Below are 57,671 nucleotides of genomic sequence, written 5' to 3'. Positions count from 1 at the left end.
TTCAGTCACGATAAGAACATCTTTAAGCTCAAGTTCTTTAAGCTTAGCAACTAGTTCTTTAGTTTTTGGTGCTTCAAGACCAAAACTCTCAACAACGATTAAACGCTCTTGACGAACTAATTCAGATAAGATGCTTTTGATCGCACCGCGGTACATTTTACGGTTTACTTTTTGGCTGTGGTCTTGTGGTTTAGCTGCGAAGCTAACGCCACCTGAACGCCAAATTGGACTACGGATTGTACCAGCACGTGCACGGCCAGTACCTTTTTGAGCCCATGGTTTTTTACCACCACCGCTTACTTCAGAACGTGTCTTCTGAGCACGAGTACCTTGACGAGCACCTGCTGCGTATGCAACAACTACTTGGTGTACTAATGCTTCGTTAAACTCACGTCCAAAAGTAGCTTCAGAAACTTCAAGAGCGCCAGAAGCGTCTTTAATTGCTAATTCCATCACTAAATCTCCAGGACTTATGCTTTAACAGCTGGTTTAACGATAACGTCACCGCCGATAGCGCCAGGTACTGCACCTTTAACTAAAAGCAGGTTACGCTCAGCGTCAACGCGAACTAGTTCAAGGTTCTGAGTTGTTACTTGCTCATTACCCATTTGACCGGCCATTTTCTTACCTTTAAACACCTTACCAGGTGATTGGTTTTGACCGATTGAACCAGGAGCACGGTGAGATAGAGAGTTACCATGTGTAGCGTCTTGCATGCTGAAATTCCAGCGCTTAACACCACCTTGGAAACCTTTACCTTTAGAAGTACCGGTTACGTCAACTTTGTTGATTTCGTTGAATAATTCAACCGTAAGCTCTGCGCCTACTTCAAAATCGCCTTCACCACCATTTAGGCGGAATTCCCACAGACCGCGACCCGCTTCAACACCAGCTTTAGCGAAGTGACCCGCTGTTGCTTTGTTTACACGGCTTGCTTTTTTAGTGCCTGCGGTTACTTGAAGCGCGTTATAACCGTCTGTTGCGTCAGATTTGATCTGAGCAATGCGGTTAGGAGTCGCTTCAATAACTGTCACAGGGATAGATACACCATCTTCAGTGAAGATACGTGTCATACCCACTTTACGACCGACTAGACCTAATGCCATTTTCCTAAAACCTCTCTAATCTTCCGATTAACCCAGGCTGATTTGAACATCAACACCAGCAGCAAGGTCTAAACGCATAAGTGCGTCTACAGTCTTGTCAGTTGGTTCTACGATGTCGATCAGACGTTTATGGGTGCGGATCTCGTACTGATCACGCGCGTCTTTATTAACGTGCGGTGATGTAAGTACAGTAAAACGTTCAAAGCGTGTAGGTAGTGGAATTGGACCACGTACTTGTGCGCCAGTGCGTTTCGCAGTTTCCACGATTTCCGCCGTTGATTGGTCAATCAAACGGTGGTCAAAAGCTTTTAGGCGAATACGAATGCGTTGATTTGACATTCTTAAACCTCAATATAAAGAGCATTTAAAGAGCATAAAAAAACGACCGAAACAATCTTAATAATTAAGATGCCGGTTGTTAGATTATATCTACGTTGAGTTCCAAATCGGAACTCCTGTTTATTAGCTTGAAATCCAAGCTTAATTTATTCTTTCTTGTTCCCGAGGGAATTTTGAAAGCCTGCGTATTATAATGATGCTGGTGATAAATGCAACAACTATTTAGACATAATTGCTTTGCAATTGTCGTTTAAAAAATAGCTAAGTTTATTAATAGTGAACGTAATGGAAGTGATGATGTCACTATAATGTCATAGCTTGTCGATTAATCTGCAGAGGATTTTTTAGATAATATGTTATCCTATGCGCTAATTTTGCTGTTATATACCCATATTGATTTGGGTAACTACTCTCTTATGGTGAGTCAATGCGTATTTTAAATTATGGTTTAAATCTTATCTCTGGTGGTATTAGCCGCTTGTTTGTTAAAAGCAAAGTACTGCCTGAGAAGCCGTTAGAGCAATTTGAGTTAAACCCTAAAAACCCGACCTTTTATATAGTGCGTTTAAATTCACGCTTTGATTTAGCGGCACTCGCGCGCGTATGTAAACGAAATGGCTTGCCCGACCCTACCGAGCAGCAAGTGTTAGGTGACCAAGCGTTAGATCGTTTTATTGGCATTAAAAACCCACCACCGTTATTTGGTAATAAAGAAAAGCCTACCAACGCATTAGATCAGGGCAAGCAAATCATTGAACACTTATTAAATAGTGGCCAAAAAAATGTGCAGGTTGTGCCTGTGACTATTTTATGGGGCAGAGCGCCGGGTAAAGAGAAGCCAGGACTGAGTACTTTACTTTCGCACTCACTTACGCCCAGCTGGTTTAGAAAAATATTTGTTGTACTTTTTTCAGGTAGAGACAACTTTATTCGTTTTAGCCAACCACTTGATTTATCACTACTGGTGAACGAAAAAGCCGATGTAAATGAACTTCCTCATAAACTACTTCGCGTAGCTAGAGTACACTTTAAGCGCCAGAAGCTGGCTGCCACAGGGCCTAAAATCCCATCTCGTGATCAGTTATTTAGCTCACTACTGGCATCCCCAACGATAAAAAAAGCGATTCAAACTGAAGCGTCTGAAAAAAATATTAGCCAAGCCCAAGCGCGACAAAACGCATTAAAGCTTCTTGATGAAATTGCTGCTAATTACAGCGACGCCACCATTCGCGTTGCCGATCGCATATTAACCTGGCTTTGGAACAAGCTGTATAATGGGATTGATATAAAGTACACCGAGCAAATCCATGACCTAACCAACAAAGGCCATGAAATAATCTACATGCCGTGTCATCGTAGTCATATGGATTACTTGCTACTGACCTACTCTATTTACCATCAAGGGCTTGTTCCACCGCATATCGCAGCGGGTATTAACTTAAACTTTTTCCCAGCCGGTGGCATATTCCGCCGCAGTGGCGCGTTTTTTATTCGCCGCTCGTTTGCTGGTAACAAACTTTACTCAGCGGTATTTAAAGAATACTTAAGCCAGTTATTTATCAAAGGTTACTCGGTAAAGTTTTATACCGAGGGTGGGCGCAGCAGAACGGGACGTTTACTACCCCCTAAAACCGGCATGCTCGCAATGACAATGCAAGCCATGTTGCGCGGTATAGACAGACCTATATCTATTGTGCCGGTATATATTGGTTACGAGCACGTCATGGAAATAAACACCTATTTAAAAGAGCTGGCTGGGAACGATAAAAAAGGCGAGTCGATATTAGGTATTTTTAAAGCGATTAAAAATTTAAAAAACTATGGTCGTGGTTATTTAAACTTTGGCGACCCTATTTCTATCAATCAGTATTTAAATGATAACCAGCCTGACTGGCGTGAATCAATTCATGCAACCGATGTGCAAAAACCACAATGGTTAGGGCCGCAGGTGGCTAATCTTGCTGATCAGGTTATGGTTAAAATTAACAATGCCGCCGCACTTAACTCTGTTAACTTACTGGCGATGATACTGCTGGTAAACGATAAGCAGGCATTGAGTAAGCCAAAGCTGTTAGCTCAGCTTGAGTTTTACTTACGATTGCAACGTGAAGCCAGCTATAGCAGTAAAATAACCGCACCAGATGAAACACCAGAGCAGCTACTTGAACATGCCTTAAAACTTAACAAGTTTGACGTGATCAGTGATGAGTTTGGCGAAATAATTGCGATAAGCGATAAAGAAAAAACCTTATTCAACTACTACCGTAATAACATTTTACATATTTTTGCGGTGCCTAGTTTAGTGGCGCTGCATTTATTTAAGCAACATCAAAGCACCGTAACTCAGTGCCATCAGCTGGTGAAATCTTTTTATCCATTGTTTGCTAAAGAGTGGTACTTGCAAGAGTTAGATGAGAGCTACGTTACTCGTATTTTAACTAACTTTAGTGATCAAGGCTTAATTGCGCTTGATGGTGATAACATTAAAGTGACTCAAAATAACGATAGCTTTGCCAAACTCGAAATGCTCGGTCGTGCATTGAGCTTTACTTTGCAACGTTATGCGATTGTGATTGGCTTTATTCAAACCAGCCAAGGGATTGAAAAAGCAGAGCTTGAACGTGAAAGCTATGTGCTGGCGCAGCGCTTGGGTACGTTACATGGCATTAAAACGCCAGAGTTTTTTGATAAGAAGGTACTCAGTAGCTTTATTTCAAACCTACGCGAACAAAAGCTGATTAGTGAATCAGACAGTGGCTTACAAGGCAGCTCAGCGTTGTGCGAGACTTACAAGCAACTACAAACGCTATTACCGGCACGCATTTGGCAGTCAATAACAGATATTGTGCACGCTCAATGCAAGTAAAATAAAGCCATACCCACTATATTGAAGGTATTCAATATAGTGGGTATTAGGATTAGCGCTGGCGCATTACCCCTTCTTGAATAGTAGAGGCTACCAAGTTTCCTTGGCGGTCAAAAAACTGCCCACGTACCAGCCCTCTTCCTGAGCTCGCGCTTGGACTATCAATAGTATATAAAATCCAATCATCCATTCTAAACGGACGATGAAACCACATAGCATGGTCAATCGTCGCTACTTGCATATTCGGCTGCATAAACGACACGCCATGTGGTTGTAATGCGGTTGGTAAAAATTCAAAGTCGGACGCATACGCTAATAAATAGTTATGAATACGTTGATCGTCAGGCATATCGCCATTGGCTTTAAACCAAATATGTTTTACTGGTTCAATGGCTTCTGGTTTAAAGGGGTTATGAAAATTCACTGGGCGCATTTCAATTGGCATTTCACGAATAAATTTATTACGGATAGCTTCTGGAATATGCTGTGCATTTTCTTGATAAAACTCTAATGAAGAACGTAGCTCTTCAGGGGCAGGAACATCTGGCATGGTCGCTTGATGCGATAACCCTTGTTCATCACCTTGAAACGACGCCGTCATGTAAAAAATAGGCTTACCGTACTGAATCGCGCTAACACGACGCGTACTAAAACTTTTACCATCGCGAATCGTTTCAACGTCATACACTATCGGCTTTGCAGCATCGCCTGGGCGTAAAAAGTAAGAATGTAATGAGTGAACAATTCGCCCCGCTGGCAGTGTTTCTTTGGCTGCTGAAAGCGCTTGCCCCATAACTTGACCGCCAAACACCGCTCTAAAACCTAAGTCTTGGCTTTGTCCTCGGTATAAACCTTGTTCAATTTCTTCAAGTGATAACAACGACAATAAATCATCTAATACTTGGCTCATTATTTCTTCCTCAATCCCCTAATTTCTAAATGATACTATACAATACTGGAAAAATACCAACACACTGAGTGAGGAAAACTAATATGGCTTTTTGGCTATTTAAAACCGAACCCGACGCCTTTTCAATTGATGACTTAAAGTATGCACCTGAACAAACCACGTTATGGGAAGGCGTGCGAAACTACCAAGCGCGTAACTTTATCCGCGATGATGTTAAACAAGGTGATTTAGTGATGATTTATCATTCTAGCTGTAAACAGGTTGGTGTTGCGGGAATAGGAATTGTCACTAAAGCCGCTTACCCTGATCCGACTCAGTTTGACTTAAGTAGCGATTATTATGATGCCAAAGCAACCGTTGAGACCCCCCGTTGGTTTGTGGTGGAAGTAACCTACCATTCTCATCTCAGTAGCATAGTGAGCTTGCAAGCAATTAAGGCAAATGAGTCAGTGACAGACATTGCACTTAAAAAAGGGGGACGTTTATCGGTCATGCCAGTGACCGAAAATGACTGGAATGAAATTTTGAACATGGCTTAATAGTCGCAAAGGTAACATACATTTTGCCATTAAAAAGGCACTCCACCAGCGCAGCATAGCTTGGCTCAATTTCTCTTATGCCCTCAGATTTGCTATGATCTGCGGCTTGTGCGCACTGGAGGAAAAATGAAATTACTATACTGGTTAGATGAATGGTTAACTCTCAGCGATAATGAGAAGCAAGCAAAACTACCTACCTCTGGTGGGGATTTACTCGGTGATGTGTATGTAAAATATCACTTTGTTGATCTCAACAACCCCCTGCTTTTTACTTTTTCACCTGCCGGTACTGATGTAAAAGAGCGTGATTTGAACGAAGACTTTGCACCTTGGGGCTATCATTTAGCACAAAAGCAAAACGTTAATATTATTGCGTTTCAGCATTTGGGTAAAAGTAATTGGTTTCGTAACCGCAATTTAATCTTTTTTATTGAGCAACTATCAACTCTACTCTCTCCTTTTGAAACCAAGCTAGGCTATGGACTTAGTCGTGGCGGCTTTGCTGTGGGTGCATTTGCTAAATTACTCAAACTCGACAAAGTACTGCTTTTCCATCCTGTTAGCACTAAAAACAAACTTATCGCCCCTTGGGATGACCGCTCAAGTACCGACATTGCCCAGCAATATGACTGGCAAGGTGACTACCATGATTTAGATTTAGGGGATGCACAGGGCTACATTATTTACGACCCAACCAACTGCATTGACCGCCAACACGCTAAACGCTATAAGCAGCTCACTCACTTACGCGTATTTGGGATGGGGCACGGCACCCATGCCACTTATTTAAATAAGTTTGGGTTTTATAAACAAGTGGCTATTGATTTTATTGCTAATCAACAAATCGACATTGCACAATTTAGGCTACAAACAAAAACACTGCGTTTAAAAGAGGATTATTATAAAAAACTTAATAAAGCCAATGCTAATTCGCCGCATCGTCAAGCGTTATTAAGTACCGCTCACACTATTTTAATCGACGAAAAAGCAGCGCACGTGCAAGAGCACCAAGAAAAAATTGATATTCAACCTTTAATAGACGTAGCCATTAAGCATCAAGATGAAAATCCAAATGATGCCATTAAACTATTAGAAGTGGCTCAACAGCTAGCGCCAGACGACCCGCTGGTTGAGCATAAGCTGAGACAATTAGAATAAGTAACAAAAGGTACTCATTCTTTACTTTTTCTTGGCGTGCCCTTGCTTGGGCACAATCGAAAAGTAAAGAATCAGCGCTATCCACGAAAAGAAGATAGCGCCGACTAGCCAGCCATTTTTTTCATGGCCTTGGCTACGCTTACTGTTAAGAATTATCATAATAGGGAAAATGTAAGCACATAAAACGATAATTAAAAACGCAATTTCAGTCATTATTTTTCCAAGCTAGGCCAGTCAACTTCATTACTCAATACTCGCTCTTGCGCAATGTAATGCAAAATATCTCCGGCGTTTACTGCATAATCTAAAGGCGGATTTAAATCCATATTTTTTGCACTTAAATTATGAGCCACACCTAACAATATTGCATCATGATCGTACTTAAAGTGATGAAATAATTTACCAAACTCCATGGTTTTTACATTACTAGGGATTTGTAAACTAAACTGCGTATCACCATGCAAGGTTGATAATAGTTCCTCTTGTACACGACTTGAGCCTGGGTCTTGCATTGAGCGCACTAAAATCTCTGCCGATTTAGTACTGCTACACTCTACGTTGTGGCAATGCTCTAATAACATTTCCACTTTCGTTTCATCAAAGAAGTGTGCACTTATGTGACAATCTTCTTTGACTAAACGGCTAATACGCAGTGCGGTGGTAAATGTTTGGTCGTCATCTTGGCCATCAATAATCACTTTATCGGCGTGGCGAATGGCAACGCGTTCTAATTCATCCAAATCGGTGAAACTGGTTAGGCGAGCAAAATCAACATTCTCATTACTTAAAAACGGATGCTCTATTTGTTCAGTAACCGCTAATAAAATACGGCGATCTGTCCGCTTAGTATCAGCCAAAATGTAGTCGATCATTTTTTTGGTACGAGCATTATGCCAACCAAAAATAATAATATGATTGCTACTGTGAGCAAAGTTTTTATCACCAGTCATAGCGCGCCTAATTAAGTAAGTTACTGTTTGTCCTGTTTTACCCAACAAGACACCAAATAAAGCCAAACCAAAAGGTATTTGTATTAATGCGACAATCCATCGACCTAAGTCAGTTGATGGACTTAAATCCCCATACCCTACCGTTGAAGTGGTTACCGTGTAGTAGTAAAAAAAAGTACCCGGTGAAAGCAGTGCCTGCTCATTTGCCACTAACAATAAGCACCAAGTAAGCAGCATATGTAAGGATGTTGCTATTACAACAGACTGCCAACTTACCTGATCAATATGGCTGCGCAACAGCACAACAATACGTTTAAAAATATGATGCATAATTTTTTGTTAATCGATTGATTATTTAAATCATTTAGTAACACGATACTGCACATGATAACACTTAAGCAACGTTTTACTGTAATCGAAATATTCACGGTTCGTTATGAAGAAAAATAAGAGTAAACTATAGTTATAAAGTTATGAGGAAAAATATGGGTCTATTATGTCAGGTGTTTTAGCGTCAGTTGATCAGCGTACTCAGCTTGTAGGCGAAAATCGTTTAGAGTTGCTACTTTTTTATTTGCATAGCCGCCATTTATTTGCACTCAATGTATTTAAAATAAAAGAAGTGGTAAAGCTTCCCCGTTTAAGCAAAATACCGCACTCTCACCCTAAGGTAACCGGTGTAGCCAACATACGCGGTGAATCTATCCCAGTGATTGACCTTCGCCAAGCCATTTCTATGGCTAAAAAAGAATATGGTGAAGATTGTAACCTGGTCATAACTGAATATAACCGCACCACACAAGGTTTTTTAATTGGCAAGGTTGATCAAATCATGAATATGACCTGGTCTGACATTATGCCGCCACCCAGCTCTGTGGGTAAAAATCATTATATTACGGCACTAACTAAAGTGCAGCGTGATGGCCAAGAGCAATTAGTTGAAATTATTGATGTAGAAAAAGTACTCGCTGAAATAGTTGAGTACGAGGTCAATATTACTGATGGGGTGTTGGATGAAACCATCGTAAACGAATTTGCAGGACGCAAAATATTGCACGCCGATGATTCGCCAACAGCACGTAAACAAGTTAGCGATACGTTATCGCAGCTTGGTATCGAAATTATTCCTGCCAGTAACGGCCTAGAAGCCCTACAAATGCTCAAAAGCTGGGCTGATGAAGGGCGCGATGTTGAAAAAGAGCTGCTAATGGTGATTACCGATGCCGAAATGCCTTCGATGGATGGCTATCGCTTAACCTATGAAATACGTAACGACAATCGCTTAAAAAACTTACATGTGGTGCTTAACACGTCCCTGAGTGGTAGCTTCAACCAAGCCATGGTGGAAAAAGTAGGCTGTAATGCATTTTTATCAAAATTTCAGCCCGACTTACTCGTTCAAGAAGTACAAAATCGCTTAAAGCAAGTGCTTGGTGATTCTTAATTGAGCATAACTAGCAAATACCGACCAAGGTAAGTATTTGCTAGCGACACCCCCTCATTAACAACCTTTAAAAAGTCTGCCTTGCTGAGCGTTTATTCAAAGCGGTGTTTGCTAATCCTAAGATTTCATGATTAATTAACAAATAAGTTTTCACTAACTCGTTATTAATTATGCTTAATAAAGTTGCCAGTCCATTTACCAAGCTCGTCGAGCGCTACTTACCCGACCCATTTATATTTGTTATTTTGCTCACCATTATTACTTTAGTCATTGCGAATTTAGCGACCCCTGCAACCACACTTGAGGTAATAACATCATGGGGGAGCGGGTTTTGGAACTTACTAAGCTTTGCCATGCAAATGCTGTTGGTGCTAGTAACAGGCTATATGCTTGCCAGTACCTCTTTAATAAGTATGTTACTAACAAAATTAGCAACGCTTGCTAATACGGCCCCAAAAGCCATTATTTTAGTGACATTTATTTCGCTTTTGGCAAGCTGGCTAAATTGGGGGTTTGGCTTAGTAATTGGTGCTTTATTTGCTAAAGCGATTGCTAATCAGACTCGAGTGGATTATCGGCTGTTAGTGGCAAGTGCCTATTCAGGCTTTGTAGTATGGCACGGCGGATTGGCAGGCTCCGTACCACTAACCATTGCCACCGAAGGGCATTTTTCACAGGCGACTATGGGTATTATTGGCACACAGCAAACCTTATTCGCAGGCTTTAACATTGCGATTCTGATTGGCTTATTTATTATTATGCCGCTGGTTAACCGCTACATGCTACCGAGTGAAAAAGACAGTGTTTATGTTGACCCATCACTGCTTGAAAACACACCACCTGATAAAGTAACAATAACACGCCCTGCTCAGCATTTAGAACAAAGTAAGCTATTAGGTATGGGCATTGGTTTAATCGGACTTGCCTACTTAGGTTATTACTTTTTCATCGCAGGTGGCGGCTTAAACCTCAATAGTGTAATTGCCCTGTTTTTGTTTATGGCAATCACTCTGCATCAAACACCCCATAATGTGCTTAATAGCTTGCAACAAGCGATTCCGAGTGGCGCAGGAATTGTAATTCAGTTCCCTTTTTATGCTGGCATTATGGCGGTCATGGTAGATACTGGACTGGCGCAACAAATATCACAGGGCTTTATAGCCATCGCTGATGCCGATAGCTTGCCATTTTACAGTTTCATTAGTGCAGGACTCGTTAATATGTTTGTGCCCTCAGGTGGCGGACAATGGGCGGTACAAGCGCCTATTGTTATCCCTGCAGCACAAGAGCTTGGTGCAGATATGGCGCGGGTTGCTATGGCTGTGGCGTGGGGAGATGCGTGGACTAATTTAATTCAACCCTTTTGGGCATTGCCGGTATTAGCCATTGCAGGATTAAAAGCTAAAGACATTATGGGCTTTTGCGTGGTACAGCTGATTATTACTGGGGTGTTTATATCCTTGATGTTGAGCTTTTATCCGTAAAGAAAAAAACTTATTAGTAAGCAAAAAAATAAAAAAAGTGATAATACAATGAAAAACTTACCCATATTATGAACTTTCTTTTGATTCTTAAGCTTATAATCTAAAAGCTGATCACCCATCAAGGAAGAGCAGTGAGGACATGTGCACAATGAATTATCATGTAATAAACAGCAACGTTCGCAGCGGCTCTGCTTCCTCTTTTTTAACATTATTGCTAAATTAAACCCAATAGTCATATTAAACCTAAATAGTAAAACTCAATCATATTAAAGCTACTACTTTTTATCTTTCAAAAGATATGTTCGCAACTTTCTATTGAAGTAAATAACAACTAAGACTATGAGCATATAATAAGCAAATTTATATACTTCATCTGTAAAGTGAATATAATTTTCATATAATAAGTTAAGAGAAGACCATATAAAAAAAGTTGCAATTATCTGAATTAAAAGTACTTTATATCTCATTACTTCAAATCAAACCAAGCTACTGCAGCTATGTATACAGCACCAGCAACAAGTGCCCCTTTAACGCCCAACATACCACCAGCAGACATTGCCGAAGATAAATCTTTTGAAGAAAAATCTCCCCAACAATGTTCTGCACATCCACCATTCACTTCTTGAAATTCATTCACGCTTAATTCACGCATTTTATTATACTCCATAAATCCGGTGCTTTTTAGTTAAGTCATCGGGTTGTTAATATGCTCAACCTTACAATTAGGTGTGCGGTTAATAGGCTGGCTTTAGCTGCTCGCTAAAGTTAACTAAAGCTACCCGTCTTTTAGTTGTTTGCATTTAGCAAACTACCAAAATTTTTAAAGTTATTTTTACTGCCCAACATTACGCACTTACTGTTTGCTGTTGCATATTCACCAGCTCTCCACCTTTAAGTTCAAATACTTTATCTGCCATATTAATAGTTTCTTGGCGGTGGGCAATCATAATGCGTGTAATGGGTAAGTGCTGAATTTGCTCGCTTATTTTAGCCTCGTTATCTTTATCTAAATGGCTTGTTGCTTCATCCATAAACAACACGCAGGGCGATTGATATAACGCACGGGCAAGTAATAACCGCTGCACCTGCCCACCCGATAAGTTTGAGCCCATATCACCTACTAACGAATTGTAACCCATGGTCATTTTAGTAATATCATCATGAATAGCAGCATGGTGGGCGCACTGCTCTATTTTTAAATAATTGGGTTGTGGATCAAAAAAGCTGATGTTATCGGCGATTGAACCTGCCAGTAACGTGTCGTCTTGCATTACAGCGGCAATTTGCTTACGGTAATTTTTAAGGCCGAGCTGGGTAATGTCTTTACCATCAAGCAGCACTTTACCTGAGGTAGGTTGCAATAACCCGAGCATCATTTTCATCAAGGTAGTTTTACCCGCACCAGAAGGCCCGGTAATCGCAATAGAATCACCAGCATTGAGCGTTAAATTCACGTTAGTTAAAATGGGCGCTTGCTCTTCACTGTAACTAAAGCAGATATTTTCAAGGGTAAGCTGACCTTTAACATTACCCTCGTCATCACCGGTATAGGCTATTTCACCATCGCGATTGGCTTCTTGTTGAGTTAGGGCAATATCGGCAATACGGTCTAAGTGTAAGCGCATCATTTTAAATTGAATGATTTGCTCAATTAAGTTGGCAAAGCGGCTAGTTAACTGGTTTTTATAGGCAATAAACGCCAGTACCATACCAACAGACAAGCTATTGCTCATAACTAACAATGCCGCAAAGTAAATCACTAATACATTTTCCAGGCCAAATAGCAGTTTATTAAATGAATCAAAACTTATATTTAATCGCCCTAAACGAATTTCGCTGTTTATTACCTCAGCATAACGGTTTTGCCAAATGCCTTGGCGCTGCGATTCATTACCAAACAATTTTATGGTTTGCATACCGCGAATATTTTCTAAAAAGTTGGATTGTTCTTTAGCTGAATTTTGAATCATTTCTTCGGTGGCTTGGTGCAGTGGCCTGTAAAGTGCTAAGCGCACTAAGGTATACAGCACAATTGCCCCTACAACCACCGCAGTGAGTTTCAGTGAATAAATAAGCATCATAATCAATACGGTAATGGCCATGACGCCATCGACTAAGGTTTCTACAAACCCAGTAGTAATGCGTTCTCGTATTTGTGCTAATGAGCCAAAGCGCGAGACAATATCGCCAACATGGCGCGACTCAAAATAATTCATTGGTAGTCGCAATAAGTGCCTGAGCAAGTTCACCCCCATTTGCATATTGAGCAAACTCGAAAGCCGCAAAATCAGCCAACTCCGCACTGCATTAGTCACCACTGAGATAATTGCAATCAGCGCGAACCCCATAGCCAGTACCGTTAATAACGATTCGTCAAAACTAATTAGTACTTCATCCACAACCCACTGCATATAATACGGGGTCATTAAGGCGAATAGTTGTAATACTAATGACAATGCAATCAGTTTTAGCAACCCTGCTTTTAAGCCCTTCATGGTGCTCCAAAGCTGGGTAAACTTCATTCTTGCTTGTTCTTGTTTAGCTTCAAACTTGCTGGTTGGCGTGAGCTCTAAACAAATGCCGGTAAAGTGTTTACTAAACTCTTCCGAGCTTAAACTACGCTTACCCACAGCAGGGTCGTTAATAGCAAATTTAGCTGAAGGCCCTTTACCAGAGACTTTGGTCAGCACCACAAAGTGATTCATATCCCAGTGCAATATACACGGTGTTTGCAGTTTATGGACTTCTTCGATTGGGCATTGCAGCGCACGACTGGCTAGCCCTAAATTATCACCCAGCTCAATCAGCTGCTGTAAGTTCATACCCTTTAGATTCGCCGAAAAGCGCTTACGCATAGCCGGCATATCCAGCCTATGACCGTGATAGCTTGCCACCATTGCCACAGAAGCTAGGCCGCATTCAGCTATTTCGGATTGAAGGATAAGGGGTATGCTATTTTTCAGGCTAAAGTTTAAATCCAAAACACTATCCTAAGTTAAATCACGAATTGAGCAGCTAAGCTATAATAGAAACAACTTCACTATTTGATACATTAAATTAGCTAAAAACACACATAAGATAATAAAAACAATAGTACTAATACTTTTATTCTTTTCAATCTGCTTTTCTAATGCTAAGAATATACAAGTAAATATAAATATCAGATAGTTATCACTTGAATTTTTAATGAAAATGAAGAACACACTCAAAACAAATGTTATTAATGCAATTGATTTCATTCCTACCCCTTATTGATTTAAGGCCCAACCAAAGATTGGACCTTAATTACTTACTCTGTCGCCATTGAATAAAGTGAAGAGCCAATATACCAACCACCTGCAGCAGCAGCGATTACAGGAAAGAAAAATGCTCCTGCCGCGGCGCCAGCGATCGAGCCCGCAACGCCAACAATACCAAGCCCTAAGCCAATCGTATTATCTGCATTTAATGCCCCACCTGTAACGACTTTACATTCTAATTCGTTTAATTCTTTCATTATTTCTGACTCGCATAATATGCAGCACCAGCTGCAACTAGAACCAACCCGCCGGTCATAAACATAGCACCAGCTAATGCGCTAGTCGTAACAAAAGCGGCCCCCCAAGCTCCAGCTCCACCAATCAAACCTGTTGCACCTAGAGATCTTCCTCCACCATTTACTTCTTGAATTTCTTTTACGTTTAATTCACGCATTTTGTTATACTCCATAAATCCGATGCTTTTTAGTTAAGTCATCGGGTTGTTAATATGCTCAACCTTACAATTAGGTGAGCGGTTAATAGGCTGGCTTTAGCTGCTCGCTAAAGTTAACTAAAGCTGGCCGTCTTTTTCGGTTGTTTGCATTTAGCAAACCACCAAAACTTTTAAATTTTCCTTTATTGCTACAATTAACTTACTCGTCCTTTTAGGCTATACAGCGGCTCGAGTAACCATTCAATTAATGTGCGCTGCTCTAGCATAATATCTGCCTCAAACAACATGCCGCTTTTTAGCTCAAATGCTTTACCATAAGCCTGCATTTGTTGCTGGCTAAGTGTTGCTCGCAAGCGGTATACTGGCTCTTGCAGTGCGATAGGCAAGCGTATTTCGTTTGGGGTAATGAGCGCCTTATCAATCCGGCTAATTTTGCTGTTAATAAAACCAAAGCGTTGATAAGGAAAGGCATCAAATCGCAAACGCGTATCGTTACCAAGCGCAATAAAACCTGCTGAACGTGTAGGTAATAGTAATTCAGCCACTAATTCTGAACCTTCGGGAATAATATGCAGTAGCGGTTTGGCTTGGGTGAGTGTTTCACCTTCCACCACTTGAATACCCGTGACTGTACCGCTATTACTTGCGGTGACGGTGTATTGATAGTTACTTTTAATTTGCGTAAGTTGGTTTTGAACATCCGCTTGTTGGCGTTTAAGACTATTTATACGCAACGTGTATTGCTGGGGCACGTTGGCAATATTAAAGCTTAGTTGGCTTAACTGGTTTTCTTGCTGCATCAGCAAGCGTGCTAGGTTTTGTTTTTCTTGCTTAGCATCCAACAGGGCTTGCTGTTGTTGCTCACGCTCAATATTTGATAAAAAGCCATTTTTATTAAGCTGGTTAAGGTTACTTTGTTGGCGGTTAAGTAGCGCTAGTTTTTCATCAGTAAGTTTAAGTTGGCTTTGTAATGCAGCTTGCTCATTAGTTAGTGCACGTTTTTGTGCCTGCAAGTTAAGTGACTCTTGCTTTTGTAGGGTGTGGTTTTGTGTAATTTCGTCATTAAGTAGTTGTATTTGCATACTTGGCTGTTATTTTGCTGCACAATGATGGTCGCCAACGGCTGACCTTTATTAACGGCATCACCCTCTTGTACAAATAGCTGCTCAATCATACCACCTTGATTAGCAAAGCTTTGGATAACCCCTTTATTAGGCATTAAAAAACCGCGCACGGTTTCTTTGCGTGAGTATTCTGCAGTGAATAAAAAGGTAATAACTGTGACAGCCACACAGGCCAAAATAAGCACAGTTAATTTTATTGATAGAGGTTGTATGAGGGTAATCGCCCCCGTTAAACGCTCACTTTGCTGAGCGATAGCTTCCTTTCTAAATAACATCCCTGAACAATCCCTGAACAACCCTGATATCGGAACACTACATCTTCAGTTACAAAAAAACAACAACAAACATACAAAAACCTTTAAAAACAGCAACAACCGAACAAAAAAACAGCACAGTGCACATTTTTTAAACTTTCCATGCTGTTTTTTGTCGTTAGCTCGATAAAATTTTCATTGGCAAACTCAGTATTGGATTGTCAGAGTCAGCAAAATGCATCATCACTGCTACATGACCTGCAACCACCAGCGCATACATGACCGCTGAAAAGCCTTGGCCATATTTATCTAATGGCAATAAATGCGAATAATGACGGCCGCGCCATTCAAACACAATTTCCAGCGCCCCAACAAACAAAAAGAACACTAATAACATTAAACCAAAGGTGTAACTTAGCCATAAGCCAAATAACACTCCCAATAAACATACACTCAGCCCCACCCACGATCGCATTGAAAAGCTAATACTCTTTAAAACATGTCCGCCATCAAGCGGTAAAATAGGCAGTAAATTGAATAAGTTAAGCAGTGCACTAAGTACCGCAACGCCTGCAAATATTTCCATTTCTGTGGCGTAAAAAAGCACCACGCCTAGCACTGAGGTAAACAAACCAAAGGCAGGGCCCATTAGTGAGATCACCACATCTTGCCAGCGCGTAGTTATTTTATCGTCGCTAACGGCTAACCCGCCTACAAAAGGAATTAAATAAATGCCTTTGGTTTTTATCCCAAAATACTTCATAGCTCGCACATGGCCATATTCATGTACCACTAGGCAAGCAATCAGCATTAACGCAAATTCAATGGTAAACAGCCAAGCATAACCGGCCACCGATGCGCTCGCTAGCGCCACTTTAACCACCTTAGCACTTTTAAATAACTTAAAGCCTAGCGCCGCAAGTCCCAAAAAGCCTTTTTTAGATTCGCCTTGCGCCGCCACAGGTAAAGCCAGCTGAGTGGCAAACTGATTATCTACAAATAGCGCAATACTCTGTTGGTTAACGTCACTGCTATCAATACCAATTAGCTGCTCATCAAGCATAAACTCAACATAGTTTTCACGTGGATTTTCAAATGCAATCGCTTGCTGATCATGAAATATTTTTACAATTTGTTGCTTATCTAGCATAAGCGTAAACGGTTGTTCGGCTAGATTCAGATCGATTTTTATCATTGTTATATCAGTTCGCTTAATTAGGGGTGCTATTTTGAGGCAGAAAAATCCTGTCGATAGCAAGGCAAAAACTTCGTTATTTAGTTGCTCTTAAGGAGAATTTTTTAACGCAGCTCGCGTCTGACTTGCCCCTCAAAATGATTAAGTATTATTGCGGCTTGGTATTATAACCATTATAAATTATGGCGCTAGTATACCTACCCACCTAAAAAACACGAGTGAGATAGAATAATTTGTCGATTGGATTTTGCTGATATTTAAAATTTAAAACAGCAATAAATACTGACAAAAACAATTCAAGCGACTATTTTTAAAACAGAAGGATATAAATTACGACTGTTAAGTTAAGGACAACAATGCGCACAAAATTACCAAACATACTCGTTGTCGATGACTCAAAAGCCATTTTGATTGTCATGAAAGCTATTTTTAATGAACTCGAAATGTCGCAAACCACAACCACCTGCTTAAACCCAGTTAAAGCACTTGAAAAAGTAAAAGCTGATATAAACTATTTTGATGCCATATTTACCGATCTAAATATGCCAGAAATGGATGGCATGGAGCTGATCCGTAACTTAGGTGAAATAGGCTATTGCGGTGCAATTGTTATTATTTCTGAAATGGACCCTAAAATAATCAGCCTAGCCGCTGACCTCGCTAAACAGCACAATGTGCATTTAATTGGCAACCTATCTAAGCCTGTGCAACTCAATCAGGTAAATACGTTACTTACCAAAATCGCTCAGTTAAACAGCCACACACTTGTAAAAGAGCGCCCAATCACTAAAGAAAAACTAATTAACGCATTAAAAAATAATGAAATAACACCTTACTATCAACCTAAAATAAATATAAACACCAATCAAATACAAAGTGTTGAAGTGCTGGCTCGCATTGTATCAAGTAAAGACGAACGAGTTATTTTACCAAGCCGTTTTATCAGCCTGGCTGAGCAATGCGATTTAATCAATGACATTACGTTTACGCTATTTGAAAAAGCCTGTGGTGACATCAAGCAGCTAAAAGAGCAGCTGGGTACAAATTTGAAATTGTCATTTAACTTATCGCCGTGTCAGTTAGATGATTTAAACAGCCCCAATAAGTTATTACAGCTTCTACAAAAACATGATGTTTTACCCAGTGATGTGGTGCTTGAAATAACCGAGCAGCATGCCCTTTCAAGCTACACACAACTCGAAACCTTAAATAGATTAAGAATATTCGGCTTTGGGATTTCACTCGATGACTTTGGCACTGGTTTTACTAATATTAACCAACTGAAACAGCTGCCATTTACAGAAGTAAAAATAGATCGCTCTTTTATTAGCCACATAGAAACCGATAAGTTTTCTCAAGTGGTAGTCAGCTCACTGATTAATATGACAACCCAAGAGCAGCTTGAATTAGTGGCCGAAGGGGTTGAGCGCCCCGAAGAGCTGGCCTACCTCAAGCATTATCAAACAAATTTAGCTATACAGGGCTTTTTATTTAGTTGCCCAAAAGCAAAAGCTGAATTTATCTCGTGGGCCCAACACTGGATAAAAACAGCTGCTAAAACAAAAAACAGCTAACGAGATTCATTATCGTCGGCGCTGACGATATGCTCACTATCAGCTAAACGCTGGTGCCAACGCTGCTTTGCTACGGCGCGCATATTGGTTGATTGATCTCGCTCATCCACAATTTCTAAGCCCATTAACGCTTCTATCATATCCTCAAGCGTTACAATTCCTTGCACATCACCGTATTCGTCAATCACTAAGCAAATGTGGGTACGTTGGGTGAGCAATGTTTGTAATAGCGACGATACATTTTGGGTGCTCGGTACCGTATAGATAGGTTTAACTAACTTACTAATTTTGTAATCTGTGCCTAACCGATGATATGCCAACATAATATCGTTTTTATGTACAAAGCCTATGATATCGTCAGCGTCTTTGTCATAAATTAGCACTCGAGAGAATGACGACGAACCGTGTTCACTCAAGTAATGATTAACGGTAAGATCTTTATGGATTTTAAAAATGACCGTACGCGGTGTCATTAAATCGGTTAGTTTTGCATGCCTAAAGTGCAGCAAATTACGAATGATTTCTGATTCATCAGCATGAAGCGCCCCAGACTCACTACCAATGTCGGCCATTGCTTCTATTTCTTGGCGAATATAATAGGCCTCATTATGCTTTTGACCCATCAAATTAGTTAGCTTTTGTGCTGCCCAAACAAAAGGCTTAAGGACTAGTACCAAAATACGTAAACCATAAGTCACACTAGGCGTTAAAGCACGCCAATAATTAGCCCCCAGCGTTTTAGGAATAATTTCAGATAACACCAGTACCAATAAAGTCATAATTGCAGACGCAATCCCCACAGCCGCATCTGAAAACACCACGGCAGCCTGTGCACCCACGCCCGCAGCACCGGCAGTATGTGCAACAGTATTAAGTGTTAAAATAGCCGCTAATGGCTGATCGATATTACTTTTTAGCTTCTCTAGTTGCTTAGCCAGTACTGGCCGCTCTTTACGAAGCAGCGCAACATAACTAGGTGAAATGCTCAATAGCACCGCTTCCATGACAGAACATAGAAACGAAATCACAATCGCTGTAACCATGTAAACGATTAATAGTGTCACTTTTTTTCCTCTAAATTGGATATATGAGCATCATAACAATACATGCTATATTTGGCCAAATCTCCAATAACAATAGGCATAGCAATGAATTTAAGCGCACCTTGGCATCGTTACGCAAAACGTTTTACTCACTTGGCAGCCCTACTCACATTAAGTAGTTTGAGTTTAACGGCATTAGCTGCCCCACTCGATCAATCAAAAATTCAGTTTATCGGGCCTCTTGCAGAAGACATGCAAGCAAAGCCATTTCAAACACCGCATGGCGACGTGATTATCAATAATCTGCTTGCACAACTTGAATCAAACAAAGAAAGCTTTGTTGTGTTTGGTAAAAAGCACAAGTGGCAACCACTTGATAAAATTAACGCGCTTACTTTAGGCGGTTTACAAGCACTTAAATTTAATATTGAAACTAACCGATTTACTCAAGGCTCCTTAAACATTAAAGGAATAGAGCAAGGCCAGGTTTTTATTAACGGTGAGAAACAAAGTGGTGAAAACCAACGCTATCAGCTTGCTTTAAATAACGGCTCACACACCGTTATTGTCATTGCTCAACAGGTTGCTAATTGGAATGATGTCACCTTAGAGTTTGTGCCAAAAGCAGAAACTGACGCCGTGACCCTAACGACAAATAAGACCAAGCGCTTATCGGCTAAGCAATTGTTTGACGCCCCAACTATTAGCGGCTTGTCTTTGTCACCTGATGCTAAGCATTACTTAAGTACAACAAAGCGTTACAGCGATAAAACAGGCAACGACGCCATTACCACAACCGAGCTTAAAAATACTAATAACCAAACGGTATACCGATTTGAAGAAGCGCAGCCTAGCCAATTCACTTGGAGTCCTGATAATCAATTTTTAGTCTATTTACTCAACGGCGAATTAAAGCAGTTAAACCGTAAAACTTTCGCTATAAAAACCTTAGCCTCAGGCCTTGAGGGGGCAAGCAACTTTAGCTATTACAACGATAATAGTATTCTTTTTAGCTGGTCCAAATCACCTGAAAAAACCAATAGCCTCACTAAACATCATAAAGGCTTGCAAGACCGTTGGTCTTACGCCCGTACGGTTAGCCAATTATATTTACTCGATACCCACAGTGGTTTAACCAAAGCCCTGACCGAAGGCGTATTAAGCCATCAACTTGAAGATGCTAATAGCAACCGTGGAAAACTATTAATAAGTCGTCCAGTAATGGCCATGCAAGCCTCAACCCATCCAAAGACTGAGCTGGTTGAACTTACATTAAAATCCAACAGCATAAAATCGTTAGGTAAGTTTAAAACCTTTAATCAAGCGAAATATACCGCAAACAATATTTATGTTGTTGCAGGCCCTGATTTTAAAAATAGCGCAGGCAGAGTACTACCGCAAACTATGCTGGCGAATAATTATGATGGCCAGCTGTATTTACTAACCGATAACGCTAAAAAAGTAACGGCGTTAAGTAAACAATTTGACCCTGCGATTGGCACATTGGAAGTACTAAGCAATGGCGATGCGTTAATCAAAGTGACAGAAAAAGACACCCAACCACTGTATTTATATGATCTGAGTAAACAACGCTTTAAAAAGTTAGATACAGGGTTTGATATTGTAGAACAGTTTAGTTTTTCAAATACTCGCAATACCCAGCTACTGCTCTCTGGCAGTAATGCTTCAAGCGCCCAACAACTCAAGCGCTTTGACGTAAGCAAAAATAAGGTGGAGTTAATCTGGGATTCAAACCCGATTGCATATGCCAATACCACGATTCCTAAGCTTGAAGAATTTAACTTTACCAATAAGCGTGGCGTAGAAATATCTGGTCGTGTTTACTTGCCAAGTAATATTGATAAAACTAAAAAGCACCCTGCTCTGGTCTATTACTATGGTGGCACCTCACCTGTGACTCGTGGATTTACAGGGCGTTACCCTTTTAATTTATGGGCAGCAAACGGCTATGTGGTTTATGTGGTACAGCCAACTGGTGCAACGGGCTTTGGACAAACTTTTTCAGCGCAACATGTCAATGCGTGGGGCGATTATACCGCCGATGACATTATGCAAGGCACAGAGGCATTTTTAGCTAAATATGATTTTGTAGACAGAAGTAAAGTCGGTAATTTAGGGGCATCTTACGGTGGGTTTATGACGATGCTGCTTGCTACTAAAACCGATATGTTCAGCGCGTCTATTGCTCATGCGGGAATTTCAAACTTAACTTCTTACTGGGGTGAAGGATGGTGGGGATATTTATACTCAGGCGAAGCCTCTAAAAATAGTTTCCCGTGGAATAACTCTGAACTTTATAGCCAACATAGCCCAGTGTTTCATGCCGATAAAGTGACCACGCCATTACTGCTTATTCATGGTGACAGCGATACGAATGTGCCAGTAGGTGAAAGCTTAACTATGTACACCGCGCTAAAACTGCTAAATAAAGATGTTGAAATGATTGAGTACAAAGGAGCCGATCATCAAATATTTGCTCGCGATAAGCGCTTTAATTGGTGGAACACTATGTTGGCTTACTTTGATAAAAAGTTAAAAAATGAACCACAATGGTGGGATTCAATGTACGGCCAGTAGTCATTTAAATGCGCACTTAAAATAATTTATAAAAAGTGCGCAATACAAAGGTAATTTCATTATTCTTTTTTGTAATATAAAGTTACCGAAAAAAATTAAACTCTGTGTTATGCATGTAACGAATAATGCTAACATGCAAGGCTACTATTAAAAAAATAACAGACTATGGCAATTAATGTTTTATTGGTTGAAGATGACGAGCTGCTAGTAAAGCGCATCCAAAATCATTTTATAAATACCGAGTTCTCTATTGACGTTGACGCAACGGGTGCCGATGCTTTAAGCATGGTCAAAAGCCGTGTAAATCAGCGCAGTGCTATTTCCTTGGCAATTATTGATATTGTGCTGCCAAAGCGCAATGGTTTACAACTTGCCAAAGAGTTAAATACGCTCACCGATATTGGTGTTATTTTGTTATCGAGCCGTGACTCACAAGCTGATCGTATTGCTGGTCTTGCTCAAGGTGCCGATGACTATATTTGCAAGCCTGTCGATTTACTCGAGCTTGAGTTGAGAATGCGCGCTTTATACAAACGTATTGCAAACAATCAACACGACGATGACAGTGAAGAGTTTATCGAATACGCTGATTTTAAACTCCATCCAGATAACCGCACACTCATTACAGCCAGTGGGATTGAATCACGGCTCACCGAAGCAGAGCATAAAGTGCTTATTTGTTTAATCGGCAATGCCGGTAAAGCCACTTCACGTGAAAAAATATCAGAAGAAATTGGCCAGCCTGATTGGAGCCCCAACGATCGTACCGTAGACGTGTTAGTGGGTCGTTTACGTAAAAAGCTTAACGATGAGAAAGATCAAAAACGCATCGTCACCGTGCGTGGTAAAGGCTATATGCTATCTATTTAGTATTGGGTTAACTGCGATAATAAACGCTCAAACGCCCGATAATTAAGCGCTTCTTTAAGCTCATTTAAACTAATTTGTGGCGCGCCCTTTAAATCACTAATGGTACGCGCTACTTTTATCACTCTATGATAAGAGCGCGGCGATAACGCCAGCTTTTCACTGGCTCTAGCTAAAAACTGTAGCTCCGCAGCGGGTAACTCGCAGTATAAGCTCATTTCCTTGTTATTTAGCCGCGCATTCACTTTACCTTGGCGTTTTAATTGTATTGCATAAGCCGCTTCTACTCGCGCTCTCACTTCAGCACTGGTTTCTTCTGCAGTCGTACTTTGTAGCTCCACGCTGCTTAGTCTAGGGAGCTCAATTTGCAAATCAATTCTATCGATAAACGGTCCCGATACCCGCGATAAATAACGCATCACTTGATCAGGGGTCGCCCGTTTATCATGATGGCACCCTGTCGGGCTGGGATTAAGTGCTGCAATAAGCTGAAACTGTGCCGGAAATTCCATTTGTCTTGCCGCGCGCGAAATCGTCACGGTTCCGGTTTCCATGGGTTCTCGTAACGAGTCCAGTACTTTGCGCTCAAATTCAGGCAGCTCATCTAAAAATAATACGCCATTGTGCGCTAACGATATTTCACCGGGTTTAGGGTTAGACGAACCGCCTACCAGCGCAACTGCAGAGCAAGTGTGATGAGGATTTCGAAATGGTCGCTGACGCCAATTGGTTAAATCGATTGAGTGGCCAATAATGGAATACAAAGCAGCAGTATCAATGGCTTCATCATCTGACATGGTTGGCATTATTGTAGACATTCGTTGCGCAAGCATTGATTTGCCGGTTCCTGGTGGCCCTAAAAATAGTAGGTTATGTCCACCTGCGGCAGCAATTTCTAGTACTCGTTTAGCACCGGGTTGGCCTTTTACATCACTTAAATCGAGTAAAAAGTCTGGCGCTTGGGTACAGTCAGGGTAGGCAATATTCAATGGTAAAGGTTGTTGGTTGAGTAAGTCTCCCCACACCTCTTGTATAGAGCTTACCGCTTTTCGTTTTACACCGCTGACAAGGCTGGCCAAACTATCGTTTTCAAGAGGAAGAAAGCAACAACGGTTTTGCTCTTTAGCCCCGAGCACTGAGGGTAAAATAGCATTCACTGCACGTATTTCACCATTAAGTGCAAGCTCACCATAAAACTCATACTTATGAATATCAGGGCAGACTATTTGCCCCGATGCGACCAAAATGCCTACCGCAATCGCAAGGTCAAACCGCCCGCCGTCTTTTGGTAAATCGGCAGGTGCTAAATTAACGGTGATACGTTGATCGGGAAATCCAAATTGAGAGTTTTCAAGGGCGCTGCGTACTCTATCCTTGGCCTCTTTAACCGATGCTTCGGGTAAGCCGACAATATGAAATGCAGGTAAACCATTCCCTAAATGCACTTCAACCATAACCTCGGGGGCATTAATTCCTACTTGTGCGCGAGAAAATATACGGGCTAACGACATTCCTTATCCTAGTTAACTGCTGTATTAAACCAGTTTAGTCAGGATATTTAAAAACATGTAATATAATCTTCCATTTAATGGCCGAAAAGCGCAGCAATAAGGTCATTAACATACTCAAGATCATCGCCACTTCCACCGTTAAAGATAGGTTTATACCTAAGGTATACACAATACCACCAGCAATACAGGTAATAGCATAGAGCTCACCTTTGAGCAGCATAGGAATATCGCGGGCAAGCACATCGCGAATTAATCCACCAAAACAGGGGGTGATCACCGCCATAATAATAACCGTCATATCAGGCATACCGGCCAATTGCGCTTTTTGTGCTCCCATTACCGCAAAAAAGGCTAAACCAAATGCATCGGCTGTTTGTAAAACATAATAAGGAATCGATTTTTGTTTATTGATCAGTCGTGTTGTAACAAGCACTGCGGCTAAAATAGCATAGAAGTAGCTTTGGTCGTGTAACCAAAATACGGGTTGATCGAGTATCACATCGCGAACAGTACCGCCACCAATAGCCGTAACGGTTGCAAGCACAACCACACCAAAGCCATCCATTTTCTTTTCATAGGCAACCAAGGTGCCCGATATAGCAAATACCGCTACGCCAATTAAATCAAACCAGTGATAGAGTTCAGTCATAATTTTGATAACAAAAAGTTTTAAAGAGTTTAACGCATAGCATACTAAATATTCAGCAATAACACTTTCAAAAAGTAGAATTAGAAAAGAACAGCAGAAATACGTGTTAAAAATAGCGTGAGGGAATATGAATTTTAGGCATAAAAAAACACGCTTTAGGCGTGTCGATTTAATAAAACATGTTATTTCAGTGGTTGCGGGAGCCGGATTTGAACCAACGACCTTTGCTGGCTAATGGAGAGCTGAGACCGACGAGCTACCCATTTCACTGAATTTTAGGCATAAAAAAACACGCTTTAACGTGTCGATTTAATAAAACATGTTATTTCAGTGGTTGCGGGGAGCCGGATTTGAACCGACAACCTTTGCTAGCTAATGGAGAGCTGAGACCGACGAGCTACCCATTTCACTGAATTTTAGGCATAAAAAAACACTCTTGTAGAGTGTCGATTTAATAAAACATGTTATTTCAGTGGTTGCGGGAGCCGGATTTGAACCAACGACCTTCGGGTTATGAGCCCGACGAGCTACCAGACTGCTCCATCCCGCGCCTGAAATTGCAGATTTATTTATAGTTGCTTACATTACAACTTGGCTTCCAATGAAAAATTGGTTGCGGGAGCCGGATTTGAACCGACGACCTTCGGGTTATGAGCCCGACGAGCTACCAGGCTGCTCCATCCCGCGCCTGTATATTTTAAGTCTATCGACTACTTAATTTAATCTCTTAAGTTAGAGTTTACAGTAACCTAAAACCTCTAAAGGAAATTGGTTGCGGGAGCCGGATTTGAACCGACGACCTTCGGGTTATGAGCCCGACGAGCTACCAGGCTGCTCCATCCCGCGCCTGTAATTTCTTTGTAACAGTATCGTGTTATGCACAAGCCTGTTTCGAAGAGAGCGCTATAATATAGGAATAAACCTATAATGCAAGGTTTTACTAATTAAAAACGTTTAAGTGAACAAAAACCCATCAAACGGCTATTATTACACTAATCGCTGATGTGGGTTTATCATTTTTTGCCACTCCCAATCGGGATGCCCCATAACAATAAAGTCTGGGTTTTCTGTGCTTTCCCTTTGGTTATAGGTCAGAGGGTTAAACTCAGCATCGGTAATACACCCCCCAGCCTCTTCAACTATTACTTGTGATGCGCCAGTGTCCCATTCACCAGTGGGACCAATTCTTAAAAAGCAGTCAGCTTTCCCTTCAGCAACAATACAAGCTTTAAGCGAACATGAGCCTAAAGCCACCGTTGCAAATTGCGCATTTAAATACTGACTCACGGCTTCTATTTTTTGGCGGCGACTTACAGCCAAAGTTAAACTTTCGGGAGGCGCTACAAATATTTGTTTATCATGCTCGCCTTTACGCTTAAACGCCCCATTATTAGCGGTAGCAAAATAGGTCACGTCTTTTGCTGGCCAATGAATCACTCCCAATACAGGATGATTATTTTCTATCAGCGCAATATTAACGGCAAAGTCGCCGCTTTCTAATATAAATTCACCGGTGCCATCCATCGGATCAAGCAGCCAATAGCGTTGCCAGTGCTGCCTGTCTTCCAATGCTGGGATCGGCGTCTCTTCGGACATAATAGGAATATCGGGAGCTAGCGCTTTTAAGCCAGCAACAAGTACATCGTTTGCGGCTAAATCTGCTTTAGTAACTGGCGTATTGTCTGATTTTTCTTGTTGACCAATATCATCTTTTTTATAAATAGCCATAATTGCATCACCTGCACTTTGGGCAAGTGTTATGCATGGTTCAAGTAATTTATCCATTAGTCGCTCCTGAGGCTAAGTACTTATCTAATAATAGCAGAGCGGCAACACTACGTGCTTCAGTAAAGTCAGGTTGTTCTAATAGCGACTGCCACTGCGCAAGTGGCCATTTAACAAGCACTAATGGCTCTGGCTCATCACCTAATAGGGTTTCAGGGTATAAATCTTTAGCAAAGAGAATATGCATAGTGGCATTGAAATAACTAGGCGCCATAGTGACCGTTTTAAGTGCTTCAAAGTATTCAGCACCAAAGCCAATTTCTTCTTTGAGCTCTCGGTTTGCCGCTTGCTCAGGTGTTTCACCGGGGTCAATTAATCCTTTAGGGAAACCTAACTGATAATCATTGGTGCCGGCGCAATACTCTCGAACGAGTAGTAGTTCGTTTTCAGCTGTGATGGGTACAATCATAACGGCTCCACGGCCACCGCCGCGAATTCGTTCATACTGACGCTCTTCGTCATTTGAAAATTTTAGTTCTAAAGACTCCACAGTAAATAAGCGACTTTTAGCGACAACATTATTACTGAGAATTTGTGGTGGTGTTGGGTGCTTTTTCTGTGTCATGGGCATCAATTTGCTATCATTGCAGTTATACTAATCATATACCCAAATGAGTATAAGATGCGAGTTTCAGTTTGAATTAAAAGCAATTTAAATGCAGAATTAATCATAAAATATCTTACCCGTAGTTAAGGTTAAATATTTATCTGGCGTTATTGAATTCGCCCTTAATATTTCATCATTGGGTATATGTTTTTAAAGTTCAATTAACAGAGCCCATTATATTTCGCTTGCAAGCATTTCATCGCAACGTAGTCATTTAACGCCTCAATTTCCACAAGGATATATCATGCTCAATTGGTCAAAAATCGATACTGTATTACTCGACATGGACGGGACTTTACTTGATTTACATTACGACACTGACTTTTGGCTCAATGTTGTTCCACAACAACATGCTCTGGCTCAAAATATCAGTTTTGAGGCAGCCCGCGCAGATATCTTAAAACGCTATCAGGCTGTGAGTGGCAAAATTCAGTGGTACTGCTCTGACTATTGGGAAGCACAGCTAAACTTACCTATTCTCGAACTAAAGCGCCAGTCTGCTCACTTAATCAAAATTCGTGAAGACGTTCCGCATTTTTTAACTGAACTTCGACGTGCAGGTAAAGAACTCATTTTACTTACCAATGCTCATCCAGAATGCGTAATGCTTAAATTTGAACATACCGCCATTGATAACTACTTAGACGGGGTGGTGTCAACGCATGAATATGGGGTAAGTAAAGAGCAACAAAGTTTATGGCACAAGGTTCAAGGGGATTTAGGGTTTGATAAACGCCGCACATTATTTGTAGATGACAGCTTACCGGTATTAAATGCCGCACGAAAATACGGCATTGAGCATTTACTTGCGGTTGCTAACCCGAATAGCCAGCAACCACATAACGAAATAACCGATTACTTAAGCGTCACCGATTACCGTAAGCTTATTTAGGGTCTGTTGATCTTTCAAGGTTAAATTTGCAGCAGTCTGTTTGGTATTTAGGCAAGGCAGAGCCTATGTGGTGTGGTTATTCCCCATAAATAGGCGATAACGCAGCATCAATGCCAAACAGGCGCTGCCCGAAGGGTTCTGCCTAGGGGCGATTTACTCTTTGTTGCTCGGTTTTTACTTAGCCCACTAGGTTACAAACCTCGCGTCGCGATTAAACCGCCCCTAGTTTGAACAAATTGTAATCCGCAAAGGTCAACAGACCCTGGCTTATTCGCCCTGAGGGTAACGCGCTACTAAGCCTTGATATACCTGTTTTGCAAAATCTGCATGCTCAGTATCAAGGCTTTTAACTACTTCAACTAAGTGTTCGTTATCTTCTTTGCCATGCCACACTTTAATGTAACTACCCTCTTTGTAACCATGATCCTGACGGAAGAAGTTCAGCGTATTTTTACCCACATAGCCACGATATAAATCATCAATATCCATACCGATTTGTGCCATACAACCGGCAAAAGCAGCCGCGTTAAAGGTTTTATTGGCAACCGCACTGGCTGCTAATAATTCAAGCGTTTGTTTAAAATCATCACCTTGCTGTGGGGCGCTCATTTGAGTTTGTAGCTGTGTTGCTATTTGCTCGTAGCTGGTCTCACCGTCGATACGTAGCGATAAACCAAAATGAAAAATATCAACCAGCTCTAAAATTACTTGCTCAGTATCTGGGGTTTGTTTTTTCCACCATTTCCAACCGTAATGATCCAGCATTTCTGCACATTCAACCCAAATAGCTCTATACCACTCAAAGCCTTGACTAAACCATTGCTCATGTACTTTGGTATTCATGGCATTTTGCATTTCTAGCATAACAACTAGTTTGTTTAAATTCGCAGACATATTGGTTCCACTGTTGGATTTATAATTAGGGTAATAATACAGATAATATAACTTAACGACCAGCCGAAAACTCATGCCACGAATTGATCAGGTCAACAAAGTCTTCAAAACCACAACCACTGCTTAAATCATTCTCTTCAAGCATGAGTTCATCATCTTGGTAGGCTAATATATCTTCGTTATCTTGATGCAGCGCATGCGCTTCAAATAACGCTTCATCTTTAGAAAGAATTAGGTCAATTTCTTGGCCTTTAAGTGTTACCGGCTCAAAGCTTGAACTCACCGAGCTAATAAGTGCCTGCACCATAGCCACTTTGTCTTTGCCTATTTCTTCATTTAACCAACGGCCTATAATCGCGTGCTCGCTGCTAATTTTAATTCTTAACCCACTAATAGGATCGCGAATGAATTGGTATTCCATAACTTTATTCCAGTACTGCTAATACAACAGATTATAACCTAATCAGCTATGAATAATGAAAGCCAGATACAAAAATAGCGCCGCAAGGCGCTATTTAGCATCATCAATTTAGCTAACCACCTGAGCGATAGCGTGCAGCATCAATAATTGCCCATAAATGGAATACGGCTCCAATTACGGCTGGAACCACTAAAAACCATAACGCATAGCCGCCAAAAACCAGAATTGCAAAAACAAGTGCCGCTAAAATACGGCCCTGCACCAACTGCCCTAAACCGGGGAAAAAAATATTACATAATGCTGCAATTACGTTACCGCCAGAACCTTGTTGAGACATACTAACCTCTGTAGTTTAATTAATTTTGTATTTGTACTTATTATTTATACTTACACACTTTATGCCAATTTATTAAGGCTTACAAATCATACAGTTAAATTATTACGAATTTATCAGTTTAGTATTTTTTGCCAAAAATAAGTCAAATTAGCAATTTTGAATAGCTATTTTAGTTACTTGCTCAGTTTATACTGTTAACTATTCAACAACTTAAATACGTATTTTATAAATAGCTGTTTATAAAAACAGTATTTTATTTAGCCTAACAAAAACACCTGTTATACTGCTCTCATTATTGATTAAAAAGGCGTAACGATGGACGTTTCAGAATTACTCGATGGCTTAAATGATAAACAACGCGATGCCGTTGCAGCGCCATTACAAAACATGCTGGTATTAGCAGGAGCAGGTTCAGGTAAAACTCGAGTATTGGTTCATCGTATTGCCTGGTTAATGCAAGTAGAGCAAGCCTCTGCCTATAGTATTTTTGCGGTAACCTTTACTAATAAAGCCGCTAAAGAAATGCGCTCACGGGTTGAAGAAACATTAAAAGCCCCTGTAGGCGGCATGTGGATTGGTACTTTCCATGGTTTATCGCACCGAATTTTGCGTGCACATCACCGTGAAGCAAACTTACCAGAAGCCTTTCAAATTTTAGACTCTGACGATCAGCTTCGTATGATCAAGCGCTTATTAAAATCGATGAATATTGATGATAAAAAATGGCCGGCAAAGCAGTTTGGTTGGTACATAAGCGCTAAAAAAGATGAAGCTCTGCGCCCTAAAGATATTCAGGCATACGATATTAACGAGCAAATGATGCTGCGTGTTTACGCGGCCTATCAAGAAGCTTGTGATAGAGCGGGCCTAGTTGATTTTGCAGAAATATTACTACGTAGCTATGAGGTTCTTAAAAATAACCCAACCTTGCTGCGTCATTATCAGCAGCGCTTTGCGCACATGCTTGTAGACGAGTTTCAAGATACCAATACTATTCAGTATGCGTGGTTAAAACTACTTGCGGGCGATACCAGCAGCATCATGATTGTAGGCGATGATGACCAAAGTATTTATGGTTGGCGCGGCGCAAAAATAGAAAACATTAAACGCTTTTTAACCGATTTTGATGCAGAGACGATTCGCCTTGAGCAAAACTATCGCTCGACTGCCACTATTCTTAAAGCCTCAAACGCGTTAATTCAAAATAACTCCGAGCGAATGGGTAAAAGTTTATGGACCGATGGTAACGACGGTGAACCTATTTCTATTTATGCTGCTTTTAATGAGCTAGATGAAGCGCGCTTTGTGAGTAGCAAATTACGTAGCTGGCTTAATGCGGGTAATGCACTTCAAGATGCGGCTATTTTATATCGTAGTAATGCGCAATCGCGGGTACTTGAAGAAGCAATGCTACAAGAAGGTTTAAAATACCGAATTTATGGCGGTATGCGATTCTTCGAACGCCAAGAAATTAAAGATGCTCTTTCATACTTACGCTTAGTGGGTAACCGCCAAGATGATGCGGCATTTGAGCGTGTTATTAATACGCCCGCCCGCGGCATTGGCGATAAAACATTAAGCCATATACGTGACTGCGCTCGCGCTGAATCTTTGCCGCTTTGGTATGCTGCTAAAGCCATTGTAGAGCAACAGCATTTATCGGGTCGCGCTTCTGGAGCTGTTGCCAAGTTTGTTGAGTTAATTGAACATATTGAAGATAAGATTAGTGACTTAACGCTGCACGAGCAGGCTAAATATGCCATTCAAACCTCAGGGTTAATGGCAATGTATCAGGCTGAAAAAGGTGAAAAAGGCCGTGCTCGGGTTGAAAACTTAGAAGAATTAATTAGCGCCTGCGATCAATATGAACTCCCTGAAGAGGAAGAATTCAGTTCACCACTACAAGGCTTTTTAGCCTACACCTCGCTTGAATCAGGTGAAGGGCAAGCTGATGAACATGAAGATGCGGTACAAATGATGACGCTTCACTCAGCTAAAGGCTTAGAGTTTCCGCTGGTATTTATGGTCGGTGTTGAAGAGGGCATGTTCCCATCACAACAAAGTAATGAAGAAACGGGCCGTTTAGAAGAAGAACGCCGCCTTTGTTATGTAGGTATGACCCGTGCTATGGATAAACTGTATATAAGCCACGCAGAAAGCCGCCGTTTATATGGTCAAGAAAAATACCACAGCCCATCGCGTTTTTTACGTGAAATACCCGAAGACTGCGTAGAAGAAATTCGCATTAAAACCCAGGTTTCTCGCCCGCCAGCAGCTGGTCGCTTTAGTGCATCGGTTAGCCATGCCGCCTTTGAAGAAAGCGGGTTTAATTTAGGTCAACGGGTGCTACATGCAAAATTTGGCATTGGTACGGTGCTTAATTACGAAGGCAGTGGCGCACAATCGCGAGTACAAGTTAACTTTGACGACTTAGGTAGTAAGTGGTTAGTAACAGCTTATGCAAGACTACAAGCCGTTTAACCGCGTTATAGAGCATCTGCAACAGCAGCTAACGAATGCTAAACATCGTCAGTTACTGTTGCTTACAGGCGATAAAAATTGGTGTTATGAGCAATGCACTCAGCTGCTTGCTCAATTACAGCAACCCTCTTTTGTTCTTTCTAAAAACACAAATTTAGTTAATGCACATTGGCCAGAGCATACCCATCAAATTTTAGGGCAAGAATGCGCCCATGCTGTTTATGATGGCTACAGTGGACTGGTGCCAGATAAACTAGCAGCCTTAGCGGGCGTAGTTCAAGCGGGTGGCTTTTTAATTGTATTACTTCCACCGCTCGAATCACTTGAACATTGGTGCGATCCTGCGCTGCCATTATTTCAATCATTTGGACAAGCGCATCAATACAGCTTTTTTAATCAACGCTTAAAGCACTTACTGAGCAACGCCTCCTTATTACATTTTAATCAACAAGATGGCTGGGTTACTCTTGCCGACATTGATTCATCAGCAGGTACAATAGATTTTACCGAGCAACAACAATGTGTTGAATTAATAAAAAAAACCGCGCACGGACGGGCAAATAGACCATTATTGATTAATGCTGATCGGGGACGGGGTAAATCAGCGGCATTAGGGATTGCCGCAAGCGAGCTCAGCGATAAAAAAATCCTCATCAGCTCTATGCAATTTCGCGCATTGCACAGCAGCTTTAAACATTTAGCAAACGCACTTAATTTGGAGTATCAAGCAGGCAATAAATGCATTGCAAACATGCAATATATTGCACCTGATCAGCTACTTAACGAACAGCCTGAGTGTGACTTGCTATTAATTGATGAAGCGGCAGCAATCCCTGTTCCAATGCTCATAAAACTACTCCACCTTTATCCTCGCGTGGTATTTTCAAGCACCATGGTTGGCTATGAAGGCAATGGTCGCGGCTATATTCTAAAGTTTACTCGCTACATTAAAACGCATTTTAAAAATATGCGCAGTATGACTATTGAGCAGCCTATTCGCTTTGCAAAGCAGGATCCATTAGAGCAGCGCATTCGCACGTTATTAGCCTTAGATGCTGAACATCACAGCGTCACCTTACACTCTACTCCTTTGCAATTTAAGCAGTTACAGGCACATCAACTTGCTAGTAACGAGTCACTACTTTATCAAGTGATTGGGTTGCTAACGCTGGCACATTATCAAACCAGTGTGAATGATTTACGCCACTTACTAGACGCCACTAAACAACATGTATTTGTTTGCCAACAAGGTGATAATATTCTCGGTGTCTGTTTAATTGCGATTGAAGGTGGGTTTAATGCCGCCATGAGCAATGAAATAGCACAAGGAAAGCGCAGGCCTCAAGGTCACTTAATGGCACAAACGTTAGCACAATTGAGTTTTAATGCTGATGTTTTAAAACAACACTGCGCCCGCGTGGTGCGTATTGCCATTGATCCACAGCATCACAACAAAAAAATAGGCACACAGTTACTTAAATACTGTGAACAGCAATTGCAGAGCGAGTGTCATTGGTTTGGTGCCAGCTTTGGTGGCAATGCGCAATTACTCAGTTTTTGGCAAAGTAATGGCTTTGATTTAGTTAAACTCGGTTTTCAAAAAGATAAGGCAACGGGCGAGCACAGTGCATTAGTTGTTAAAAGCTTAACTAAAAGTGACCAACTAGTAGAGCAATTAGTAGCACAGTTTGAAGCCGATTTCCCTTTGCAACTACTCGATCACTATAGTCAGCTTGATTATCAACTGGTCGCGAAAATTGTCTCTCATTTTAATACTCATACTGGCAGTATCACTGAGCAATTAAGATTAAAGTCTATGTTAACAAGTGACTACCAGCTTTTTAATATAAAACCATTGCTCTGGCGACGTTTTTGGGCATTGCCGTATAGCTTGCCAACCGATGACGATAATTTCCAATATGTTTTTATTAGGCTAGTATTACAAAATTGGACACCGAAAAATATCCAAAGTCAGTTAGGTTTGAATGGCACAAAGTCATTTAATACATTATTTAAAAAGGCTGTAAATAATTGGTATGAGCGCATTTCGCATAATAGCAAACCTTAACATTGTCCTTATAGCATTAGTGCTTGGGCAAACTTTCGCGCATGCCGAGCAAACCAACAACAAAGTAATTAAGCTGGGCATGTCTACTGCACTGACTGGCCCTGCTAAAAATATTGGCCAACAGTTACATAAAGGTAGCAGCGTTTATTTTGACAAAGTTAATAACGCTGGCGGCATTAATGGCGCTAAGGTGCTACTTTTAGTGGCTGACGATCACTATGAACCCAAACAAACAGTTAATAATACTCGTGAGTTTATTTACACAAATAAAGTTGATACCCTGTTTGGTGCCATGGGTACCCCAACCAGCCATGCAATTATACCTTTACTAGAACAATCAAAAATTCCGTTCTTAATGCCTTTTAGCGGGGCGAGCTTTCTACGTGAAAAACCGTCAGTTAAAGCATTTAACTTAAGAGCAAGCTATAACGACGAAGCACAAGAACAAATCAAATACCTCGTTGAAGAGCATAAACATACTAAAATAGGGCTGTTTATACAGGCTGACGAATTTGGCTTATATGTAGAATCAGGACTAAGAGAAGCACTCGCTAAATATAACCTTACACCGGTAATAGTTGCTCGCTACAAACGCAATAGCCAAGATGTGGAGTCGGCACTTAATACCTTAAAATTAAGCGGAGTTACGGCAATCTGTTTAGTCGGCACTTATGAACCACTCTCTGAGTTTATTAATAGCGCCCAAAAGCAAGGGTTTAATCCTGAATATACTAGCGTTTCGTTTGTACCCAGCTTTGACTTATTTGATGAAGTAAACTCACCCTCACATATTATGGTAACGGAGATTGTTCCAAACCCACTAAATTGTAACGATAATTTTTGTACTGAGTTTTTAGCCGATATGCAAGCGAGCAACATTAAAAAACCGAGTCGTCTTCATTTTGAGGGTTATATTAACGCTATGGCATTTAGCAAAGCAGCGAAAAACTGTCAATTCCCCCTTCAGCAATCCTGCCTGATGAATGAGCTTAATTCTTTATTAGTAACCGATACACTTATCCAAAAGTTATTCATAAATACTGAAAACAACAATAAACGTAATGTTTATCGCTCTTATTATGTGAATAAATAAATACCTTGCAAATATTGTTCTATCCTTAGTATACAAACTTAGTATGTGAGGAAGCCATGGACTTAATTAATTTTAAAGTGGGTTATAAAACCATTTCACTTAAGATTCTTGATATCTTATTAACGGAACAATTTCATAATAACCTCACGGTGCTGCCTAACGATAACAAGAGCTTCCTAGGCGTTAAAGATTATATGGGGATCCCAACCCCAGTATTTGACTTAGGAATAATTTTAAATGGCGTGTCTACAGAGCACAGTAACCGAGATGCGTTAAAGCAACTTAAATCTTGGCAAAAACAACTCAATACGTGGTTTAATCAATTAGAACAAGCGTTACTAAGTTCGCAAAATTCGTTAAATACGAGTCAATGTGAGCTTGCTGACTTTGAACAATTTTATATGGAATTTAAAACCGATAACGACGAATTAAAAAGTACGATGTCACGCTTTAATGAGCCGTTTAAATCACTTTTACAAAAAGTAGAAGACGCTATTAAAGTACATAAACAAAAAAATAGTAAACAAGTCCTCATACAGCTTGAAATTGTAAAGCGCCATGAGCTGATTCAATTAGAGCGCTTATTTGAATCAGCCAAAGAGCAAATAACCTTAGACTATAAACCGATTATTGTTTTTACAACAAAAGATGGGATGACCCCGCATGTTGGCTTATTAGTTGATAAAGTAGAAGATAATATTGAATATAGACAAGAAGATATAAAACCTCTCGATAAGTTGACTGAAATAGGCTTTGATATTGATCCACAAACAAGAAATATGATGCATGGATTAATTAAGCTAGCCGATAAACACAGCGTACTTATTTATCCAAGCGCTATATTTAAACCCAAAGAACTTCAAGCTTCTAACAACACACAAGAGCATGAAACCGAAGCCTATGGACTGTTCTAAGCTAATTATTTGTTATAAACAACACTTATTAACAAAAGTTCGGTTGGTAGGCTTTAGGCGCTGATTCTTTTACTTTTACCTAATACCTTTCACCTCGAACCTGCATTTTCACTTTCCTGCAGACGTAAAAAAACCCGTCACATTGCTGTAACGGGTTTCTCTTATTTGGAGCCTGGTAATGTCGTAGTGCCCACCGCGGTAGAGAGCCACACTACAAGGTACACTTATGTTTTTTAATGGGATGAATTGGACTCTGAGGTAGTCGGTGCGTTCTTTTACCCATGAGTTTCGTAATACTCAACCCATGCTACGAAGTACAGGTTGACACTGTGCAACTGATAGCTGACGGCTGATAGCTAATATTTTTACTTTCCTGCAGACAACAAAAAACCCGTCACATCGCTGTAACGGGTTTCTCTTATTTGGAGCCTGGTAATGTCCTACTTTCACATAGCAAATGCTACACTATCATCGGCGCTGTTTCGTTTCACTACTGAGTTCGGCATGGGGTCAGGTGGGTCCAAAACGCTATTGTCACCAAGCAAATTTGGTGTAAGGTCGATTTAATCAAGCTTACTAAAATTTGGAATTCTGATAATAAAGAGTAATCAAGTATCTACTTTAGTTATATTAACTTCTGCGCTTAAACTATCACATAAAACGCGTTTGGCGTTGTATGGTTAAGCCTCACGGGTAATTAGTACAAGTTAGCTTAATGGCTCACACCACTTCCACATCTTGCCTATCAACGTTGTAGTCTTCAACGGCCCTTCAGAGACTTTAAAAGTCTAGTGAGAACTCATCTCGAGGCCTGCTTCGCGCTTAGATGCTTTCAGCGCTTATCAGTTCCGAACGTAGCTACCGGGCAATGCCATTGGCATGACAACCCGAACACCAGCGGTTCGTTCACTCCGGTCCTCTCGTACTAGGAGCAACCCCTCTCAATTCTCAAACGCCCACGGCAGATAGGGACCGAACTGTCTCACGACGTTCTAAACCCAGCTCGCGTACCACTTTAAATGGCGAACAGCCATACCCTTGGGACCGACTTCAGCCCCAGGATGTGATGAGCCGACATCGAGGTGCCAAACACCGCCGTCGATATGAACTCTTGGGCGGTATCAGCCTGTTATCCCCGGAGTACCTTTTATCCGTTGAGCGATGGCCCTTCCATTCAGAACCACCGGATCACTATGACCTACTTTCGTACCTGCTCGACGTGTCTGTCTCGCAGTTAAGCTGGCTTCTACCATTACACTAACCGTACGATGTCCGACCGTACTTAGCCAACCTTCGTGCTCCTCCGTTACTCTTTGGGAGGAGACCGCCCCAGTCAAACTACCCACCAGGCACTGTCCGTAACCCCGATTCAGGGGCCAACGTTAGAACATCAAAACTACAAGGGTGGTATTTCAAGGACGACTCCACAAAAACTAGCGTCTCTGCTTCTAAGTCTCCCACCTATCCTACACATGTAGGTTCAATGTTCAGTGCCAAGCTGTAGTAAAGGTTCACGGGGTCTTTCCGTCTAGCCGCGGGTACACAGCATCTTCACTGCGATTTCAATTTCACTGAGTCTCGGGTGGAGACAGCGTGGCCATGGTTACACCATTCGTGCAGGTCGGAACTTACCCGACAAGGAATTTCGCTACCTTAGGACCGTTATAGTTACGGCCGCCGTTTACCGGGGCTTCGATCAAGAGCTTCTCCGAAGATAACCCCATCAATTAACCTTCCGGCACCGGGCAGGTGTCACACCGTATACGTCATCTTGCGATTTTGCACAGTGCTGTGTTTTTAATAAACAGTCCCAGCCACCTGGTCACTGCGGCTCCAATCAGCTTAAAGAGCAAGTCTCATCACCAATCGGAGCGTACCTTCTCCCGAAGTTACGGTACGATTTTGCCTAGTTCCTTCACCCGAGTTCTCTCAAGCGCCTTAGTATTCTCTACCTGACCACCTGTGTCGGTTTGGGGTACGATTCGGTATAATCTGAAGCTTAGAGGCTTTTCCTGGAAGTATGGCATCAGCAACTTCATCACCTTGGTGACTCGTCTCGTGTCTCAGCCTAACAGCAACCCGGATTTACCTAAGTCACTAGCCTACACACTTTCACATGGACTACCATCGCCATGCTTGCTTAGCCTGCTCCGTCCCCCCATCGCAATTATACCAAGTACGGAAATATTAATCCGTTTCCCATCGACTACGCCTTTCGGCCTCGCCTTAGGGGTCGACTTACCCTACCCTGATTAACATGGGATAGGAACCCTTGGTCTTCCGGCGTGCGGGTTTTTCACCCGCATTATCGTTACTCATGTCAGCATTCGCACTTCTGATACGTCCAGCATACCTCCCGGTACACCTTCAACCGCTTACAGAACGCTCCCCTACCACTCAAAATAAATTTTGAATCCGCAGCTTCGGTGCATAGTTTAGCCCCGTTACATCTTCCGCGCAGACCGACTCGACCAGTGAGCTATTACGCTTTCTTTAAAGGATGGCTGCTTCTAAGCCAACCTCCTGGCTGTCTGGGCCTTTCCACATCGTTTCCCACTTAACTATGACTTTGGGACCTTAGCTGGCGGTCTGGGTTGTTTCCCTCTTCACGACGGACGTTAGCACCCGCCGTGTGTCTCCCGGATATTACTTTACGGTATTCGGAGTTTGCAAAGGGTTGGTAAGTCGGGATGACCCCCTAGCCTTAACAGTGCTCTACCCCCGTAAGTATTCGTCCGAGGCTCTACCTAAATAGATTTCGGGGAGAACCAGCTATCTCCCGGTTTGATTAGCCTTTCACTCCTAACCACAGGTCATCCCCTAACTTTTCAACGTTAGTGGGTTCGGTCCTCCAGTTGATGTTACTCAACCTTCAACCTGCCCATGGCTAGATCACCGGGTTTCGGGTCTATACCTTGCAACTATTCGCCCAGTTAAGACTCGGTTTCCCTACGGCTACCCTAATCGGTTAACCTCGCTACAAAATATAAGTCGCTGACCCATTATACAAAAGGTACGCAGTCACCCAACAAGTGGGCTCCTACTGCTTGTACGTACACGGTTTCAGGTTCTATTTCACTCCCCTCACAGGGGTTCTTTTCGCCTTTCCCTCACGGTACTGGTTCACTATCGGTCAGTTGGGAGTATTTAGCCTTAGATGATGGTCCACCTATATTCAGTCAAAGTTTCACGTGCTCCGACCTACTCGATTTCACTTAAAATGCATTTTCATGTACGGGACTATCACCCTGTATCGTGGCACTTTCCAGAGCCTTCCATTAACACATAATAAGCTTAAGGGCTGTTCCGATTTCGCTCGCCGCTACTATCGGAATCTCGGTTGATTTCTTTTCCTACGGGTACTTAGATGTTTCAGTTCTCCGCGTTCGCCTCGTTAACCTATGTATTCAGTTAACGATACCTGCAAGCAGGTGGGTTTCCCCATTCGGAAATCCTAGTCTCAAGTGCTTTTTACTAGCTTGACTAGGCTTATCGCAAGTTAATACGTCCTTCATCGCCTCCAACTGCCAAGGCATCCACCGTGTACGCTTAGTCACTTAACCATACAACCCAAACGGGTCTTTGTTTTGTGACAGTTTAACTTCGCCAGAAGTTAATATTGAATACTAAAGTAGATACCAATCAATAAACGTAAACGTTCATTAAATGGCACTGAATGATACTGCTATCATTCTTTTTTACTTTTGAAAACTCTGTACAAATACAATGTATTCATACGAATTTTATTATCAGCTTTTCCAAATTTTTAAAGAGCATATTAATTAGTCAACCCAAAGGGTAAAACTAACTAACAATCATCTGTGTGGACACTACGAACAAATAAGTTCTAAATCGTATAAGGAGGTGATCCAGCCCCAGGTTCCCCTAGGGCTACCTTGTTACGACTTCACCCCAGTCATGAATCACTCCGTGGTAAACGTCCTCCCGAGGGTTAGACTATCTACTTCTGGAGCAACCCACTCCCATGGTGTGACGGGCGGTGTGTACAAGGCCCGGGAACGTATTCACCGCGTCATTCTGATACGCGATTACTAGCGATTCCGACTTCATGGAGTCGAGTTGCAGACTCCAATCCGGGACTACGACGCACTTTAAGTGATTCGCTTACTCTCGCGAGTTCGCAGCACTTCTGTATGCGCCATTGTAGCACGTGTGTAGCCCTACACGTAAGGGCCATGATGACTTGACGTCGTCCCCACCTTCCTCCGGTTTATCACCGGCAGTCTCCTTAGAGTTCTCAGCATTACCTGCTAGCAACTAAGGATAGGGGTTGCGCTCGTTGCGGGACTTAACCCAACATCTCACAACACGAGCTGACGACAGCCATGCAGCACCTGTATCAGAGTTCCCGAAGGCACCAAACCATCTCTGGTAAGTTCTCTGTATGTCAAGTGTAGGTAAGGTTCTTCGCGTTGCATCGAATTAAACCACATGCTCCACCGCTTGTGCGGGCCCCCGTCAATTCATTTGAGTTTTAACCTTGCGGCCGTACTCCCCAGGCGGTCTACTTAATGCGTTAGCTTTGAAAAACAGAACCGAGGTTCCGAGCTTCTAGTAGACATCGTTTACGGCGTGGACTACCAGGGTATCTAATCCTGTTTGCTCCCCACGCTTTCGTACATGAGCGTCAGTGTTGACCCAGGTGGCTGCCTTCGCCATCGGTATTCCTTCAGATCTCTACGCATTTCACCGCTACACCTGAAATTCTACCACCCTCTATCACACTCTAGTTTGCCAGTTCGAAATGCAGTTCCCAGGTTGAGCCCGGGGCTTTCACATCTCGCTTAACAAACCGCCTGCGTACGCTTTACGCCCAGTAATTCCGATTAACGCTCGCACCCTCCGTATTACCGCGGCTGCTGGCACGGAGTTAGCCGGTGCTTCTTCTGTCAGTAACGTCACAGCTAGCAGGTATTAACTACTAACCTTTCCTCCTGACTGAAAGTGCTTTACAACCCGAAGGCCTTCTTCACACACGCGGCATGGCTGCATCAGGCTTGCGCCCATTGTGCAATATTCCCCACTGCTGCCTCCCGTAGGAGTCTGGGCCGTGTCTCAGTCCCAGTGTGGCTGATCATCCTCTCAAACCAGCTAGGGATCGTCGCCTTGGTGAGCCATTACCTCACCAACTAGCTAATCCCACTTGGGCCAATCTAAAGGCGAGAGCCGAAGCCCCCTTTGGTCCGTAGACATTATGCGGTATTAGCAGTCGTTTCCAACTGTTGTCCCCCACCTCAAGGCATGTTCCGAAGCATTACTCACCCGTCCGCCGCTCGTCATCTTCTAGCAAGCTAGAAATGTTACCGCTCGACTTGCATGTGTTAGGCCTGCCGCCAGCGTTCAATCTGAGCCATGATCAAACTCTTCAATTAAAAAGTTTTATGTCTTTCGACAGCTCAATGAATTCTGAATTTATTTAATATCTTTCGATATTGAATTGACTGTGCTGAATAATTACCTAAGTAACTATTCTGTTGGTCACTCAGTTTCAATTGAGACTCTAAATTTGTTTGCCTCACTACCTAAATAGCTTGGCTGTTAGAACTCAATCTGTACGAGTGCCCACACAGATGATTGCTTTATATTGTTAAAGAACGTTGCGATTAAAGCGTTTAACTTTATCTCGCTAGGGCTGCGCATATTACGCTTTCCTATTTTTTTGTCAACACTTAATTTTTTTAAACTTGAAAGTTTTCGAAACTAAGTTTTACTCGACTCACTAAGTAGCTCGTGCCTCGCTATGCGTTGGCCTTCCCCGTCTCAGTGGGGTCGCATTATAGGGAGATCCGAAAACAGATCAACCCTTTTTTGAAGAAAACTTGAAATAAATGACTGTTCGAACAAAATTACAACTAAACGCTCATTTTAACCACTAAAAACTGTGGTAAAGAGCGGTTTAACTAGTTTACTTTAAGTTTCCAACCACATTTTTTCTGATACTTAATCTCTTGATTTAGCTCACTTGCCATTAATGGGTGGTTTTTTAACCAATCGTTTTCAAATTGAATAGCTAACTCTTCATTTTCAGCTGTTATCTTAAAGTTAGGCAAGACATCATCTTGGCGGCGCATAGATAAAATAACGGCAACACGTAATAGTCGAACGATATACGTTGCAACGTTACTGTGCGCACCTAAATGATCTAAACATCCTTTTTGAAGGTCTGAACGATGGCTGTTGGCAATCGCAACGATCACTTTGTGTTCTGATTGCGAAAAACCTGGCATATCGGTATTTTCTAAAATGTAAGCGGTATGTTTGTGGTATTGCTTGTACTCTATTAATAAACCAATCTCATGAAGTTGCGCCACCGCATTTAAAAGCGGTAATCCACTTAATGCTTCTATCGGCCAATAGTGATTAACCTCGCTAGCTAATTGTAAAGCTAAGCCGGATACTCGCGATGCTTGCTTTTGATCCACATGATAACGATTCATAAAACCATCAATAGTACGTTTACGAATGTCGTTATTATGCAGTTCCGGTAGCATGCTATATAAAACACCTTCACGAAGTGCGCCACCCGCCAATCCCATTTGTTCTATTTCTAGTGACTCAAACAGTGCAATTAAGATAGCCAGCCCAGATACAAACACTAAACGTCGCTCTTCACTTAACCCTGGCAAGTCGAGTTCAGCTATAGTCTCATAAGCAATAGATTGTTGTTTAATGGTGTATAGCTTTTCAAGGGTGAGCATTTCATTTAAATTTTGTGCCACCATTATTTCTTGAATAGCTTGTACGGTCCCTGACGCACCAGAGGCAAGTTGCCAACCAGCCGTTTTATACTCAGGTGCTATTTCATCAATAACAGTACGCGCGGCTTCAATGGCAGTATTAAAGTTTGCTTCATTTAACTGGCAATCTTTAAAGTAGCGTTCAAGGTAAGTAACACACCCTATATTAAGACTTTTATAGTGACGTGCTTCAAAGCCTTGGCCAATCACCACTTCAGTACTCGCACCACCAATATCAATAACTAGCTGTTTGCCCGCACATGAAGAAGTGTGCGCAACTCCTTTGTAAATAGTTCGCGCTTCTAGCTCACCACTAATAACATTAACTTTATGGCCTAATATTTTTTCAGCACGTAATTTAAAGTCGTCGGCGTTGGTTGCTAAACGAAGTGTTGCAGTGGCAACAATGGTGATGTTTTTCTTGGGAATATCTTGCAAACGTTCCGCAAATAAGGCCAAACACTCCCAGCCTCGTTGCATAGCCTCTAAGCTCAATAGATTATTATCATCAAGCCCAGCGGCGAGTCTTACTTTGCGTTTGACGCGACCTATTGTTTGCAAGCCACCCGCCACTGATTTGGCAATAAGCATATGAAAGCTATTTGAGCCCAAATCAATGACTGCATATACATTTTTTTGCGGTTTAAGTTGCCCCACCGTTCAAAAACCTCTAGTTACGAATACTATCAAACTAACGGTCGGTTAAGACCGTCCTTTTTGGTAACCATTATTTGGGCGACGTCCGTTGTTATTACTACGATTACGTGGACCGGTAGAAAAATTACGTTTTCTGTGAATAGTCGGCTTGGTCAAATCATCTAGCAATGCACTTTTATCGTAATGCGATAAAGGGATGCTGTGCTCGATGTACTCTTCAATTTCATGAAGGTTATAAGCATACTGCTCACACGCAAAGCTAATTGCATGACCCGAAGCGCCTGCACGAGCTGTACGACCAATACGGTGAACGTAATCTTCGCAATCATCAGGTAAGTCAAAGTTAAATACATGACTTACTTCTGGAATATGTAAACCACGCGCAGCAACATCGGTAGCCACTAAAAAGTCTAGCTCGCCTTTACTAAATTGCGCGAGTATTGATTGACGTTTCTTTTGGTTTACATCACCGGTGAGCATACCCACTCGATGTCCATCTGCTTTTAACCATGCATACACAGTTTCACAGCTGTGTTTGGTATTTGCAAAAACAATGGCTTTCTCAGGCCATTCTTCTTCAATCAAGGTTAACAACAGCTTAATTTTATCTTCTTGTGAAGGATGAAATAGCTCTTCTTGAATACGTTTACCCGTTTTTACATCGGGTTCTATTTGCACATGCTCTGGGTTTGTCATGTGTTCAAATGCAAGCTCTTGTACACGATACGACAGTGTGGCAGAGAATAATAAGTTTAAACGCTCTGATGTATCGGGCATACGACGGAACATATAACGGATATCTTTAATAAAGCCTAAATCGAACATACGATCGGCTTCATCTAGCACGACTACCTCAATTTCATTAAGGGTGTAACAGCCTTGCTTGTACAGATCTATTAGGCGACCTGTAGTACCAATTAAAATATCAACGCCTTTTTCTAGTTGTGCACGTTGTTTTTCGTAATCTTCGCCACCATATACTAAACCTAAGTTAAGATTACAGTGCGGCGCTAAAATTTTTGCATCTTTGTGTATCTGAATCGCAAGCTCCCGAGTTGGGGCCATGATCAGGGCTCTTGGATGTTTACTAGGTGCTTTGCTAGATTGTAATAACCGATGGCATGTGGCGGTTAAAAACGCCAACGTTTTGCCTGTACCTGTTTGTGCTTGGCCCGCAATATCGCGCCCTTCACAAATAAACGGTAGGCATTTAGCTTGAATGGGTGTGCAATATTCAAACCCACTTTCGGTTAACCCGGCAACCACTTCCGGTGCAATAGCAAAGTCTGAAAACTTTTTATCGGTCAAATGTGTCTTAGTCATAGCGTTTAAGCATAACGTTTAAACTTGCAATAAGAAACAAGAGTGTTTAAATACGCACTAAATATTTCGCCTAACTAAACCGGAGAGCGCAATGAGCGAGAAAATAATCCAAATTACCGACGATAGCTTTGAAGCTGACGTATTACAATCAGACAAACCTGTACTAGTAGACTTTTGGGCTGAATGGTGCGGACCGTGTAAAATGATCGCCCCAATCCTAAGCGAAGTTGCTGAGGAATTTGATGGCCGTGTAACGATTACTAAATTAAATATTGACCAAAACGCAGGTACTCCACCTAAATTTGGTATTCGTGGTATTCCTACACTACTACTTTTCAAAGATGGTCAAGTGGCTGCAACTAAAGTAGGCGCACTATCAAAAACACAATTAGTTGAGTTTTTAGAAAACAACATCTAAGTGCAAATTTATAAAAAAAGGGCGCTCAGCCCTTTTTTTATTATTTATTTTACAGAAGTACTGGACGCTGCAGTAATGACCTGCTAGTTTATAAAGCCAACTAATCCTTAGTTATATTCAACAAACCTCACTCAACGATCTAATAAAGCGATTTTGAGTATGACAACTGTAATAAAGAACCCACCAATATGCATTTACGCGAATTAAAAGACAAGTCTATAAAAGAGCTTGTAAACTTAGCTGAGTCCATGGGGCTCGAAAACGTAGCCCGCTTAAGAAAGCAAGACATTATTTTTGCTATTCTTAAATCCCATGCCAAAGGCGGAGAGAATATCTTCGGCGGTGGTGTATTAGAAATTTTGCAAGATGGTTTTGGCTTTTTAAGATCATCAGAAGCTTCTTACTTAGCTGGCCCAGATGATATTTATGTATCTCCAAGCCAAATTCGCCGTTTTAGTATGCGTACTGGCGACTCTATTTCAGGTCTTATTCGTCCGCCAAAAGATGGTGAGCGTTACTTTGCTTTACTTAAAGTAAACGAAGTTAATTTTGATAAACCTGAAAACTCTCGCACTAAAATCCTTTTTGAAAACCTGACACCACTACATGCAAACGAACGTTTTCGTATGGAACGTGGTAACGGCAGTAAAGAAGATATTACCGCACGAGTTCTTGATTTAGCGTCACCCATTGGCCGCGGCCAACGTGGTTTATTAGTAGCACCGCCAAAAGCGGGTAAAACCATGTTGCTACAAAATATTGCGCAATCAATCACACATAACCACCCTGATGTTACATTAATGGTTTTACTTATTGATGAACGTCCGGAAGAAGTGACTGAGATGCAACGCCTAGTAAAAGGTGAAGTTATTGCATCAACATTCGATGAACCAGCATCTCGCCATGTACAGGTTGCTGAAATGGTTATTGAAAAAGCAAAGCGCTTAGTTGAGCACAAAAAAGACGTGGTGATTTTACTTGATTCAATCACACGTTTAGCACGTGCTTACAACACCGTTATTCCATCATCAGGTAAAGTATTGACCGGTGGTGTAGATGCTAATGCATTACATAAGCCTAAACGTTTCTTTGGTGCTGCACGTAACGTTGAAGAAGGCGGTAGCTTAACAATTATTGCGACTGCGCTTATTGATACCGGCTCTAAAATGGATGAAGTTATCTACGAAGAGTTTAAGGGTACGGGCAACATGGAACTACACCTTAACCGTAAAATTGCGGAAAAACGTGTATTCCCAGCTATCGACTTTAACCGTTCTGGTACGCGTCGTGAAGAATTACTTACTAAGCCTGATGAGCTCCAAAAGCTGTGGATTTTACGTAAGATAGTCCATGACATGTCAGAAATTGATGCCATGGAATTTTTAATCGATAAACTATCAATGAGTAAAACCAACGATGAGTTTTTTGATTCGATGAAACGTCAGTAATCTGAACGCTGGTTAAATAAACGTTTTTAAATAAAAAAGACACCAGATGGTGTCTTTTTATTTTTAGAGTAAATCAGCTTATCCGTATTGCTTAAGCAGTACCAGCAAGTCATTTACTAATGTTGTTAACTTTTGAGTGTTAATTTGTGACTGAAGTAATTCGTCATCTAGTGCTTTTGCCACTAATGCTATTTCTTTAAACTCAAACATTTGTGCCGCACCTAAAACTCGGTGGCTATCTTTTTGCAGCGATTTATAATCTCCAACTTTAAAATGCTGTTCAATTAGCTCACTTTCTGTAATCAGGCTTTGTTTAAAACTCGCTACTAAATCACTCATATCTACATGAATACTTTCTGTCGATGAATCCTCATTTGCTGAGCTTAAGTATTTAGCTAAAACAGTGTAAAAAGATTCTTTATCTATTGGTTTTGCTAAATAATCGCTAAAACCAAGTGATAAGTAGTGGTCAATCTCGTGGCTCATGGCATTGGCCGTTAACGCTAAAATAGGCTGCTCATAGCCACATTGTTTGAGTAGTTCAAACGCAGAAATACCATCCATAACGGGCATTTGAATATCTAAAAGCACCAAATCCGGATACAGTTTTAAACTTTGCTCTACGGCTTGCTCACCATTTTCAACGGCAATCACTTCAAGTCCTAGGGAGTGTAAATAACGACTGATCAGTTTGCGGTTATCACTGTGATCCTCAGCAAGCACCACCTTACCGGATAACAACCTATGCCCTGCAGCCGATTTAGCCTGCATATCATCGTGGCAAACTTGCTCTTCAACTTGTATACAAGGCAAATAGAACGAAAACTCACTGCCCTTTTTAAACTCACTCTGCACGCTAATATAGCCACCCATCATCGCTGCTAACTGCTGCGACAAACTCAAGCCCAAACCGGTACCGCCAAAACGTCGGCTAATGCTGTTATCTGCTTGACTAAAGCATTCAAAAATAAGCTTAAGCTGTGAGGAGCTCATACCAATTCCGGTATCTTGAATACAAAAGAGCAGCCCTTGATCCGTTTTGCTAACAGCAATTGTTACGTGCCCCTTATGAGTAAACTTAATGGCATTGGCGCATAAATTAATAAGTATTTGTTTTACTCGAGTTAAATCTAGCCGCGTAAAATAGGTATCACCTAACTGACTCTCTAATATCAGTGACAAGCCTTTCGCTTTAGTTTGTGGAGAAAACATAGCATGAACATCGTTGATCAATCGCACCATATCAAAACAGCTAATGTTAAGTTCTAGCCTGTTTGCTTCGATTTTACTTAAATCAAGCACATCATTAATCAGGCTTCTTAAATGCTCACTTTGTCGTTGTATTACCCTAAGCTCATCTTGTAATTGCTCAGCCTTATACTGACCACTAATAAGATCATCTGTTTGCGCCAAAATAGCGGTTAATGGCGTTCTAATTTCATGGCTTATATTCGCTAAAAACTGGCTTTTAACCTCGTTAGCTTCACGCAGTTCTTGCGCCACACTTTGCAGCTCTTTGGTGCGCTGTTCAACTTGCTCACTCAGCTTTAACTTCGCTTGTTTTTCTGTTCGGCGTTTATAAACAGCAATTACTGTAATTAAAATCAATATGGCAACAATCACCAATAAGAACGTCAGCTGTGAACGTTTAGCTATTTGTAATTCTTGTAAGTATTGTTGCTGTTTTAATTGTTTAATTTCTTGGTTTAGCTGATTTGATTCAAACTGAATTTGAAATTGACTGACCGCTTTTGAGGCTTCTTCGGTATTAACACTGCGCTGATAATCAACATACTGTTGATGCAAACTTAACGCTTTTTCATAATCCCCTAAGCTAGCATGGATAAGCGCTTCAACCCCCAAACCGTCTTTTATGCGCATGCCATTATTATACTCTTTGGCAAGCGTAATTGAACGCTCTGAGGTTTCTTTGGCATTTTCTGTATCGCCTTGCACAAATTGAACAGTCGATAACACGTGTAAGGCAGCCGCTAGTAACGACTTATTATCAGCCTCAAGTGCAAACTGTTGCCCTGCATTAGCATGATATAACGCGACATCAAATTTATTTAATTTAAGATTAATTGTGGCTAAATTGGTGTGCTTAGTCGAAAGCTGAAAGGCGTTATTAACACTTTGATAGTAGCGCAAAGCTAATTGGTTGTAATGCAACGCTAACTGGTACTGCCTCGATTCAGTGTACGCCACACCCATGTTACCGTATACCTGTGCAACCCCATCGTCATCACCAAGCTCTTGAAAAACTTTTAAAACCTCACGATACATCTCAAGCGCGGACTCATACCGAGAGAGACGAATATAAATACCGGCAATATTATGTAATATATCGGCTTTATCTTGTGCGCTCCCCTCTTTTTCATAAATGACTTTGGCTTGCTGATAATAGTCGAGGGCTAGCTCCATGTTATACATATCAAAGTAAGCGAGCCCAATATTACTGAGTAAGTTAGCCTGTTTAATCGGGCTTTTAAGGGTAATGGCAATGTTTAACGCGCGATTATAATCAACGACCGCTTGTTGCACTAACCCTTGATAATAAAGCACCACGCCTTGCATTTTAATTGCACGAAAATAAAGTTTTGGCTGTTCTTTGAGGGTGCTATTCGCCTCTAGTAATTTAAAATACTTTAGTGCATTAGCTAAATCACTCTGTGTAAACGCCAGCTCCGCTAAGTCACTGTAAATGGTCACGCGTTGTAAATTTGGAAGATCAGGGTTAGCTAATATGTCTGTTGCAAGGCGGTGCTTTTTAGTCCATGTTTGCTCAAGATCGAACTGCTCAAGCAAACTTGTCTGCTCATTGGATAAAGCGTCGTTTGATGCACCACTCATTACAACCAAAAGACCAATAAAGCAGATGCGCTTTAACCGAGTCAGCATAAAAATATCCTTTAATCCTTGCTAGCCATAATAAAATGACACCCAAACAATATGTAAACATCTAATTTAGACCAATATAAAACAGGCATTCACGCCCACTCCTTGGGGTTTAATGTTACTTAGGTGTATGATAATTTGTTCAAGATACACCAATTAATAGATTGTAAACAATGCTTAACCCACTGATAGATGAGATTTTTGAACTATTAATCAATAATAAAGTGTGGATGGTTCATACTTTAGCATCGGAACTAAAAGAACGTGGGTTACTTGATACCTTAGCCGCTGATCCTGGGCGTGATTTATTTAAACGTAATTTTTTAATTATGAATGCACTTTATCAGTTACAGCAGCAAGTTATGCCAAAACAGCAGCTACTGATTAAAAGTTTACATATTGAGCTGGTAAGCGACCCTCGCCAAAACCAACTTCACCCAAACGATCCGCTGCGTGACTACTACTTAAACTGGCAAAACTTTGAAACATCAACAGCAGAAATTAACGCATTATTAGATAGCTTTTGGCAACGTTTCAGTAAGCCTAAACAACATGAAGCGCCTTTAAGTGCTCAGCAACATCAGCAATTAATCGCTCGCTGGCAATTAGTACAACCAATTACCTTAAAAACATTACAAAAGCGTTGGCGACAACTAGCCGTTCAGCATCATCCAGACAAACAAGGGGGTGATAATGAAGTGTTTAAACAATTAAAAATGGAATATGAGCAACTCAAGACGAGCTGCTCATCTTAAAACGTAAAACTAGCGCGTCAGGCGACGAGCACGGATTTTACGCCCTTTAATATTGCCTTCGGTTAATTTACGTAACGCGGGTTTAGATGAGTTACGCTCTACCGCGACAAAAGCCACGTTATCAAGTACATTAATTTTACCCACTTGGCGCCCTGCTATACCATCTTTACCTGTTAATGCGCCTAAAATGTCGCCAGCACGCACTTTTTGTTTTTTGCCTGCATCAATCATCAAAGTCACCATTTCAGGTTTGTATGGAGGCTTATCTAATAGGTTATAAGATGGCATTGGCTCAGGGGTAAAATCACGCTCATAGTGGTCACCAATTTGCGCTACTTTAAATTGCTCAGCATCACCGTAAATAGAACACGCAATGCCTTTTTTGCCCGCTCGCCCGGTACGCCCTACACGGTGAACATGCGTTTGTGGATCATGCGCTAAGTGATAGTTAATCACCATGTCCATGTCATCAATATCTAAGCCGCGTGCTGCTACATCGGTTGCCACTAAAATAGACGCACTCTTATTGGCAAAATGAATCAGTGTACGCTCACGGTCACGCTGCTCTAAATCGCCATGCAATGCAACAGCGCTGAAGCCTTCATCGGCTAAATCATCACATACTTGCTGTGTTTCTACCTTGGTATTACAAAACACCACACAACTTTGTGGGGTAAATTTAAGTAATAGTAATTTAAGGGTTGGATAACGTTGCTTATTATTATCCATTTTATAGAAGTATTGCTTGATAGTGCTTTTTTCTTGCTGCTCTTCTACTTTAATCATTTCAGGGTTGCTCAAAACACGCTTTGCAATGGCTTCGATTGATTTTGGAAAAGTCGCGCTAAATAACAATGTTTGACGATTTGTTGGAATACACTCAATTATGGCATCGAGGGTGTCTTGAAAACCCATATCAAGCATTTGGTCGGCTTCATCAAGTACCAGCGTTTCAACATCATCTAAGCGCAATGTACCTTTACGAATATGGTCGTCAACTCGCCCTGGTGTACCTACAATAATATGCGCACCATGTTCAAGTGAGCCAATTTGAGGACCAATTGATACCCCGCCACACAAAGTTAAAATTTTAATATTATGAATACCGCGTGCTAATTTGCGCATTTCAACCGCTACCTGCTCTGCAAGCTCTCGGGTTGGGCACAGCACTAACGACTGGATACGAAAGCGTTTAACATTCAGCTTGGCTAAAACGCCCAGACTAAATGCCGCAGTTTTACCTGAGCCTGTTTTAGCTTGGGCAATAATATCTTTACCACTTAAAACAGGAGGCAGGCTTTGTGCCTGTACAGGAGTCATTTGGGTGTAGCCGAGTGTTGATAAATTATCAACTAACCCAGAAGGTAAGGCCAACGATGAAAAAGCAGTTGCAGTCACAGTAAATTCCATAGCAAAAAAATAACTTGAGAAAAGTCTCAATAAATATGCGGCTAATAATAGCAGATTTAACAATTAGCAACCATTAACAACGCACGATAAAAAGTGCAAATAAAGATATTGCAAATGATAGTTATTTTCATTAAGATCTGCGGCGTTTTACTATTCTAATAACTCTAAGCCGGAAGCTACTAATGAAACTTAACCCACTTTTTATCGCACTTTTAGCCAGTACCTCTGCAAATGTATTCGCTAACACCGCAAATATAGAGCGCATTGAAGTAAAAGGCAGTTACTTCAACGACTACAAAGTAGATAATGCCAGTGGGGCAATGAGAACCTCAACCTCATTACTCGATACCGCACAATCAGTCACTGTTATTACAGATACAATTGTAAATGAGCAACTAGCAACCACCTTAGGTGAAGTACTAAGTAACGATGCGAGTTTAACGCCAGGATCTAAGCAACGTAATCGTGAAGTATTTAACTTACGTGGTTTTGAGTTAAGTTCATCAACCGGCTACCTGCGTGATGGCCACCAGCATTGGTCGCACTATCAACAACCCATTGAAATTTTAGAGCAAGTTGAAGTAATTAAAGGACCATCGAGTATTTTGTACGGCCAATCGGGCCCTGGCGGCTTAGTAAATATGGTGACCAAAAAGCCAACCGCACAAACGTTATTTAATGCCAGTGCCGATGTCGATCAACATGGCTCAACTCGCTTTATGCTTGATGCTGGCGGCGCATTGACTGAAGCTGAAGATTTACGTGCCCGTGGCGTATTAGTAAAACAAGATGTTGAATATTGGCGTGAGTATCAAAACGGTGATAACCGCGAACGCGATCGTTTTTTAGGTGCATTAGTGGTTGATTACGATATTAGCGATAATGCCTTAGTACGTGTTCACTATGACCGTACCGATGACGAAGCAGGTCTAGATACGGGGGCTTGGATCGATAATGATGCTAATATCATTGGTAACGATAAAACAATTCGTGACATGTCTTGGGCCTTTACCGACATCACCGTTGAAAACATGGGCATTGATTTTAATGTATTTTTAGCCGATAACTGGCAAGTAAAACTTGGCTACAATGAACAAACATTTGAACGCCAGCGTTTTGAGTCAGCACCACGTAAGCCAAGTGACTTTATCGAAGGCGATAGTTATCAGTCACGCCCTTACGATCGCTTTGATGATTGGCAGTTTAAAACTGCTTTTATCGACTTTATTGGCGAATTTGAAACCGTGGGTGTGCACCATCAATTACTTGTAGGCGTTAACTCACTGGATTATTACTATGGCCAATTACGCACATCTGCTGATACGATTAATTTTTCTGCCGGTCAAAATGAGCCTAATCGCCCAAATATAAGTTACAAGTCAGATGATACTGTTAGCTCATCTGCCTACGACTACTACGGGATTTATATCCAAGATTTGATTTCGTTCTCGCCTAAATGGCAACTATCACTGGGTGGTCGTTACGATAAACAAAGTAAAGAAAACAGCAATAACGAATCGTTCGTACCTAAGGTCGGCGTACTTTACCATCCAAATGCATCAGCAACCGTATACGCAAGTTACTCGGAAGGATTTGAGCCGCAAAACGAAACATTAGAAAATGAAAATGATGTTAATAATGGCATGAAACTCGATGCCATTACTTCTGAGCAACGAGAAGTTGGGGTTAAATGGCAACTGTTTGATGACCGATTAATGCTCAGCGGCGCCCTATTTGATATTAGTAAAACAGGCACCTTAGTGAGCGAAAATCTGATTAACCCTATTGGTGATATAACCAGCATAACCACGCAAGCAGGTGAACAACGCCATAAAGGCTTTGAACTTTCTGCACAAGGTGCTGCTACCGATCGTTTATTTGTTATGGCATCAACCATGTATTTAGATGCTAACTATGAACGAGATGAAGAATTAGAAGGTAAGCGCCCAACCGATGCGCCAAAGTGGTCAGCCTCACTTTGGACCCGTTATGAACTCAACGACGCCATTGCTTTTAATGCCGGCGCTTTTTATGAAGGTGAACGTTTTGCCGATAATGCCAATACAGTAACAAAACAGGGATATACCCGTGTTGATGTTGGCGCAACCTACGCACTTAAGGTAAGTAATACAGATATTAACCTGCGTTTAAACATTGAAAACTTATTCGATAAAAACTACCTAGCCGGTGGTGGATTAAATAACGTGACGGTAGGTGAAGGCACAAGCGTGCGTTTAGCAGCGCAATTTAGCTTTTAAATACAAACTTTAAAAACCCATAGCCCACCTCAATTTGAGGTGGGCTTTTTTTGAACTGACTTTTGAACCCACTGAATAGCCTACTCATCTCATCTATTTTTTATCCTCTTTGTTACATGCTTTAATGGTGTTAATCATTACAAAGGCTCTCTCAATATGAAACAATTGCTCACAGCACTCCTATTTACCACCAGCATGACGGTAAGCGCCAACAACAGTGAATTCACTGCAAAACAGCTACAACAAGTAGATGAGGTGCGCACCACCGCCCTTAAAAGTGATTTAAGCTATCAATTACTAGAATCACTCACCACTGAAATAGGCCCGCGCCTACCAGGCACCGAAAACGATAAGAAAGCCGTTGCTTGGGCAAAAGCAAAGTTTGATGAATTGGGCTTTGATAAAGTCTGGTTAGAAGAAGCAACCTTCCCTGAATGGCGTCGCTATAGCGAAAGCGGAAAAATACTCACTCCAAGCGAGCAACCTCTGCATTTAACAGCACTGGGTAACAGCATTAGTACACCCAAAGAGGGGATCAGCGCACCTGTCGTCTTATTCGAAACCCTTGACGAATTAAAAGCTGCACCGGCGAATAGCTTAAAAGGTAAAATTGCTTATATTAATTACCGTATGAACCGTGATATTGACGGCAATGGTTATGGCCCCGCGGTAAAAGCCCGTGCTACCGGAGCAATTGAAGCGGCTAAAAAAGGCGCCGTTGCCTATATGATGCGCTCAGTTAGCACTGGCCACCATCGCTTTGCACATACCGGCGGTAGCTATTATAAAGAAGGGGTAACTAAAATACCTAACGTGACTATTGCCAATCCTGATGCTGACCAAATAGCACGATTAGTCGCATTAAACAAAGACGTGTCGGTTAATATTAATGTACAAACCGAAAACCTAGGCGAGGGCACTGGTTATAACGTCATTGGCCAATTTAATGGTACTGAAAACCCTGAGCAATATGTACTTATTGGTGGACACTTAGATTCGTGGGATTTAGGTACTGGCGCTCTGGATGATGGCGCTGGCGTTGCCTTAACCATGGCAGCAGCAAAGCATATTAGTGATGTAAAACGTCCTAAGCGCAGTATTCGCGTTGTGCTTTTTGCAGCTGAAGAACTCGGCCTTTGGGGCGCAAAAGCGTATTTTGCAAAGCATAAAAATGAGCTTAATAACATTGTGGCTGCTGCAGAGTCTGACTTTGGTGCTGATGTAGTTTATGGCTTTGAATCAAATGTAAACGCAGCTTCACTGCCAGTAGTGCGCGCGATTGCCAAAGAGCTTGCGCCATTAAATATTGAATACATTGGCCAAAATGAAGCTAAAGGCGGACCCGATCTCATCCCATTTAAAAATGCAGTTTCTGCGCCTATTTTTGAACTGGCACAAGATGGTACTGACTACTTTGATTACCACCATACAGCGGATGACACCCTTGATAAAGTGACACCCGCTAAACTTCGTCAAAACACCGCTGCTTATGCTGTATTTGCGTTAATGGCCGCCGACGCTAAAACGACCATTAAACCAAAAGCACGCACTAAAGAGTAACTGACATAATTACTTACAGTTTGCTGCTTTAACTAATACGCTCATTGTTTTAACTTAAAGAGAATTAAAACAGGGAGCGTATTTTCATGCTGCTTTTCAATACCAGTCAGTCTTTTCCTCATTTTACACAAGTACAGTGCTGCCCTAATTGCAAAAGTAACAGCTATCACTTAGTTAACCAAAGCCGCTTTTTGCGCTTTACTATTCTTCCTATAGTTCCGATAAAGTTGAGCTATAAACGCGAGTGCTATCAATGTGGACATTGTGAGCCTACAAGCATTAAAAAGTTACCCCTGTTCGAAAAGCTAAGCCTACCCAAATACTGTATTGGGTTAGTTTTATTGCTGTGGGTATTGTTATTTTTTTACCAAAAACACCTTAATGCTGAGGCGCTAAAACAAAGTTATTTAACCAACCCCAAAGCCTACGACACCTATTTAGTAAAGGCCGATAAATTCACTCATGAACCGTGGACACTGACTAATTTAAAAGTAGCGCAAGTGCTGAGCTTTGATCAGCAATTTATAACGTTTCAGGTGAGTAATTACAGCTATAAGCGCAGCAGCGCTATAACCACAGCAATGCGTGCCAGTTTATTAGTGCAAAGAGATTACTTTTCGTCTAAAACCATCACCCTACCTCGTAATGAAATAAAACGCTTATACAAGGATGACATTATATTCGACGTGCTGCGCCCCTATGCAAATAGTTTATATGGGGGATTTGTGATGTTTCCGCCACAGCCAAAACCTTTATATAAAGGAGTAAAGCTCGATAAAAATAATCAACAAGGAATTATGTACCACAAAGATGGGCAATACGATGAAGCGCTAGAAAGCTTTACTCTTGCAGCGCAAACAGGTTCTCAATGGGGGCAACTAAATCTGGCGCAAATGTATCGCGACGGGCAAGGCACAGAGAAAAACGCCCCACAAGCTATTTATTGGTATAAAAAAGCCATTGCTCAAGGTAATAGCAAAGCTAAACACGAGCTTGAGCAATTATGTAAAAGTGCACAATGTGAATAATGTAAAGTAGCGCGATTACGCCGCGCTACTATGGGTTTTAAAGAGCTTAGTATAGGTTACATGCATAATAACAATAACCAAACCCGCAACCACACCAAGTAAGCCATCAAATACTAAAGGGGCTAGCATCTCACCTACCCCACCTAAAGTTGACTGGGCGTAATGTGTGATATCAATCTGCGTATGATGCAGTAACTCAACACCATGCACTAAAATTCCACCCCCCACTAAAAACATGGCGATTGTACCTGCAAAGGCTAAAAACTGCATAAGTCGGGGAGCTGCTGCAAGTAGGCCTTTACCCAGTAATTCTTTAAATTTATTCGCAGAGAGTTTTGATTGGTTAAGTAAATACAATCCTG

General features: G+C 41.4%; 45 protein-coding genes, 3 tRNA genes and 3 rRNA genes (2 of these 51 running past the window's edge). 19 read left to right on the top strand and 32 right to left on the bottom strand.

From position 1 onward, the window contains the following. The 3 genes in view from rplD to rpsJ are tightly spaced (at most 27 nt apart) and all read right to left on the bottom strand, a layout consistent with a single transcriptional unit that may run on beyond the window. Positions 1 to 453, bottom strand: the 5' portion of a protein-coding gene (gene rplD, locus PSM_RS00815; RefSeq protein WP_008108340.1) for a 50S ribosomal protein L4. It extends 153 nt beyond the left edge of the window; the window shows 453 of its 606 coding nt (coding positions 1-453); it begins with the start codon at positions 451 to 453; the stop codon falls past the left edge of the window. Positions 454 to 470: 17 nt separating this feature from the next. Continuing rightward, a complete protein-coding gene (gene rplC, locus PSM_RS00810) occupies positions 471 to 1,106 on the bottom strand; it encodes a 50S ribosomal protein L3 (protein ID WP_008108338.1) in 636 nt (211 codons plus the stop codon). A 27-nt stretch (positions 1,107 to 1,133) separates the two neighbouring features. Continuing rightward, positions 1,134 to 1,445: a 30S ribosomal protein S10 gene (gene rpsJ, locus PSM_RS00805; protein WP_002957900.1), complete on the bottom strand. Its 312-nt coding sequence runs from the start codon at positions 1,443 to 1,445 to the stop codon at positions 1,134 to 1,136. 427 nt (positions 1,446 to 1,872) lie between these two features. On the opposite strand from rpsJ, the gene plsB reads away from it, so the two are divergent. Continuing rightward, positions 1,873 to 4,311, top strand: coding sequence for a glycerol-3-phosphate 1-O-acyltransferase PlsB (gene plsB, locus PSM_RS00800; protein WP_013463779.1), 2,439 nt, complete (start codon positions 1,873 to 1,875; stop codon positions 4,309 to 4,311). A gap of 52 nt (positions 4,312 to 4,363) precedes the next feature. On the opposite strand, the gene tesB is transcribed toward plsB, so the two are convergent. Next, the gene (gene tesB / locus PSM_RS00795) at positions 4,364 to 5,221 is read right to left on the bottom strand and encodes an acyl-CoA thioesterase II (protein WP_013463778.1); all 858 of its coding nucleotides are present in this window, start codon (positions 5,219 to 5,221) and stop codon (positions 4,364 to 4,366) included. A gap of 83 nt (positions 5,222 to 5,304) precedes the next feature. Here tesB and PSM_RS00790 point away from each other — a divergent pair, with 83 nt between their 5' ends. Then, positions 5,305 to 5,760, top strand: a complete 456-nt coding sequence (locus PSM_RS00790; RefSeq protein ID WP_013463777.1) for an EVE domain-containing protein — start codon at positions 5,305 to 5,307, stop codon at positions 5,758 to 5,760. 126 nt (positions 5,761 to 5,886) lie between these two features. After that, positions 5,887 to 6,918, top strand: a complete 1,032-nt coding sequence (locus PSM_RS00785) for a hypothetical protein (RefSeq protein WP_013463776.1) — start codon at positions 5,887 to 5,889, stop codon at positions 6,916 to 6,918. Between the two features lie 21 nt (positions 6,919 to 6,939). Here the strand turns inward: PSM_RS00785 and PSM_RS00780 are convergent, their stop codons facing one another. Both PSM_RS00780 and PSM_RS00775 read right to left on the bottom strand, forming a co-directional pair. Then, the gene (locus PSM_RS00780) at positions 6,940 to 7,131 is read right to left on the bottom strand and encodes a hypothetical protein (RefSeq protein WP_013463775.1); all 192 of its coding nucleotides are present in this window, start codon (positions 7,129 to 7,131) and stop codon (positions 6,940 to 6,942) included. Further along, positions 7,131 to 8,198: a potassium channel family protein gene (locus PSM_RS00775; RefSeq protein WP_013463774.1), complete on the bottom strand. Its 1,068-nt coding sequence runs from the start codon at positions 8,196 to 8,198 to the stop codon at positions 7,131 to 7,133. Before PSM_RS00775 ends, PSM_RS00780 begins: the two co-directional genes overlap by 1 nt. A gap of 166 nt (positions 8,199 to 8,364) precedes the next feature. Here PSM_RS00775 and PSM_RS00770 point away from each other — a divergent pair, with 166 nt between their 5' ends. Next, positions 8,365 to 9,312 (top strand): chemotaxis protein CheV, encoded by a 948-nt coding sequence (locus PSM_RS00770; protein WP_013463773.1) that lies wholly within the window; start codon positions 8,365 to 8,367, stop codon positions 9,310 to 9,312. 170 nt (positions 9,313 to 9,482) lie between these two features. After that, complete coding sequence (locus PSM_RS00765; protein WP_013463772.1) at positions 9,483 to 10,796, top strand: short-chain fatty acid transporter; 1,314 nt, start codon at positions 9,483 to 9,485, stop codon at positions 10,794 to 10,796. Between the two features lie 466 nt (positions 10,797 to 11,262). Here the strand turns inward: PSM_RS00765 and PSM_RS00755 are convergent, their stop codons facing one another. The 7 genes from PSM_RS00755 to PSM_RS00725 form a co-directional block, all read right to left on the bottom strand. Then, on the bottom strand, positions 11,263 to 11,448 hold the full coding sequence (locus PSM_RS00755) for a hypothetical protein (protein ID WP_013463771.1): 186 nt from the start codon (positions 11,446 to 11,448) through the stop codon (positions 11,263 to 11,265). 193 nt (positions 11,449 to 11,641) lie between these two features. Beyond that, positions 11,642 to 13,777, bottom strand: a complete 2,136-nt coding sequence (locus PSM_RS00750; protein ID WP_076916056.1) for a peptidase domain-containing ABC transporter — start codon at positions 13,775 to 13,777, stop codon at positions 11,642 to 11,644. A gap of 308 nt (positions 13,778 to 14,085) precedes the next feature. Continuing rightward, a complete protein-coding gene (locus PSM_RS00740) occupies positions 14,086 to 14,292 on the bottom strand; it encodes a hypothetical protein (protein ID WP_013463769.1) in 207 nt (68 codons plus the stop codon). Further along, complete coding sequence (locus PSM_RS00735; protein ID WP_013463768.1) at positions 14,292 to 14,489, bottom strand: hypothetical protein; 198 nt, start codon at positions 14,487 to 14,489, stop codon at positions 14,292 to 14,294. The genes PSM_RS00740 and PSM_RS00735 overlap by 1 nt, the downstream gene beginning before the upstream one ends. Positions 14,490 to 14,683: 194 nt before the next feature. Continuing rightward, positions 14,684 to 15,571, bottom strand: coding sequence for an HlyD family efflux transporter periplasmic adaptor subunit (locus PSM_RS00730; protein WP_236613523.1), 888 nt, complete (start codon positions 15,569 to 15,571; stop codon positions 14,684 to 14,686). Further along, positions 15,478 to 15,888, bottom strand: a complete 411-nt coding sequence (locus tag PSM_RS18690) for a biotin/lipoyl-binding protein (protein WP_236613522.1) — start codon at positions 15,886 to 15,888, stop codon at positions 15,478 to 15,480. Before PSM_RS18690 ends, PSM_RS00730 begins: the two co-directional genes overlap by 94 nt. Before the next feature lie 157 nt (positions 15,889 to 16,045). Continuing rightward, positions 16,046 to 17,062: a metalloprotease gene (locus PSM_RS00725; protein WP_013463767.1), complete on the bottom strand. Its 1,017-nt coding sequence runs from the start codon at positions 17,060 to 17,062 to the stop codon at positions 16,046 to 16,048. Positions 17,063 to 17,418: 356 nt separating this feature from the next. Between PSM_RS00725 and PSM_RS00720 the strand changes: the two genes are divergently transcribed. Then, positions 17,419 to 18,636, top strand: a complete 1,218-nt coding sequence (locus tag PSM_RS00720) for an EAL domain-containing response regulator (RefSeq protein ID WP_013463766.1) — start codon at positions 17,419 to 17,421, stop codon at positions 18,634 to 18,636. Here PSM_RS00720 and PSM_RS00715 read toward each other — a convergent pair. Then, positions 18,633 to 19,700, bottom strand: a complete 1,068-nt coding sequence (locus PSM_RS00715; protein ID WP_013463765.1) for a CNNM domain-containing protein — start codon at positions 19,698 to 19,700, stop codon at positions 18,633 to 18,635. The genes PSM_RS00720 and PSM_RS00715 overlap by 4 nt on opposite strands. Positions 19,701 to 19,784: 84 nt before the next feature. Between PSM_RS00715 and PSM_RS00710 the strand changes: the two genes are divergently transcribed. Together PSM_RS00710 and PSM_RS00705 are read left to right on the top strand one after the other, a co-directional pair. Next, complete coding sequence (locus tag PSM_RS00710) at positions 19,785 to 22,277, top strand: alpha/beta hydrolase family protein (RefSeq protein WP_013463764.1); 2,493 nt, start codon at positions 19,785 to 19,787, stop codon at positions 22,275 to 22,277. Positions 22,278 to 22,442: 165 nt separating this feature from the next. Then, the gene (locus tag PSM_RS00705) at positions 22,443 to 23,147 is read left to right on the top strand and encodes a response regulator transcription factor (RefSeq protein ID WP_013463763.1); all 705 of its coding nucleotides are present in this window, start codon (positions 22,443 to 22,445) and stop codon (positions 23,145 to 23,147) included. On the opposite strand, the gene PSM_RS00700 is transcribed toward PSM_RS00705, so the two are convergent. From PSM_RS00700 to nudE, 7 genes are all read right to left on the bottom strand, one after another. Continuing rightward, positions 23,144 to 24,655 carry a YifB family Mg chelatase-like AAA ATPase gene (locus PSM_RS00700; RefSeq protein ID WP_013463762.1) on the bottom strand — a complete coding sequence of 504 codons (1,512 nt, stop codon included), beginning with the start codon at positions 24,653 to 24,655 and terminating at the stop codon, positions 23,144 to 23,146. The genes PSM_RS00705 and PSM_RS00700 overlap by 4 nt on opposite strands. Before the next feature lie 34 nt (positions 24,656 to 24,689). Continuing rightward, complete coding sequence (locus tag PSM_RS00695) at positions 24,690 to 25,304, bottom strand: trimeric intracellular cation channel family protein (protein WP_013463761.1); 615 nt, start codon at positions 25,302 to 25,304, stop codon at positions 24,690 to 24,692. 473 nt (positions 25,305 to 25,777) lie between these two features. Then, positions 25,778 to 25,854: transfer RNA gene (locus PSM_RS00690), tRNA-Met, on the bottom strand. 60 nt (positions 25,855 to 25,914) lie between these two features. After that, positions 25,915 to 25,991: transfer RNA gene (locus tag PSM_RS00685), tRNA-Met, on the bottom strand. An 82-nt stretch (positions 25,992 to 26,073) separates the two neighbouring features. Continuing rightward, positions 26,074 to 26,150: transfer RNA gene (locus tag PSM_RS00680), tRNA-Met, on the bottom strand. A 141-nt stretch (positions 26,151 to 26,291) separates the two neighbouring features. Further along, a complete protein-coding gene (gene cysQ / locus PSM_RS00675; RefSeq protein WP_013463760.1) occupies positions 26,292 to 27,089 on the bottom strand; it encodes a 3'(2'),5'-bisphosphate nucleotidase CysQ in 798 nt (265 codons plus the stop codon). Then, positions 27,082 to 27,654: an ADP compounds hydrolase NudE gene (gene nudE, locus PSM_RS00670; RefSeq protein ID WP_024601288.1), complete on the bottom strand. Its 573-nt coding sequence runs from the start codon at positions 27,652 to 27,654 to the stop codon at positions 27,082 to 27,084. Before nudE ends, cysQ begins: the two co-directional genes overlap by 8 nt. 286 nt (positions 27,655 to 27,940) lie before the next feature. Here nudE and yrfG point away from each other — a divergent pair, with 286 nt between their 5' ends. Continuing rightward, complete coding sequence (yrfG, locus tag PSM_RS00665) at positions 27,941 to 28,588, top strand: GMP/IMP nucleotidase (RefSeq protein ID WP_013463758.1); 648 nt, start codon at positions 27,941 to 27,943, stop codon at positions 28,586 to 28,588. Positions 28,589 to 28,855: 267 nt separating this feature from the next. Here yrfG and PSM_RS00660 read toward each other — a convergent pair whose 3' ends face one another. The 3 genes from PSM_RS00660 to PSM_RS00650 form a co-directional block, all read right to left on the bottom strand. Next, positions 28,856 to 29,482, bottom strand: coding sequence for a dUTP diphosphatase (locus PSM_RS00660; RefSeq protein ID WP_013463757.1), 627 nt, complete (start codon positions 29,480 to 29,482; stop codon positions 28,856 to 28,858). 52 nt (positions 29,483 to 29,534) lie between these two features. After that, positions 29,535 to 29,903, bottom strand: a complete 369-nt coding sequence (locus tag PSM_RS00655) for a YacL family protein (protein ID WP_013463756.1) — start codon at positions 29,901 to 29,903, stop codon at positions 29,535 to 29,537. A gap of 112 nt (positions 29,904 to 30,015) precedes the next feature. Further along, positions 30,016 to 30,240, bottom strand: a complete 225-nt coding sequence (locus tag PSM_RS00650) for a hypothetical protein (RefSeq protein WP_013463755.1) — start codon at positions 30,238 to 30,240, stop codon at positions 30,016 to 30,018. Between the two features lie 315 nt (positions 30,241 to 30,555). Between PSM_RS00650 and uvrD the strand changes: the two genes are divergently transcribed. Genes uvrD through PSM_RS00630 form a run of 4 tightly spaced genes read left to right on the top strand, consistent with a single transcriptional unit; the run spans position 30,556 to position 36,796 of the window. Further along, complete coding sequence (gene uvrD / locus PSM_RS00645; protein WP_008108265.1) at positions 30,556 to 32,721, top strand: DNA helicase II; 2,166 nt, start codon at positions 30,556 to 30,558, stop codon at positions 32,719 to 32,721. Continuing rightward, the gene (locus tag PSM_RS00640; RefSeq protein WP_013463754.1) at positions 32,699 to 34,789 is read left to right on the top strand and encodes a GNAT family N-acetyltransferase; all 2,091 of its coding nucleotides are present in this window, start codon (positions 32,699 to 32,701) and stop codon (positions 34,787 to 34,789) included. The genes uvrD and PSM_RS00640 overlap by 23 nt, the downstream gene beginning before the upstream one ends. Then, positions 34,758 to 35,882, top strand: coding sequence for an ABC transporter substrate-binding protein (locus PSM_RS00635; RefSeq protein WP_013463753.1), 1,125 nt, complete (start codon positions 34,758 to 34,760; stop codon positions 35,880 to 35,882). Before PSM_RS00640 ends, PSM_RS00635 begins: the two co-directional genes overlap by 32 nt. A gap of 56 nt (positions 35,883 to 35,938) precedes the next feature. Further along, a complete protein-coding gene (locus tag PSM_RS00630; RefSeq protein WP_013463752.1) occupies positions 35,939 to 36,796 on the top strand; it encodes a hypothetical protein in 858 nt (285 codons plus the stop codon). Between the two features lie 427 nt (positions 36,797 to 37,223). Here the strand turns inward: PSM_RS00630 and rrf are convergent. The 5 genes from rrf to rhlB all read right to left on the bottom strand — a co-directional run bounded on the left by rrf (position 37,224) and on the right by rhlB (position 45,534). Beyond that, positions 37,224 to 37,338 (bottom strand): 5S ribosomal RNA (gene rrf / locus PSM_RS00625). Between the two features lie 134 nt (positions 37,339 to 37,472). Beyond that, a 23S ribosomal RNA gene (locus PSM_RS00620) occupies positions 37,473 to 40,359 on the bottom strand. Positions 40,360 to 40,653: 294 nt separating this feature from the next. Next, a 16S ribosomal RNA gene (locus tag PSM_RS00615) occupies positions 40,654 to 42,189 on the bottom strand. The 16S, 23S and 5S rRNA genes sit together here, the layout of an rRNA operon. Positions 42,190 to 42,717: 528 nt before the next feature. Then, the gene (gppA, locus tag PSM_RS00610; protein ID WP_013463751.1) at positions 42,718 to 44,211 is read right to left on the bottom strand and encodes a guanosine-5'-triphosphate,3'-diphosphate diphosphatase; all 1,494 of its coding nucleotides are present in this window, start codon (positions 44,209 to 44,211) and stop codon (positions 42,718 to 42,720) included. A gap of 45 nt (positions 44,212 to 44,256) precedes the next feature. Beyond that, a complete protein-coding gene (gene rhlB / locus PSM_RS00605) occupies positions 44,257 to 45,534 on the bottom strand; it encodes an ATP-dependent RNA helicase RhlB (RefSeq protein WP_010392673.1) in 1,278 nt (425 codons plus the stop codon). Between the two features lie 91 nt (positions 45,535 to 45,625). Here rhlB and trxA point away from each other — a divergent pair, with 91 nt between their 5' ends. Further along, on the top strand, positions 45,626 to 45,952 hold the full coding sequence (trxA, locus tag PSM_RS00600; protein ID WP_013463750.1) for a thioredoxin TrxA: 327 nt from the start codon (positions 45,626 to 45,628) through the stop codon (positions 45,950 to 45,952). Between the two features lie 188 nt (positions 45,953 to 46,140). Then, positions 46,141 to 47,400, top strand: coding sequence for a transcription termination factor Rho (gene rho / locus PSM_RS00595; RefSeq protein ID WP_013463749.1), 1,260 nt, complete (start codon positions 46,141 to 46,143; stop codon positions 47,398 to 47,400). Between the two features lie 78 nt (positions 47,401 to 47,478). Here the strand turns inward: rho and PSM_RS00590 are convergent, their stop codons facing one another. Continuing rightward, positions 47,479 to 50,301: a tetratricopeptide repeat protein gene (locus PSM_RS00590; RefSeq protein ID WP_013463748.1), complete on the bottom strand. Its 2,823-nt coding sequence runs from the start codon at positions 50,299 to 50,301 to the stop codon at positions 47,479 to 47,481. Between the two features lie 170 nt (positions 50,302 to 50,471). Here PSM_RS00590 and PSM_RS00585 point away from each other — a divergent pair, with 170 nt between their 5' ends. Beyond that, the gene (locus PSM_RS00585) at positions 50,472 to 51,053 is read left to right on the top strand and encodes a DNA-J related domain-containing protein (RefSeq protein ID WP_013463747.1); all 582 of its coding nucleotides are present in this window, start codon (positions 50,472 to 50,474) and stop codon (positions 51,051 to 51,053) included. 9 nt (positions 51,054 to 51,062) lie between these two features. On the opposite strand, the gene dbpA is transcribed toward PSM_RS00585, so the two are convergent. Then, positions 51,063 to 52,451: an ATP-dependent RNA helicase DbpA gene (gene dbpA, locus PSM_RS00580; RefSeq protein WP_024601994.1), complete on the bottom strand. Its 1,389-nt coding sequence runs from the start codon at positions 52,449 to 52,451 to the stop codon at positions 51,063 to 51,065. Between the two features lie 194 nt (positions 52,452 to 52,645). Between dbpA and PSM_RS00575 the strand changes: the two genes are divergently transcribed. From PSM_RS00575 to PSM_RS00565, 3 genes are all read left to right on the top strand, one after another. Further along, on the top strand, positions 52,646 to 54,721 hold the full coding sequence (locus PSM_RS00575) for a TonB-dependent siderophore receptor (protein WP_013463745.1): 2,076 nt from the start codon (positions 52,646 to 52,648) through the stop codon (positions 54,719 to 54,721). Between the two features lie 156 nt (positions 54,722 to 54,877). Beyond that, on the top strand, positions 54,878 to 56,281 hold the full coding sequence (locus PSM_RS00570) for a M20/M25/M40 family metallo-hydrolase (RefSeq protein WP_013463744.1): 1,404 nt from the start codon (positions 54,878 to 54,880) through the stop codon (positions 56,279 to 56,281). Between the two features lie 86 nt (positions 56,282 to 56,367). Next, positions 56,368 to 57,309 (top strand): tetratricopeptide repeat protein, encoded by a 942-nt coding sequence (locus tag PSM_RS00565; protein ID WP_013463743.1) that lies wholly within the window; start codon positions 56,368 to 56,370, stop codon positions 57,307 to 57,309. Between the two features lie 15 nt (positions 57,310 to 57,324). Here PSM_RS00565 and PSM_RS00560 read toward each other — a convergent pair whose 3' ends face one another. Further along, positions 57,325 to 57,671: the end of a DUF808 domain-containing protein gene (locus tag PSM_RS00560; RefSeq protein WP_013463742.1), read on the bottom strand. Its footprint extends 574 nt past the window's final position; only the last 347 of its 921 coding nucleotides appear in the window; the start codon falls outside the window, past its right edge; its stop codon occupies positions 57,325 to 57,327.

It is taken from the genome of Pseudoalteromonas sp. SM9913, assembly GCF_000184065.1.
In the GTDB taxonomy this organism is placed as follows: Bacteria; Pseudomonadota; Gammaproteobacteria; order Enterobacterales; family Alteromonadaceae; genus Pseudoalteromonas; species Pseudoalteromonas tetraodonis.
Note: the sequence above shows the minus strand (reverse complement) of the source record. Positions and strands in the feature narration are given on the sequence as shown.

Excerpts from the sequence above, each read along its gene's own strand:
- trxA (WP_013463750.1), top strand. The coding sequence starts at position 45,626 with ATGAGCGAGAAAATAATCCAAATTACCGACGATAGCTTTGAAGCTGAC.
- rho (WP_013463749.1), top strand. The coding sequence starts at position 46,141 with ATGCATTTACGCGAATTAAAAGACAAGTCTATAAAAGAGCTTGTAAAC.
- PSM_RS00655 (WP_013463756.1), bottom strand. The coding sequence starts at position 29,903 with ATGGAATACCAATTCATTCGCGATCCTATTAGTGGGTTAAGAATTAAA.
- PSM_RS00705 (WP_013463763.1), top strand. The coding sequence starts at position 22,443 with ATGGCAATTAATGTTTTATTGGTTGAAGATGACGAGCTGCTAGTAAAG.
- PSM_RS00790 (WP_013463777.1), top strand. The coding sequence starts at position 5,305 with ATGGCTTTTTGGCTATTTAAAACCGAACCCGACGCCTTTTCAATTGAT.
- rpsJ (WP_002957900.1), bottom strand. The coding sequence starts at position 1,445 with ATGTCAAATCAACGCATTCGTATTCGCCTAAAAGCTTTTGACCACCGT.
- rhlB (WP_010392673.1), bottom strand. The coding sequence starts at position 45,534 with ATGACTAAGACACATTTGACCGATAAAAAGTTTTCAGACTTTGCTATT.
- PSM_RS00570 (WP_013463744.1), top strand. The coding sequence starts at position 54,878 with ATGAAACAATTGCTCACAGCACTCCTATTTACCACCAGCATGACGGTA.
- PSM_RS18690 (WP_236613522.1), bottom strand. The coding sequence starts at position 15,888 with ATGTTATTTAGAAAGGAAGCTATCGCTCAGCAAAGTGAGCGTTTAACG.
- PSM_RS00660 (WP_013463757.1), bottom strand. The coding sequence starts at position 29,482 with ATGTCTGCGAATTTAAACAAACTAGTTGTTATGCTAGAAATGCAAAAT.
- PSM_RS00695 (WP_013463761.1), bottom strand. The coding sequence starts at position 25,304 with ATGACTGAACTCTATCACTGGTTTGATTTAATTGGCGTAGCGGTATTT.
- PSM_RS00630 (WP_013463752.1), top strand. The coding sequence starts at position 35,939 with ATGGACTTAATTAATTTTAAAGTGGGTTATAAAACCATTTCACTTAAG.
- tesB (WP_013463778.1), bottom strand. The coding sequence starts at position 5,221 with ATGAGCCAAGTATTAGATGATTTATTGTCGTTGTTATCACTTGAAGAA.
- PSM_RS00780 (WP_013463775.1), bottom strand. The coding sequence starts at position 7,131 with ATGACTGAAATTGCGTTTTTAATTATCGTTTTATGTGCTTACATTTTC.
- uvrD (WP_008108265.1), top strand. The coding sequence starts at position 30,556 with ATGGACGTTTCAGAATTACTCGATGGCTTAAATGATAAACAACGCGAT.
- PSM_RS00650 (WP_013463755.1), bottom strand. The coding sequence starts at position 30,240 with ATGTCTCAACAAGGTTCTGGCGGTAACGTAATTGCAGCATTATGTAAT.
- PSM_RS00735 (WP_013463768.1), bottom strand. The coding sequence starts at position 14,489 with ATGCGTGAATTAAACGTAAAAGAAATTCAAGAAGTAAATGGTGGAGGA.
- PSM_RS00565 (WP_013463743.1), top strand. The coding sequence starts at position 56,368 with ATGCTGCTTTTCAATACCAGTCAGTCTTTTCCTCATTTTACACAAGTA.
- PSM_RS00755 (WP_013463771.1), bottom strand. The coding sequence starts at position 11,448 with ATGCGTGAATTAAGCGTGAATGAATTTCAAGAAGTGAATGGTGGATGT.
- PSM_RS00585 (WP_013463747.1), top strand. The coding sequence starts at position 50,472 with ATGCTTAACCCACTGATAGATGAGATTTTTGAACTATTAATCAATAAT.
- cysQ (WP_013463760.1), bottom strand. The coding sequence starts at position 27,089 with ATGGATAAATTACTTGAACCATGCATAACACTTGCCCAAAGTGCAGGT.
- plsB (WP_013463779.1), top strand. The coding sequence starts at position 1,873 with ATGCGTATTTTAAATTATGGTTTAAATCTTATCTCTGGTGGTATTAGC.
- PSM_RS00785 (WP_013463776.1), top strand. The coding sequence starts at position 5,887 with ATGAAATTACTATACTGGTTAGATGAATGGTTAACTCTCAGCGATAAT.
- rplC (WP_008108338.1), bottom strand. The coding sequence starts at position 1,106 with ATGGCATTAGGTCTAGTCGGTCGTAAAGTGGGTATGACACGTATCTTC.
- PSM_RS00590 (WP_013463748.1), bottom strand. The coding sequence starts at position 50,301 with ATGCTGACTCGGTTAAAGCGCATCTGCTTTATTGGTCTTTTGGTTGTA.
- PSM_RS00575 (WP_013463745.1), top strand. The coding sequence starts at position 52,646 with ATGAAACTTAACCCACTTTTTATCGCACTTTTAGCCAGTACCTCTGCA.
- PSM_RS00700 (WP_013463762.1), bottom strand. The coding sequence starts at position 24,655 with ATGTCGTTAGCCCGTATATTTTCTCGCGCACAAGTAGGAATTAATGCC.
- PSM_RS00640 (WP_013463754.1), top strand. The coding sequence starts at position 32,699 with ATGCAAGACTACAAGCCGTTTAACCGCGTTATAGAGCATCTGCAACAG.
- PSM_RS00710 (WP_013463764.1), top strand. The coding sequence starts at position 19,785 with ATGAATTTAAGCGCACCTTGGCATCGTTACGCAAAACGTTTTACTCAC.
- PSM_RS00720 (WP_013463766.1), top strand. The coding sequence starts at position 17,419 with ATGCGCACAAAATTACCAAACATACTCGTTGTCGATGACTCAAAAGCC.
- nudE (WP_024601288.1), bottom strand. The coding sequence starts at position 27,654 with ATGACACAGAAAAAGCACCCAACACCACCACAAATTCTCAGTAATAAT.
- PSM_RS00635 (WP_013463753.1), top strand. The coding sequence starts at position 34,758 with ATGAGCGCATTTCGCATAATAGCAAACCTTAACATTGTCCTTATAGCA.
- yrfG (WP_013463758.1), top strand. The coding sequence starts at position 27,941 with ATGCTCAATTGGTCAAAAATCGATACTGTATTACTCGACATGGACGGG.
- PSM_RS00770 (WP_013463773.1), top strand. The coding sequence starts at position 8,365 with ATGTCAGGTGTTTTAGCGTCAGTTGATCAGCGTACTCAGCTTGTAGGC.
- PSM_RS00765 (WP_013463772.1), top strand. The coding sequence starts at position 9,483 with ATGCTTAATAAAGTTGCCAGTCCATTTACCAAGCTCGTCGAGCGCTAC.
- PSM_RS00725 (WP_013463767.1), bottom strand. The coding sequence starts at position 17,062 with ATGATAAAAATCGATCTGAATCTAGCCGAACAACCGTTTACGCTTATG.
- PSM_RS00730 (WP_236613523.1), bottom strand. The coding sequence starts at position 15,571 with ATGCAAATACAACTACTTAATGACGAAATTACACAAAACCACACCCTA.
- PSM_RS00775 (WP_013463774.1), bottom strand. The coding sequence starts at position 8,198 with ATGCATCATATTTTTAAACGTATTGTTGTGCTGTTGCGCAGCCATATT.
- PSM_RS00740 (WP_013463769.1), bottom strand. The coding sequence starts at position 14,292 with ATGAAAGAATTAAACGAATTAGAATGTAAAGTCGTTACAGGTGGGGCA.